This is a genomic window from Psychrobacter sp., assembly GCF_041554015.1.
Classification (GTDB): Bacteria; Pseudomonadota; Gammaproteobacteria; order Pseudomonadales; family Moraxellaceae; genus Psychrobacter.
On sequence record NZ_JBFFMS010000001.1, the window covers coordinates 1 to 57,671 of the forward strand.

Sequence of the window (57,671 nt, forward strand, 5' to 3'; positions counted from 1 at the left end):
AGGTACCATTAGTGTCAAGCTATCGACCAAAGATAAGCAATTACCTGTTACAGGACAAACAGTTGCTATTCAGTTGGGTAAAGTAGCGATTGACTATGGCGTTACCATCAATACAGAATCGGCAATAACTGATTTTAATGGCGAGACAACCTTTATAGTTAGTATTCCCAACACCTTAACAGCAGAAGAGCGGGCTAAGCTTAAGCTTACTGGTATTAACTATCAGCTGTCCTATGTCGAAAAAGGCATTACCTACTCTGAAATCAACACAGTTAATATCACAACTCCTAAAGTTGACTTAAGCATTCTTAATGCAACTAATAACATTGATAATCAAGCTGGCTACATTCTTAACAATGTAGGTAGTAATGTTACGATACAGGCTCAGCTTAATAACCAATCAACTGATGAACAAATAACTAGCCAGCCAGTCAAATTAATATTTGAAAACAAATCACTAGCAAGTCTTCTAATAGTAAATGCGCAGAATGGTTCGTCAAATATCATTGCTACTACAGATAAAAATGGCTTAGTTAACTTTAATATTGTGGTCCCAGGCAGTTTAACTGATGCGGAAAAAGAAGCGCTTAGCAAGGAAGTATTAACCGCCACCTTGACAGAGACGCTAACAGGCAAGCAGCAGCAAGTTAAAATCAAAGTACAGTCTATGACTGCTGCAATCTCTTTGATTGCTAAACAGACAAACCCGCTGAATCTAAATGGTGGAGAAACTCAAATTGAAGTGACTGTTGCAGACAAATCAGTAGAGCCAAAAGTTGTTGCGGGCCAAAAAGTATTCTTGGCGCTGCCAGCAGCTATCGCCAGCCAAGGCGTCACATTAGTATCAGGTAGTAGTCAAATTACTGATAATTCAGGTAAAGCTGTCTTTACTGTCGCTGTACCTAATAGTTTAACTGATGCACAGAAAGCAGAGATTGCGAAAAACGCCAACAGCTTTTCTATCGGATTATCAGCAGCTGATGCTAATGGTAATATAGTAACCCAAGCCAGTTCAGTGACTACAGTTACCCCAGATCCAAGTGGTACCAAGGAAAGTCTTAGTATTGGGGCAAATAAAGTTGTTAATACCAAAGGTGATACATTTAAGGTATTCGTTCGTTTAGAAAATAAAAATGGTGCTATTGCCAATCGTGCTGTTCGTTTAAATGTAGACGATCCTATAAAAACTGGGGTTAGCGTTTCTAACGGTACTATTAACACTAATAGCGATGGCGTGGCAACTTTTGACCTTAAGCTTGAAGCAGGTGCGAATGTCAACCAAGCTATATTACAAGCAGGTATTCGTTTAACAGCAACTACGACGACCGTAGAAAACGTTAAATTAGAGCAAAACTATATTGTTGCTGTAGATAACGCAACAGTCGATAGTTATCAGCTCATAGCATCCTCTGATAAATCCACATTAAATACTGGTGGTGACCAAACGAATGCGATATTCCGTGTGACTGACAGTAGTGGTGGTGTTCTAGCAGGGGTGCCTGTACAGTTTAGTATTGAGAATTTAGAAGCAAGCGGCGCCGCTTTAACGACTCCGAGTATGGTAACGACGGATGCTAATGGTCAGATCGATGTTGGTGTTGTCTTAGCCGCCAATACGGTCAATGCCCGTCTAAATCATAGTGTAGTGATTAATGCTAAACTCGTTACGCCACAGTACGGTGCAGATGGTAAAGTCAGTATGCAAGTACGTGAAGAAAAATCTCTTAGCTTGTCAGCAGTAGGTACTGAAATTACTCTTGCTGCTACAGAGACTAAGCTGAAAGACGGAGGACTAACTACTATTAGTACCACTCTGGTAGATGGCGCTGGACGTGCTATTGCCAACGCTGGTGTGGAGTTAGTCGACACAAACGGTGATATTATCCATTCTAGTGCGACTGCTGTTAGCAATGCAGATGGTCAAGCAGTATTTAATATTAACGAAGCTAATTTGACCTTTGATAGCAATGGTAACTTACGTGTATTTGCTCGTGCTTTGGGTGAAAATAGCATCAATACTCAACGCAGTCTAAATAGTATTGAGCTGATTAAGGTTTCGCAGGCAGGTATTAGCTTTATTGACGTTAAAAACGTTTATGATGTAAATACCCCACAGGTCATAAATATTCAGATACGTCGTGATACAGCGGTACAAGCGGCAGGTCTGATTGGTAAGCAAGTCGAAGTGCAAACTACGCTTGGTGAATTTGCAGATGGTAGTGCTGCTAACAACAAAGTTATTGTTACAAAAACCATTGACGCCGCTAATATAAATGGCAATATTATTACGATACCAGTTACTTTAACATCGCAGCTTGCTGGCATTACTGCCTTACAAGCGATCATATTGGGCGATACATTGCCAAATGGTGAACCGCGCTATAGAGCTACTGTTGATACGCGATTCCGAGCTACCACACCTGATAAGATGCTATTCCAAGCGGTGAAGTCTGTTATTACTCCAGGTGGTAGTACTGAAATTGTTGCTACAGTAAAAGATAAAAACGACGTGCCAGTTGAAGGACAAACCGTTGTCTTTAGTCGCACGTCAGACTCTTCAGCAGGTCGTTTGTCAGCTGCCACAGCAGTAACAAACAGTAGAGGTGAAGCACGTGTTGTCTATCAAGCCAACGCCAGCTCACCTATTGGCGGTGTGATTATCAATGCTCGACTACTCGATGATAAATTTAATGTTCCTACTAGAACAACCACTATTACCGTATCAGAAGAAGCAGTGTATACCACCTTAGCATTCGCTGATAAGATATCATCAGATGATATTTATTATACTGTACGTGGTTCGATATCGGTCATGGATGGTTCGGGCCGTGCTGTGCCAAATAAAGAAGTATCAATTAAGTCTTATGCAGTTGAATACGCTCAAGGAAAGGTATGCTTACTGAATACAAATGTAGCTTATCAAGGTGCAAATACTATAGATAAAGATGGTACAGTAAATACGCCAGCACTTAAGACATCTACTAAGCAAGAACCACTTATCTTTAAGTCTAATTGGTATGATACTGAAGATCCAGAGTATAATTACACTCTAGATAAAGATGCTGACATCAATATCAATGATGATGGTAGTATAGGAAATGGTAGATTAGATCCTATCAATCCAGTAGCTATTATAAATGGCCAAGTATCTGAAGATGGTTATTCATTTACAACTGATGAAGTAGGGCGAGCTGATTTTGAGATTCGTTATCCAATACGCTATTCAACTTGGGTGAAAGTGCGGTTTGATGCTTCAACGTTCTTGAACGGTAGTGAGAGTACACAAAGTATCAACTATGTATTACCGTATCAGTTGGGCGACCTGTCGATAAGTGATTCGAGCTTAATGACACCTTGGATAGATCATGCAAGTCCATTTGGTACTGGCGGTGTTCCATGTATTGATAGTATGAGTATCACTATCGATGCTGAGAAGGATATCTCTAAGGTGGTTTTATCTCCTTATCAGCCGAATTATTCTGTATCTATTAACGGTGAAGGTCCAAGTAACATATCTACGGGTTATAACAGCTTCATAGTAGACTTTAGTAAAGCATTTGACTTAGGGTCTACTATTAGCGTAAATAGTAATGGATTTGGCTTTTCTAAAGTAATTCAAGCCCAGTAGAGATTAACAACCTTATAAAATACAAAAAACCCCCAACCTCGCGTTGGGGGTTTTGTATCTATAATATCAATAACCAAATACAAGCAACTCAATCAGCAAATTCTTGCAAAAACGATTAGAATAGTCGGTTTCCTATGCTGCTATCTATATTAATAGTAAGCAGCACGTTTTATTTTAATTGGGCGCACTATGTCAGACATTGCAACGATTGCTTCACCGAAAAAGTCACTTCAAGTGGCAACTAAAGAGATTTCCGCTATCACTGCTACAGCCACACTATTGATTAAATGCCGTGACCAAGCCGGTATCGTACAAGCCGTATCTGAGTTTATTCATCGCTATGGCGGTAATATTATTACGCTAGATCAGTACTCAACTGCTCATGAAGGCGGTCAATACTTTATGCGTTTAGAGTTTGCCTTAGCAGGATTGAGCGAGATTATCGATAATTTTGAGGCCAGTTTTGCCCATACGGTTGCCAAACGCCACAATATGGAATGGCGCTTACATGACAATGCCATTAAGACTAAAGTTGGTATCTTGGTATCCAAATTTGACCATGCCTTATTAGACTTATTATGGCGTCATCAGCGCGGCTTGCTCGATTGCGAGATTACCTGCGTAGTGAGTAATCATAGTGCGTTACGCCAAGCAGTCGAAAATTTTGGTATCGTTTTTCATCACGTGCCAGTGACCAAAGACAATAAGGTAGAGGCAGAAGAGCAGATTCATACATTAATGGCGGGTAATGACTTATTGGTATTAGCGCGCTATATGCAGATACTATCATCAGACTTTGTGAAGCGCTGGCCGATGCAAATCATCAATATACACCATTCGTTCTTACCTGCATTTGTCGGTGCGGATCCTTATCGTCAGGCTTATGATAAAGGCGTGAAGCTAATTGGGGCAACCGCCCATTATGTGACCGCTGAGCTCGATCAAGGGCCTATCATTGAGCAAGATGTGCACCGCGTCACTCATCGTCAAGGCGTCACTGAACTGCGTGCTATTGGTCGTGATATCGAGCGCAATGTATTGGCACGCGCCGTCAATTGGCATGTACAGAATCGGGTAATTGTGGCGGGTAATAAGACAGTTGTCTTTAATTAGCTTTTTATTAACGCGATTTGAAATTAAGAAAAACGCATTTAACAAAGAAGCTGCCCGTATTACTATTTATTACGGGCAGCTTTTTTCAAGATCACTATCGTAGCACAGGTTTTATAACAGCATCTCCAGCACAAACTTACTACCTACAAAACCAATGGCCAATAAAATAAAAGCATAAATGGTCATATTTGCGGCACGTTTGCCGCGCCATCCAGCTCGCCAATTACCGATAAGCAATACGCCAAATAGCAGCCATGACAATAGACTAAAGGCAGTTTTGTGGATAAGATGCTGCGCCATCAAGTCTTCTACGTAGATAAACCCGATGCCGAGTGCAACGCTAAGTAGGACAAAGCCGACCAATAGCATATCAAATAATAGACTCTCCATACTTTGAAGAGATGGCAGCTTATTGACCCAAAAACGATGAATCGATTGATGCTTAAGCTCACGTATTTGTAATCGCAAAACCAGCGCTTGTACCGCTGCCATCAGCAGCACACAATAGGCGGCAAGCGATAGCAGAATATGAGTCTCAAGCCCTATGCTGATATCCGTAATCGGGCGATAAGGCGCGCGTCCAACATAACCAATTAAGATACCGATAAGAGCGGTCGGCGCCGCCAATATGCCGAGACTGATAATCGGTCGATACAGAGAAAACATGACGTAAAAAAACAAAAAGAACAAACTGATTAAGCTGATGATATTAAACAGATTGAAATTTAGCCCATAAAGTGTGACTACGTGCGGATAAAGTAGCGCTGCGTGTGCCAACATGCCCACAAACAATAAGCCTAAGCTTAGGCCTTTACGTATAGGTTTATCTTGAATCAGCGCCCAACCAATATAGGTGCTGACTAAAAAGTAAGCCATCACAGCAAGTAAGAATGCAAGTTGCAAGATAAAGAACCTCATCTCATAATGGGCGCAAAATACGCGCTTAATTTTATGCTAAAGTGGTATTATTAGAATAATTGTCCAATTTATCATAAAATGGCAGTCAATTGAGCACCATCTTATGTATTCCTGATAAATGCTTGGCAATTGGGCTTAAATGCCCGCCATCGCATACTCAAATCTTATGTACCAGCTCTTTCATTGATAAAGAGTTAAGTTTTACACAGCATTATTTTAACTGAGAGCTATTTATGTTTGATACTTTAACAGAACGATTATCGTCGAGTCTGCGCAATATCGCAGGCACAGGACAGTTGACCGAAGACAATATCAAAGACACTTTGCGTGAAGTGCGTATGGCGCTATTAGAAGCCGATGTCGCACTGCCAGTGACCCGCGATTTTGTAAAGCGTGTCAAAGAGCAAGCGCTTGGTGCTGAAGTGCTCAAAGAGTTGGCGCCAGGTCAAGCTTTTGTCAAAATCGTCCATGACGAGCTGACCGAAATGATGGGCAGTGCCAATCAGCAGCTTGAGATGACGGGTAAGCCGCCAGTTGTTTATCTGCTAGCAGGTTTGCAAGGGGCGGGTAAAACCACCACGGCTGGTAAACTGGCAAAGTTTTTACAAGAGCGCCATAAGAAAAAAGTCATGTTGGTGTCTGCTGACGTCTATCGTCCAGCGGCGATTGCCCAGCTTGAGCAAGTGGCAGGACAAGTAAAGGCTAAGTTCGTCAATTCAAGTGTTGATGAAAACCCAATCGATATCGCCCGCCGCGCTATCGAAGAAGCTAAGATTCAGTATCAAGATATCTTGATCATTGATACCGCCGGCCGTCTCGCTATCGATGAAACCATGATGGATGAAATCAAAGCGCTCACCGCTGCGGTTAATCCTTCTGAAACCCTATTTGTTGTTGATGCGATGACCGGTCAAGATGCGGCTAATACTGCCAAAGCCTTTAACGATGCGCTGCCATTAACGGGCGTTATTTTGACCAAGACTGATGGTGATGCTCGCGGCGGTGCGGCGCTATCTGTACGTGCCATCACAGGTAAGCCGATCAAATTCTTGGGTCGCGGTGAAAAACTTGACGCCCTAGAGCTGTTTCACCCAGAGCGTATCGCCCAGCGTATCCTTGGTATGGGTGACGTCTTAAGTTTGGTCGAAGAAGTTGAGCAAAAGATTGACCGTGATAAAGCCGAGAAAATGGCGAAAAAGATGCAAAAGGGCGGCGAGTTCGACCTTGAGGATCTATTGACCCAGTTTCAGCAAATGAAAAGCATGGGCGGCATGGCAGGCTTCTTAGATAAGATGCCAGGTATGGGCGGCTCGGATATGCAAAAAGCGGTCGAAGATGCCAAACCTGAAGAAAAAGTGCGGGAGATGGAAGCCCTGATTAATTCGATGACCCCATTTGAGCGTAAAAATCCTGATAAAATCAACCCAAGTCGTAAGCGCCGTATTGCTGCAGGCTCAGGTCGTGAGATTCAAGACGTCAATCGTTTGCTCAAGCAGCATAAGCAAATGGCAAAAATGATGAAGATGATTTCTAAGCCTGAAGGTATCAGCAAAATGATGAAATCAATGCAAGGGCTGATGGGCGGCGGCGCTGGAGCGGGCGGCGGTGGTCCATTGTTCGGAGGTGGCGGTCAAAAAGGCGGCACAAAAGATGTGAACCCGCAGCAAATGGCAAAACAGATGGGACTTGACCCAAATAGTATGCCAAGCGCTGAAGACATGCAAAAACAGATGCAAGAGCTACAAAATCAAGCGCCTAAGGGTTTTAAAAAGCGCTTTTAATTGATTTAAAGTTATTTGTAATACTTATAACATAAAAACCTCAATGCCATTTAGCGTTGAGGTTTTTATGTATATGCTGTTTGCATAAATTCTCACAAACAATGTGTTAAAAAGATAGAAAGTCAGTCAATTAATCCATCCTAAATGCTATGATAGACGCAGTTTTACGATGCCAAGAGAATGAGCCGAGGTGATGATGTTTTTAGCAATGGATACCGTGTTTGATCAGTGTTCGATCGCGATTTTAGACGCAAGTGGGCAAGTGCTGTCAAGCCATACTGAGTCAGGTAAACGCCAGCAGACCCAGCAAATCTTGCCGATGATTGACGCGGCATTATCTGAGGCGCAGCTAAAACTGACTGATATACAAGCCCTTATCTTTAACCGAGGTCCTGGCGCCTTTAGCGGTATACGTATCAATACGGCAGTGGTACAGGCATTGTCGGTTTCGCATGATACTCCTTGTGTGGGCGTTTCAAGCTTGCAAGCAATTGCACAAACGGCATATCAGCAGTATGGTCTAAAAGAAGTATATAGCGCCCTTGATGCGCGTATGCAGCAGGTATATTTCGGGCATTATATGCTGATAGATACTATTATGCAGCCCGTTCATCCAGATAATGCCGAAGATGGCGAGCAGTTGCTTGATTATCATAGCCAGACGGCGCTTAATATTCCTATCGTTGGTAATGGTGCTGGTTTATTAACGCTGCATGACGGTCAGATCATTCATACTGAGACTCATCCCGATGCTACTGTAATGGGACGACTGGGTATTGCCCAGTTTATGGTGGATGGTGGAACGGAAGCGGCGCACGCTTTACCCAAATACTTACGCAATCAAGCGTGGAAAACGCTCAAAGAGCAAGGGAAGGCATAGTGATCATAAGCTATTACCAGCCATTATCAGCGCCAGTTAAAATATAAAAATACTCTAAAAATCATCTCAAACAGACAGCTGGTCTGTATTTAGGAAAGCCATCGTGGATATTATTTTATTAATTCAAGCTGTCATCATGGGTATCGTTGAAGGTATCACTGAGTTTTTACCCATCTCTAGCACAGGATATCTTATTTTATCTGCTGATTTGATGGGTTTTTGGACCAAAGAAAAGGTCGATTTGTTTGTGGTGGTAGTACAGTTTGGCGCTATTTTAGCGGTGATTTATGACTATTGGGGCAGACTCTGGCAGGCTCTGATGGGGCTGTTGACGGGTAAGGCAGAGGGTATGAAGAACCCACGTCAGCTGGGACTTAGTCTGATTGTCGCCACCATTCCTGTGATGATCGTTGGCTTTACCTTTGCTGATGAAATTAAAGCTTATTTATTTAATCCTATCGTCGTGGCAATTATGCTGATTATCGGCGGCTTGCTGATATTTTATGTTGAAAATCGCCCAAAAGCTATTATTGCAGAAGAAGCTGAGGACGTAAGCCTAAAGACAGCTTTGATGATAGGTTTGATGCAGTGCCTTGCACTGATACCCGGTACCTCACGCTCAGGTGCGACGATTATTGGTGCCCTGTGGCTTGGCGTCTCACGTAAAGCTTCTGCTGAATTTTCTTTCTTTTTGGGTATTCCGGTTATTATTGGTGCCGCGCTCCTAGATTTTATAAAGCACCGTGATGTTTTGAGCAGCAGCGAAGATTGGTGGGTAGTAGGCATTGGTACCACCGTGTCATTTATCGTCGCCTTACTTTGTATTCGCTTATTGGTTGCTTGGGTCAGTCGTCGTGACTTTAAAATCTTTGCATGGTTGCGCATCATCACGGGTGTATTGGTCTTAATAGCTGCTTGGGGTTTTGGCTATCAAATGGTCGGCTAGATTTGATCATAAAAGGGCTTTTAATAGTCAATCAGAAGGGTGTCAGTATCAAAAAGGAGTGGCAGTCGTGACCAATATAAAGCAAGTAACGATCCAAGTACCGACCACTGTTATCAACTGCCAACTATTTTATGTTAATGAAACGCAGGTAAGCCAAGTTGAGAGATTGCAAGCACTGATAGCTGAACATGGACTGCCTATTGTTTTAACTATCGAGCTGATAACAGACAGACTAAACCAAAAGCGTCGACAGCAGCTGAGTCAAATAGCTACCCAACCTATCTTGCTGTTGGATGAAAAAGATAAGCTTTCATGGTTAAGTGATGGGTTAAGCGTTGCGCCTGAGTGGGATAAATTGCAGCGGCGTGTCGTCAGTGCAGGCCGTAAGTCTGAGTTGCTACTACAAGCGGCAAAATTGACCGCAGATAGCAGGGTGATTGATGCAACTGCTGGTTTTGGTCATGATAGTTTGATACTGGCGAGTACGGGTGCCCAAGTGACCATGCTTGAGCAGCAGCCACTGATGGCGCTGCTACTACTTGTAGAACAGCAGCGTATAAGTGTACTGCCAAATTGGCAAAAGCTGATGTCACGTTTGCAGATTATCAATGCCGATGCGTTAAGCTATTTTGAAAGTCTGCATATTGCCAGACATGATAACCCTATAGAGGCAGATAGCGAGCAAGCCGTCGATGTGGTATATCTGGACCCTATGTTTCCAGAAGATAGCTACCAAGATAATAAGACGGGGAAGGGGGCGAAAGTCGGTAAGCATATGCAAGCATTACATCAATTGGCGCGTCCGCCAACATTGGATGAAGAACAGCTGTTACTAAAATCGGCGCGAAGCATAGTCAGTCAACAAGGTCATACGCAAGGTCGTGTCATCGTTAAGCGCCCACAATATGCTCCGCTACTTGCCAATCAATCGCCAAGCGAGAGCTGGAGTAATGAAGCGCTACGTTTTGATGGCTATTTTGATTAATTGGTACTTTAATTGAACGCTACTTTGGCTGATGGCTATTTTGATTGAAGGCTGCTTTGGTTGCTGATTGCTATATTTGCTTAATACACTGAGCATATCTACGTTTGATTGATTTAGGAGCAAGGAATGTCAACGATTATAATTTGGGTCATTGGAGCAGGTCTCTTACTGATAAATATTGCCCTGCGGACACAGATTCTACAGCTCAAAGCACATTTAGAAGCCCTTAGAAATCCTAAAGAACAGATAAACTACTTACGGCAGCAAGCAACGCTGAGTCAGAATAATAAGATGGCATCCATCAAAGCGTTACGTAAGCAATACCCTGAGATATCACTCATTGAAGCCAATCACTTGTGGCAACAAATCCAATCATAATAATTAAGACACCATGACCTTTTACAACAAACTACAAGCTTATATCCAGCTAACCCGTTTTGATAAACCAGTCGGTATCGAACTGCTACTGTGGCCAACATTATGGGGCGTGTTATTTGCGGCGATGGGACAGGCGCAGCAACAAGGCGCAGGCTTAACAGCAGGTCTGCCCAGTCTTAGCATCTTTGTGATTTTTGCCCTTGGAGCGATATTGATGCGGGCAGCAGGCTGTGCCATTAATGATTTTGCTGATCGCAAAGTTGACGGTCATGTAAGCCGCACTAAGGGTCGTCCGTTAGCCGATGGCCGTTTGTCTGCCAAAGAGGCGCTAGCGGCTTTCTTAATACTGGTATTACTCAGTGCCAGTTTACTGCTGTTTTTACCCATTGACGTCTTCTATTGGTCATTTGGTGCTGTGATACTGGCTTTTATTTATCCATTTATGAAACGCTATACGCATTTGCCGCAAGTGTTTTTGGCAGCTGCTTTTGGTTGGGCGATACCGATGGCATATGTGGCGATACAGGGCGCGCCTGATATCTGGTGTTGGCTGTTATTTATTGCCTATATGTGCTGGACCGTCGCTTATGATACTCAGTATGCGATGGCTGACCGTGAGGATGATGTAAAAATTGGGGTCAAATCAACCGCCATATTATTTGGTCGTTATGATGTGATTATCATCTCGTTACTACAGATGTTGTTTTTGGTGCTCATGGGCGTAGTCATGTGGCATTATTTTGCCCCGACCAGCTTAGGTATTACGCCAGTCTTTGGCTTGGCATTGGTCGCCATGATGTTTGCCAAGCAAAACAGCGCCTGCGCCAGTCGTAACGCGATGGCTTGTTTTAAGGCTTTTTTAGCCAATATATGGGTAGGGCGCTATGTCTTTGCGCTTATAGCCATCGCTTGTATATGGACGACTTTTAATGGATAAGCTCAATAAATTTTCGAGATTAAAGGCCAAGCAATCCTCTGCGCATGGTGCTTCTAAGAGCGGTTATGAGGCGAGACTGGCGGCGCATGGTTTGACGCGCGAGCAAGTGATTGAGACGGAGCGTAAATTGGCAAAATTTGCCAATACTATGGATTCGCTTGTACGTGTGCCCTTTACTAAGCAGGGCATGGGCGCAGATGCGGCGCTCTCGACCATTCCACTGGCAGGGGATTTGGCGGGTCTGGCATTAACCAGTTATGCGTTTATATTGGGTCGTCAGCTGGGCGTCCCTGCGCACAAAATGACGCCCGCTGTTAGATTGGCACTGGTTGATATGGTGGTTGGTATCGTACCGGGGATTGGGACGCTGCTTGATGTTTTTATTCGCCCAAGCCGTAAGACTTTGAGCATCGTCCATGAGCACTTGCAAAACGAATATGGCATCACCGAAACCATGCATATGGATCGACCGTTTTTGCATCAATCTCTTGAAGATAAGCAGCAGAGCCGGTTTGGCGCTTTTTGGCGCAATCGAGTGGTTGCTTGGCTGTATCTGCATATTCCTGATATGTTAGGTCTCATTGTCATTGCTATTATTGGCTGGGGTTTGTGGTCACTAATGAGCTGGCTTGTGGGTCTATTTGGTAAAACCACGGGATTTGGTTAAATAAAATAAACTAGGTCAAATGAATAATAAAAAAAGCTGCAACGATATCAACGTTTGCAGCCTTTTTATTGCCATTTTTCACTACGTATTTTTATGGCTATATAGCTTATTCAGTTATCACTTCTGCATCGGCACTAATGGCATCGAAGCTTGTTATCTTATCATTTTGAATAAAGTCGATCGTACCGCCGCCAGCATGACTGACCAGCTGTATACTGCCATCGCTTGAGCGATAGGTGGGATTGTTCCCTTGACCTTCAGGCGCGCTTAAGGTTATTTTTGGTTTGTTCGGTAAGGTGACGATAGCGTTGAGCATACCTGCTGCCGAGGTCTCAAAAACGACGGATAATGATTCGCCTGCCGCGCTTTTATAGCGAACATCTGTGATTTGCGCCCCTTTAATCGCTTGCTCGGGATTGGGCACTGGAGCCGGCTCACTGACCGAACTGGCTGTTGTGCCAATATGATCTTCTAGTGCCGCTCTCACATCTTGCTCTGGATTTGTAGCAGGTTCAATGGTATTCATATCATCAGTGTTGTTTACTGCGTTGATATTAGAGGTGACGGGCGTCGTTTGAGTTGCCACCTCAGTTGGTGTCTCATGAGTTTCTTCAGGCTCTGGGGTTTTTTGACAAGCAGTCAATAATGAGAGACTTAAAAAAACGGCAGCTGCCTGAATGTACGGTTTTGATGCTACTAAAGTAAAAAGATAGGTTTTCATAATAGGACCGCTATCCATTAATGAGGGTCATAGTGAATGTAATAATTAGGCATCTAGCTGGGGTACGGCACCTAGATTACTGATGGACGTGTTTTATGGGTATGCGCATTATGTAGCCGTGCTCGATTGGGCAAGAGGCGCGCCAACATCGCAGCAGATAAAGGTGTAAAACAGCCTAACATCATATCGGCTAACGCTTCAGCACATATGGGTGCAATCGCATAACCTTTTGCGCCCACGGCTGACAGTGTCCATAAACGCTTACTTTGGGTAAGCAAGCCGACCAGTGGATGATAGTCCAGCGTTTGAGTACGAATGCCAGCACGTGCCTGCCATGTACTGATATCATTTGGCAAGATGCTGCTCAATTCAGGCATATCTTCAATCAATTTATCATAGTTTTGCTGATTGTCTGCACGTCTGATATCGATATCTGTATCGCCATCGATAAAGCTTGCCCCAAGTAAAAACTGCGGCTGATTTTCGCGAATGGGATTCAGCGCCGCATCACCGTTTTGTCCGATAAATGGTGCACAGTAGCCACTGTATTTGAGCGGCAGTTTAGGCAATTTGCTCAGTTGCTCAGCAGTTGGGGTAAACCAAGACAGTTGCCCGCGAATCGTACGGCATTTAACGATACGCTTATCCAATTGATGGCTTTCATACGCTGCGCAAATCACAACATGATCCGCTGTGACAGTCAAAGAAGATTGGCTTGCATTTTTATCCTCTGCAAAACCTGTCAACATAACATGGTTTTCTGTCTCTTTAATATCGGTAATATTGAGCTGCTGATAGGCGATATTAGGATGCGCAAGAATCACGGTTTTTAAGGCTTGTGGATTGACTAAGCCAGATTGCGGCAGGTATAAGTTATTGGCTAAATCTTTATGCTCTAAACCGCTGATATCCTGTGCTTTTTGAGTGCTGATGGTGGTTGCCATGTTATCTGGATAGTCGGCAATCTGCGCTGTACCAATATTGGTTTTTACCAATAAGTCTAATGTGCCAGTTTGCTCAAATATTAACGGCGACTTTTGCAAAGCGACTTGTTGATTAAAATAGCGGTATAAGCGCCCACTGTATAAGTAGCCAATAGAATGCAGATGCTCGTAGACATGATGAATCGGCGTCATATTAGGCGCAAGGAGGGCGCGTGGATTACCAGATGCACCAGCCAGCGGTGCGTCTTTATCAAGCACTGTCACGCTGATACCATGATTGGCAAGCGTCCATGCCGTCAGCAGTCCTGCCACGCCAGCACCAATAATGACTGCAGTGTTAGGATGGTTGGGTAACGGTGCCTTGTTAGATAAGGTTGAGAGAGGCTTCTCTAAAGATGACATCTCACTCATAACGGCTGTAAGCATCTCACGCTTACGACCAAACCCTTTAACCTTTTTGATAATAAAACCATGCGATTGCAGCCCACGTTTGACGATACCAGCAGAGCTATAGGTAGCAGCAGTGCTGCCAGCACATGACAAGCGCTGCATTTGGCTAAAGATACTTGTAGCCCACAAGCTCTCATTGCACGAGGGCGCAAAACCATCTAAAAACCAGGCATCAATATAAGGTCGCTTAAGACGGCTCTCAAACCCTAAACTTGATAAGCTGTCACTTGCATCCCCCAACCAGATATCAAGGGTCAAGTTATCTTCAATAAAGTTAAGTCGATGACAACCAGCGATAAGAGGCGGATAGCTGGCTAATAACCGCTCAATCAGTGCTGCCAGTTCAGGTGCACGCTGCGCCCATAGACTGAGTATGCGGGTTAAATCGCCCAGTGGTATAGGGTGCTTTTCAGTGGTAATAAAGTGCAAACGAGCGCTTGCTAGGTGTGGGTGTGCTAGTCGAAGCTGTCGCCATAGCTGCCATGTCGCAAGTAAATTTAGCCCTGTACCAAAACCTAATTCGGCGATAGTAAAGCATTGTTTTGCTGCAAGGTTTGCTAGACGCTCTGGCAGCTGGTTATTCTCCAAAAACACATAACGTGATTCTGCTAAACCATCCGCTTGCGAAAAATACACGTCGCCAAACTCGCCGGATATCGGTACTTTATGACCAGCATCATCGGTTTGCCACTCAATGCTAGCGGGGAAGATAACGTGTACGGGTGTCGTGTTTTTGCTCGTATTGATCGAGACAGGTTTTGACATAATTATTCATCAATCAAGCAGGTATTCAGTACGCCTCAAACAAATAGCCATCAGGTCAGTGCATGATAGTAAGGAGTTAAAATGTGGCTACCAGCGCTCACGGCGGACAAACACCAGCCAAGAGATAAAAATACCAACCAATAAGCTAATCAAGACGGTAAAAGCACCATATAAAAATAATTGACCTTGACTCTCATAGACCAAGACGTTGGCTTGCGTCTGCAAATCATTGACTTGGCGCTGCAACTGCGCATTACGGCTTAACAACTCTTGATTGGCGGCAGATAAGGCTTTATTAGATGGCTGTAGCTGTGCTGCTAAGGTATCACTAATATCAGTGGCAGGCTTTGCTGCGGTCGCCATTTCCGGGACTGGCGCGGTTGTTTGAGTTTGAGGGGCATTATTGGCAGCAATTAATGCCGGTGCAATACCTGAGATAGTATCCGTCTGAGTCGTTTGAGTCGGCGCTGCATATGCTGACATTGACAGAGCAGAAATGGAGACTAGGCTCGCAGCAGCCATCGCTGTAAAAGCAGTATTAGGACTTTTTAATGAGAGTAACCGTTGAATCACGATGCTGGCACCTCATTGCTTGTGCTGACATTCACTGCTGGTAGGGCTTGAATAAATGGCTTGATGTCGACATGACTGTAGACACCGTCGCGCAAATATGGCTCAGCGCTTGCCCACGCTTGGGCTACCTCAAGCGAGTCAAAATCAGCAATGATAAGGCTGCCTGACATCTCATTTTTGCCATGTTCGATAGGCGTAGGTCCAGCGATAACCAAGCGCTGCTCACAATTTAAGACTTGTAAGCGTTCAATATGCTCTGCACGTGTCAGCTGACGTTGAGCGCTACTGCCTGCTACGTCGTGACCGATAATGGCAAATAAGGACATGCGGCTTCCTCAATTAATAAAAATAAAGCGTTAGGATAAATAATGATAACGCGGCATTTTGTCTTTTCAGATTTTTTAAAGCCTGACAGTTATCATCGACATTCAGAGATAACAGAGAATCTACGATAAAATATCAGCTGCCATGTAACATTTTATTTGGCGGACTTATCCGTTAACGCAGGGTTTAGATGCTTTTTTAATAACAAAAACTGAGCAACGACAAATACCAACATGAGCGGAATCCAGCCATAAGTCTTAAAGTTAATCCAAGCCTCATCAGACATGGTAAATGCCGTGATATAATGCAAAATGCCCATCATGGCAAAAAACAATGCCCAAGCGACGGTCAGTTTTTTCCAACCACTCATCGTGAGCGAAAAAACATCCTTCATTGCCAATTGCATTAAAGGTTTGTTGATTGCAGCACTGACCAGTAGCGTGAGCGCAAAAATACCGTTGATGATGGGTGATTTCCAGCGCAGGTAAATATCGTCACGTAACAGTAAAGTGCCACCGCAGAAAACGATGGTTAATAGTAAAACAACCCATTGTTGTTTATCGAATTTGCCTTTTTGACGCACAAAGTGAATCGCATAGACGACGATAGTGGCAATAAGCAATGCGCCAGCTGCCGCCAAAATACCATTGTAACGGGCAGCAATAAAAAACGCGATTAAAGGAATGAAGTCTAATAAGGCTTTCATAGCAAATAAAATATCCAACCAAAACGTATGCGCTAGTTTACACGTCTACTGCGCCAAAAAAAAGCAATCAACGCTATAATCCTCTGATATGAGCTGCTTTGGCGCTTTTGGTCCTATTTACATCAAAAATATTCAAAACCTTAAGGTCTGCTTTATGAAAATCGACTTACATTGTCATAGTACTTGCTCTGATGGCACTTATGCGCCGGTAGAAGTGGTGCAACGCGCTCATAGTGCTGGCATCAAGGTATTGGCTTTGACCGATCATGATACCTTGCTCGGTATCGATGAGGCGCGTGCGGCGGCTGATGCTTGCGGCATACAACTTATCAATGGCGTAGAAATTAGCTGTGAGCACACCTTGAGTGGCGGCTATGGTAAAAATAAATCGACCACTAAAATCATCCATGTACTGGGACTTGATTTTAGTGATCGCGAAAAAATGCACGCTACGCTACAGCAGTTACAAGACAGCCGCGCCACTCGTGGTCAGCGTATCACCGAAAAGCTCAGTGAGCTACTCAGTATCGATTACGATGAGTTATGGCAAGCGGTTCTCGCCAAAGCAGGTGGCAATCCGCAAGCGGTCGGACGGGCACATATCGGACAAGTATTGTTTGAGCGCGGCGAGGTCAAGACCGTACAAAAAGCCTTTGATAAATATCTGGCGGACAACAAGCCAGCTTATGTGGCGATTGAGGCGCTGACGATGCAGCGTGGCATTGAACTGATTCACCAATGTGGCGGCAAAGCGGTGTTGGCACATCCAACACGTTATCAGCTCTCAGCGACGCGTGTCCGTAAGCTTATCGAAGAGTTTGCGCAGCTTGGCGGTGATGCTTGTGAGTTACCTGCCAATAGCGAGCCTGTCAGCACCCGTAGAATGGTTGATCGTAGTATCGCTGAGCACAAGCTTGCAGCATCGATAGGCAGCGACTTTCATGGGAGCAATATGCCATGGCGACGCTTGGGCGATGTCCCCAATATGCATCCTGAGCAGCAAGGTATTTGGCAATCTTTCACCGCTCTGTCTTAGATAAACGCAGGCTGAATTTATTAACCGCTAAATCAATTAAACAGATTGATAAATAAGAGAAAAATTGCCACACTCAATGACACGTTCAGATTTAGTATCAATCACGACACCGGATAGATTGCTATGCTTTTGGCTCAATCACTTTCATTCTTTGCGGTAGCCCCTTATGGCTTTTTCGATATCTCATCTAGGCTATAGAAAACTCTCGCGAGTCATTTTTGAGTGGCAGGCTGCTGATAGAGCGTTGCTACTAGCTTTGTTTGTGTTGATGGAAATCGCCTTACATTGGATCTGGTGTTTGTTTGTTTGGTTCCATAAAGATACCTATGGCACATATGTTGACATGGCGCTGTTGTATCCTCTATGGATTGCTATTACGCTGCTCGGTCTCTTCTTTTTATGGATGGTCAGTCGCTCATCGCCTATCAAAACCGCTCAAGGCTCACTACATGCGTGGCAGGCGATTTTAATCACGCTTTATAGTACCTATATTGCGTTGATTGTTTTGATGATGGGTCACAGCAGTCTGGTAGCGGGGGTGTCGCTGGTAGGCGGGGCGATGCTCGGTATGATGCTCATCCGGCGTCGCTATGTCTGGAAGGCATTTTTGGCGCATAGTATGCTGATTTTTTTGGCGACGTTGATTCCCTATTTTGGTTTTAGCATTCCCAATCTGCAACAAATGACGATGACCTCTTTCCCCTTGGACAGTTATAGCTATTTGACCTATAGCGAGACCGAAGCGATCGAGAAAGCCGTCTCCGCGTCGATATTTGAAAATGGTACCCTCAGCTGGGATACTTTTAATCAGCTGCGATCTTCTTCTGCGTTTTTTTGGCGCAGCACACATATTTATATGTCGCTGCCAAAAGCCATTTTTATCATCTATATGTTCCGCACGCTTTTGTTGATATTGGATAACAGTAAAGCTGAGATTATGCAGTATGCCAATCATGACGAATTGACCCAACTGAAAAGTCGCCGTTACGGCTTAACAGAAATGCAGCAGGCCCTTTTGGCAATGGGCGATCAGCAGGATTTTAGCATTATCTTATTAGACTTGGATTGGTTTAAAAATATCAATGATAATTATGGTCATGATGTTGGCGACCACGTACTGTGCGAAGTTGCACAGACTTTATTGAATTCATTGACCGATGCGGCGATTGTGAGTCGGTATGGTGGAGAAGAGTTTTTAATCGTGCTCCCAAATACCTCGCATGACAGCGTCATGACGATTGCTAAACAGCTGCGGCGAGATATTGCTGAGCAGGTCATCAGCGGGGACAACCATACCGATTTTAATGTTACTGCAAGTTTGGGGGTTTATACCTTGACGCATGATGAACGTATTCAGATTCAAAGTGAGTATAGGGCGACTGAAGGTAAAGAAAATGTCCAATCGCCAAATCATTTGAAAAAAGACCGCTTATCTCTTAAGCGGCTGCAAAAAAGCAGCTCAATACAAAACAGCTCGCAGCGAAGAATTGCTCATAGAAGAAAACGCGTCGCTACAGAAATCGCAAAGGCGCAATTGCCCATCGACATCTGTCAGCGCTTGATTTGTATCGCTGATAAAGCCCTGTATGAAGCCAAGGATCGTGGACGTAATCAAGTCGTTAGTGCTAATGAAGTACTAGCAGCAGAAAAAAGCACCGTTATCTCATTTTATACCGCTCGCAAATAAGTCGTCACTTTAACCCTTGATATCTTCAATATTTATGACTGATATCTTCGGTGTTTACGACTGATATCTTCAGTATCTATGATAACAAGGACGTTTAAGTATTCAATGTCTGTACCAAGCTCGCCAATACGCTGGTCGCAAAACTACCAGTCGTTAACGTAAAGTTTAGTACCAGTATCAGCCCATCGTCTTTATCCTGCCACTCCCAGCTTAATGCTTCAATAGGCAAACGCAGCGCGCGCCGCTGCGCTTTGATATCGCGCTGCTCCAGACCTGCGGCTAGCTGGGTTAATAATGGACTATGGGCGACTATATCTGCTTCTATGGCTGCTGCTTTGCCGCTAACCTTTTCATTAGCTTTGCCCCAAAGTACAGCGGTCGGATGGATATCGCCTGACTCAAGTCGTGCCCGTAAGGTGTCGTCTATCTCGTCGCTGCTAAATATCGAGCCTGAGCCATCTAGATTAAATATCTCACCTGCAAGCCCGTTATTCCAGCTGCCATCACGGACACGTGCTGCCAATATCTCATTAAATATCAAACTGCGCGCGGCCGACAGCTCCATGGTGTTTTGCTCACGTGGCACGCGTTTACGTTTGCCTTTATTAGGCTGCGGACGTACTTCAGGTACGGGACGTGCAAACAATGACAATGCTTCTCTAATATTATTGCCACTGCGCCCAAAGCGCTGCGGCCCAAAATAATTGGGCACGCCGCTTTGACTGATGGCTGCTAAGTGCTCCTCGACTGCTTGCTTGGCAGACACGATATGTTCAGGATTGATAGAAGCATTATCAAAACCTGCAAATTCGATATCGCGCAAGGTAATAATAAATTGATTGGCGCGGTGCGTGCCGCGATTGAGTTTTTTATTGTGCCACTGCTGCTCAAGGATGGTGACCGACTCATTGGCACTGATATCGACAGGTGTAAACTCAGAGTCTGGTAATTGCTTTTTGGGTATGCGCAGGCTAAACCACTGGGTCGTTAGCGCATGACGGTCTTTTAGTCCTGAGAAACCGACATCCCGTAAGGGAATATCTGCCCATTCGGACAACAGTTTTGCAAGATAAGCGGTATTTATCCCAGACTTTTGGATATGTAACCACAAGTGCTCACCCTCACCCGTGAACGCTAATGGTAGTAATTCATTGACAATAAAATCTGTGTTATAAGCTTTATACGTGGCTTGTTTTAACGGCTGCTGCCTAGGCTGCGGTAACTGGGCGGTATCGGTGGCGGTGGTAATATCATGGTCTTGAACAGTCATAAGAGGGTCTTTTACATTTTATAGAACATTAATAGGGATAAAAAAAGCAGTCATTACGTTTTGCAACGTGGTCAACATACAAAGCAACAGCATCATCTTAGTGGGCTTGCTACTATCGATGAGTCTCGATATGCTTTAAGTAGGCATGATTATAACCGTTAAGGATGACTTATGAGTAATGCAGCGACTATAACGACAGTCACGATAAACAAAGCTGATATCGTCAGCGGTGGCATGAAATCGTACCAGCAAGATGACGATAGTATCATTTTAATTACCCGTGATGAGGATGAATTTAGCGCATTTGACGGTAAATGCCCGCATGCTGGAGCAAATTTGGGCGATGGTTTACGGTGCGGTAATCGTGTTATTTGTCCTTGGCATCATGCAACTTTTGATAGCCGTGATGGCGCATTATTAGAGCCAATCGCGACAGAAGGCTTGACTCAATATCAAATTATCGATAATGGCGACAGCCTAACGGTTGATACCTCAGTCAAGATAAATAAGCATATTAAAGCGGATAGACTAACTGATACCCATACTGTTATCGTTGGCGGCGGCGGTGCAGGTTTTATGACCGCCCATCAGCTGCGTAAGACAGGCTATGGTGGCAAGATTACCTTGGTGAGTGCTGAGGACAAAGCCCCTTATAACCGCCCTTTACTATCCAAAGCTTTTTTGGCAGGTAACATGCCAGAAGACAAGCTATTACTGGGCGGCGCAGATTGGGCGCGTAAACACGATATTGAGCTGCACTTAAACCAAACTATCAGTCAGGTGCTGCCCAATGAGCGCAGCATTGTAATGAAAGATAAGGATGATAATGAGAATAGACAAACAGCAGATTACCTAGTCGTCGCAACCGGCGCTGAACCTAAAATTCCCCCTATTAAAGGCGCAACCCTTGATGGTGTCTATACCCTGCGCAGCATGGAAGATGCCAAACTAATCAAAGCCGCCAGTCATGATCAGCGCGTGGTGATCGTCGGGACAGGTTTTATCGGTATGGAGGTGGCGGCAGCATTGGCGCAATCGGGCACGACCGCTTCTATCACCGTTATCGGTCAAACGCATCGGGTGATGAGCAATATTGTCTCAGAAACAGTCAGTGATGCGCTGATCAAATTGCATAAAGAAAACGGTGTAGAGTTTTTGTTTGATGCAAGCGTTGCTGAAATCACAACAGCTGAAAATACTACTGATAATGATGAAGATAATTTCTCACAAGTGTCTGGCGTCACATTAGCCAATGGTGAGCAAATCGATGCTGATATCGTCATCTTAGGAACAGGGGTTACACCGCGTATCGCGCTATTACAGGATACCAATCATCCAGATGGGGTACAAGTTGACGAGCAGCTGCAATTGCGTCACGGTCTTTATGCACTGGGCGATATCGCTAAAGCGCCTAGTAAGCTGGGGCATATGCGTATCGAGCACTGGCGGGTGGCATTACAACATGGCATGGTGACGGCAGCAGCGATACTAGACGATGACAAGGTCACCTCGCTTGCAGAGTGTATTCCCTTCTTTTGGACGATGCAATATGGCAAAAGCCTGCGCTATAGCGGACATGCTGCGACGCCAGATTATGCTGTTTTATTGGGTGCGCCTGAGAGTTTTAACTACATAGAATACTATTTTGATGACAAAGGCGAGAACACGCGAGCCAGTGCCGCAAGCGCGCTTGGACGTGATAAAGAGCTGGTGGCATTCTCTGAGCTATTACGTCAAGGTCATGCACCAACACGGGCACAGATTAACGCAGGGTTCGATATCATCGAGCAAGCGCAGGCATTATCGCGCTAGTACTTTATGCAGATACAGATTACTATAAAAGCTGAGCTATTTATTTAGGTCAGCTTTTTAATCTATGATATATAGTAAAGAAAAATCTCACCTATTTTACCCATACATAAGGTGGATAAATTTTTTTTTGCGTGCTGTGCCTGCGCCGACAGAGGCTACAAAAATTGCTATTTGCCTCTTTATAACTTTTTTATAATGAAATGAATATACAAATAATAAAAGGACAAAATAATATGAATGAAGAAATGACTAATAATAAAACCGTTTTTTTACGTCAAGCACAAGCCAGTGATATCGGCGCACTTGAACAGCTATTGAACCGCTGCTATCGGCAGACAGAAGGCTGGACCAATGAAGCAGACTTAATCGGTGGTATTCGTATCACTCAAGATGAGCTGGCCAGTACCATTGCCAACCCCACCCATTATCTCTTTGTATACCCAAAGACGATCACAGGCGCGCGTGATGGCGAAGAAACCGGTGAGCTATTAGGCTGTATCGGAGTGGATATGCAAGGTCATGCTGATAATAAAAAAGCCTATATCGGTATGTTTGCTGTCCATCCTGAGCTACAAGGGCAAGGCATTGGCAATGTGATTTTGCAAGCAGCTGAGACATTTGCCGCTCGTCATCTACAATCAGATGATAAAGCTTCTGATAAAAACCCTGCCCGTCTGACCATGTCTATTTTAAGTCATCGTCCGGAGCTATTGTCTTATTATCAGCGCCGTGGTTATCAACTAAATGGCCATAAAATGCCGTTTCCAAATGACGGCAACAATGGCGAGCCAAAGCGTCAGGATTTGGAATTATTAGAATTGGAAAAATTCGTCCATTAAAAATATTTACAGACTGATTTTATTGACCCCAAAAGTATTTGGAAGTCATAAACAGTCCTGTGCTCAGTAGTAAAAATGCCGCCACAATAAAGCGCTTAAACCAGTTAAAGGCTGGCAAGCGTGTGGCACTGTCATTAGAGGTGATATAGGCAAATAAAAATATCAGACTAACAACCAAGGTCAAAATGCCAAGCCCGATTGGTAATATAAAAAAATACGCCTGCCACATGATTATCTCGCAACCATCATTATTAAGCACATCATAGCAGTATCCCGATTGTACTGTCTGATTTATCCGCCCCTTAAATTTTATAAAACTATCAGGATGACGACGTGAGAAATTTCAAAAAATGGGCATTCATACTGGTATCTATACCGTTGTTTGCCGCATGTTCTAATGCGCCTCCTGACGATACGGTTGAGGCGCTGATTGAAGCACAATATGAGCAAACTCCTAAGATAATAGAAGTGGCAAAGGCGAACGCAGGCAATGACAAGATGGCAAAAACCATGAGCGCAATGATGGAGAGCCTGATGCCAACGCTTGAGGGCGTTGAGAATATCGACTGTGATGCTATTGAGGGTGAAAACGCCTATCGCTGTAGCGCCGATGTCACGCAGACGATAGCGGGCAATAGTCAAACCAATAAGACCGATTTTAAGGTTTATAAACTCAATAATGAGTGGGTTTTGGGAGATTAATGGCTTTGATACTTTTTCATAAATAAGAGCTAGTAAATCAGTACTAATAAATAGGGGCTAGTAAATAAGCACTAACAAATAACCGCTTCTATTGATTGCTGATAATAAAAAAGGATGCCCAAACGGCATCCTTTTTACGTAATAGATAAGGCTATGGCTGATATTGCCCATTCTATAAAGACTAGCGCATCAAAGACTAGCGCATAGTCACAAACTCTTCTGAGCCAGTTGGATGAATGGCGATGGTATTGTCAAAGTCAGCCTTGGTTGCGCCCATCTTGATGGCCACTGCAAAGCCTTGAATCATCTCATCGACGCCAAAGCCGATACCGTGTAAGCCGATGACTTTTTCTTCCTCGCCTAAACATATCAGCTTCATCATAGACTTTTGGCGATGCTGAGTCACCGCACTATACATATCTGTAAAGGTGGAGGTATAGCATTTGATATTGTCTTTACCAAATTGATTTACGGCATCGATTTCAGACAAGCCAATGGTGCCGATAGGAGGATGGGTAAAGATAACCGTCGGTATCAGCTCATAGTTTAGATGCTCATTAGGCTTGTTATTAAACAAACGCTCCGAAAGCCTTCGACCTGCAGCGATAGCCACCGGTGTCAAATCAACACTATTTTCGATAATATCGCCGACCGCATAAATACCGTTAACAGTGGTATTTTGAAACTTGTCGACTTTAATTTTGCCGTTATCCGTAGTCTCAACCCCAGTTACTTGCAGATTGATATTGTCGGTAGAAGGCGCGCGACCAATCGCCCAAATCAAACAATCTACGGTATCAAGAGCACCATCTGTGGTGCATAAAGTTAGGCTACCATCGTCATTTTTAACAACTTCAGTGAGCATGGTGTTGGTATGCAGCTGAATACCGTCTTGCTCCATCTCTATCAGCAAGGTTTCAACGATGCTATGGTCAAATGAGCGCAGCGGTGAATGTTGACGCACGTACTGATGCACCTCTGCGCCAAGGCTATTTAGCACGCCAGCGATCTCAACGGCGATATATCCTGCGCCAACGATAGCGACACGTTTTGGCAACTCATTTAAAGCAAAAAAGCCATCAGAGTCGATGCCGTATTCTGCGCCTTTGATATTAGGCTTGATAGGATGACCACCTGTGGCAATCAAAATATGGTCAGCGGTAATCAGCTCGCCATTGACCTCTACGGTATTGCTATCGACGAATGTGGCAAAGCCTTTAATCACTTCAACACCGTTTTTTGCCAAGTTATTGTCATAAGCGCGATGAATGTTTTGGATGTACTGTTGGCGACTATTGACCAGCTTTTGAAAGTCAAAACCTTTTAGCTCAACGTCAAAGCCATAATCTGGCGCATATTTCTGAATGGCTCCAGCAACTTGTGCGCCGTACCACATGACCTTTTTAGGGACGCAGCCCAAGTTTACGCAAGTGCCGCCCAATTGGTTGGCTTCGATAATGGCACATTTTTTACCATAGCTCGCTGCGCGGTTGATTGAAGCGATGCCGCCGCTACCGCCACCAATGGCGATATAGTCATAATGTTTTGTCATATTGAGTCTCTTTATTCAGTACGTATTGATGCGTATTGGTGCAATTTTGCAGTCTATTATTTTTTAATTCTGTTATTTTGAACTCTATTGTAATGGGTATCATTATTAATCTTACAAGGTTTAGAATATGAGGCTGTACTAACTAGAATCAGTTTATAAAAGCGTTTAGGCAAAAGTAGACAACCACCTATACGATGGCACGCCGCCTATAAAATAATAGTCCCGGAATTGACAGGCCCAATACCAATCCTGAGGTCACAAATAAGGCTTCAAACAAATAGACCATCATTTGGCTAAATAACTCATCAGAAAAACCAAAATAGCCAATCTGTACCATACTGACCATCGCTTTATAAGCGGCGATACCTGGCATCATACAGATAACGCTTGGCGAGATTAACGCTTTGGGCGGTAGGGTATACTTTTTAGAAAAGTATACACCCAAAAAGCTGGCAAGCATCGCCCCAAAGAAGCTGGCCACCACCAGATGGATATGTTGATAGACCAGCGCTGTTTTTAGCCCAAATCCAAACGCAGTCATCAGCAAGCATGGCAAAATATAGCGTTTGGGCACGCTAAACATCAGCGTCCAACCAAGGGTAATAATGCATGACAGCACCACGGTTTCAATAAACCACATTTTAAAACCCCCAGTGCTGTATTTGCAGTAAAACCAGCGCCATCACAATGCCAACGCACGCCGACAAGGTCAGCATATAGGTAAAAACGGCACGGCCAACGCCAATATTGACATAGCCTTTTAGGATATCTGAGAAAGAATTAATCAAAGGAAAGCTTGGTACCAGTAACAGCACGCTTGAAGCAACGGCGATATCGGCATTATTACCGATATCAAAATAATAGGTGGATGAGCCAATTAAAGAGGCAATAAAAGCCGTCACGATAACGGTGATAAAGGGATTAAAATGGTGCTTGGCCAGATATATACGGGTAAACATCGCCACCATACCTGCGATAAAGGTCACGGCAGTAATTGACCAACTACCACCGTTTAGATAAGCAAATGCGGCACAAGATGCGCCAACGAATATGCCTACCAACCACGTTGGATACACTGACTTATTATCTAATTCATCAAAGGCGAGGGTAGTGCGGTCAACCAACGCATTATTATCTATGGCAGCTTCGGTTTTATTGATAATTTGCTGGATTTGTACCAATAAATTGACATTGATGTTCTGATTGATCGTGTCTCGAGTGGTGGTAATACAGCGCTCATCACAGATGGTGGTCAGGGTGATGGCATTAAAGTTCAGCGAACATTCTACGCTGTTCATCCCTAAGGCAAGACCCAAGCGTTTGGATAAGTCCACCACTACGGCAGACTCAGCGCCATATTGCATAAGGAGTAATCCGCAGCGCACGCATAATCGAGTAATGTGCTGCTGCTGTACGTAGCTGATAGAAGTCATTGATTAGATACGCATATTGGCTATTGTAAGATTTGTAAATGACAAAACTATAAACAGGGTGAGTAGTTATAGGCTATCAATACGGCAGGGTAACGATAGCATAACTTGCCGTGCTTATTTGCTACTATTATAAAGCGTAAACCACTGTCGCAAGGAGAATAAAATGCATATCGCTATCTTAACCCTGACTTTTGCGCTACCCGGCTGTGGCTCGTTAAAAGAAAAGCGCCAACGTATGGGCGGCTTGCATGCGCGCTTTGGCAATACGCCAAGCGTCGCAGTATGTGAAAGCGGTGAGCGTGATCGGCATGATGCCAGCGAATGGACGTTTGTGATCGTTGGACTGTCTAAACGTGAGGTCGAGTCGCAATGCAGTCAAATCGAGGAGAAGCTAGAACGTACGGTGGATGCAAGAGTGATGAATATTGAGAGAGGGTTTTTTTAGCTAGTAGATTGTAGACTCATATTATTGTTGATTGGCTATCTCAATTCACCTATATTTCCTTATTCATTCAGCGTAAGCTTAACAGTAAAAATTAAAATAATCCGAGCAGTCCTGCAATAACACCTAATGAAAGACATATTCCGAAAAACAAAAATTTATACTTGGGTATTTCAAATCTCTGTTTAAAATGAGAGCCATGATGGTGTTTTTCATCATGGCTCTTAAGCAGTTCAGAATTATCCATTTCTTTTATAGTGAATAATGCAACTGCTATTGGGGTATCGTTATAAAGTTTATAGTACGCGACTTGAGTACCTGTTAATAAGATGTCCTTACCTGTGTATGTGGACAAGTCGTAATGGAATAAAGTATTTTCGTATGTATCTTGAACGTAGGCGATACCTAATGTTCTATCTATATTAGTAATGATGCCATCACTTGGATCTGGACCCATTTTAGTCTCTATAGTTTGTATGTTGAGTGAATTATGTGACCTCTAACAATATGTTTTTGCTTAATATTGAATTCTTGGGTTTCTTTCTTGAAACTAACCTATTGGTTTTTTTTAAGCCATTGTTCATGTAGCTCTATGAACAATGAAACTCTATTCTCCAACTCTTCAATTTTTGTAAGTATTTGTCTAGGAGTATTATCAAAAAAACTTTCAAGATATTCTATGAGTAATGTTGGCACTAGGAATGCTATTGCAGTCAAAGGTTGAGGCCTTGGAGTATCCCAATCAAAATTAGGTATGAATTTCCCGTCGCTATTAGTATCTAAATGATGGAACATTAAGTCGCTCCAACTTCCATGGATTTCGTTCGAAGTCATAGAAAAATGAGACAAATATAATTTATCTAAACCTAGTGATTTAGTTTTCTCAAAAAAGTTTTTATTACCCCAGTTCCTTTCAGTTTTATGATCCATATCAAGATCAATATTTGACTTTGCGAACAAGTTTTCAATCGAAGACATCATTCTGTGCTCAATTGGTAGTACCATATTATTCCTTTCAGCAATAAGTGACTTAATTTCAGTGTAGAGCCTTTTGTCAGTTTTAAGTGAGTTAAGCTTATAAGATATTATTGTCTTTTCGTCATAGTTTTTGATTAAATATCTTGTATTTACAATACACTCAAAAGCTAGTCTTGTGAAAATCTGAACAAACTCTCCCTTTTGGTCACAAACATTGTCTAATACACCGAAAATTAATTTATAGAGTCTTACAAGGTTTCCCCCAATAACGGCTTGATCATCATTCCATGTAAATTCATTATTATCATATAAGTTAACTAATAAAGTAATATAACTTCCAACCTCAATAAGTAGATCAATAGAGACTTCAACGAAATGTCCTTCATGCTTATATGATTCAAGATTAAGATTAATCTCTGTTCTTTTAATATCCATACTAAAACCTCAAAAAATTAATTTTAACCTCAATCTCAAAATTGATATATAGAAGACTTAGTAGTTCAGTGAATTATAGTCTATTAACTAACAAAAAAGGCCACTCCCTAAAGAGTAGCCTTTCCATTAATTATTACCTAGGTTCTATTAACTTACTTCTTTCATACCTTGCTTAAGCATCGGCTTCAAGAATTCACCCGTATATGAACCTTTGACTTCTGCCACTTCCTCGGGCGTACCTTCCGCGATGATCATCCCACCACCTTTACCACCTTCAGGACCTAAATCAATTACCCAATCCGCCGTTTTGATGACGTCAAGATTGTGTTCAATAACCACGATAGTATTACCTTTATCGCGTAGGGCATGCAAGATATGCAGCAGCTTATCAATATCATGGAAGTGCAAGCCAGTGGTTGGCTCATCCAAGATATAGAGCGTCTGTCCGGTATCACGCTTGGCAAGCTCACGTGCTAGCTTGACGCGCTGCGCCTCACCGCCAGATAACGTCGGTGCAGACTGTCCAAGACGAATGTAGCTTAGACCAACATCCATCAAGGCTTGCAGGCGACGATAAATCGCTGGAATGGCTGAGAAGAACTCCGTCGCATCTTCAACGGTCATATCTAGGACGTCGGCGATGGTTTTACCTTTATAGTGAATCTCCAAAGTCTCGCGGTTATAGCGCTTGCCTTCACAGCTATCACACGGCACATACATATCCGGTAAGAAATGCATCTCAACTTTGATGAGACCATCACCTTGACACATCTCACAGCGTCCGCCTTTGACGTTAAAGCTAAAGCGACCAGCTTTATAGCCACGAGCGCGCGCTTCTTGCGTTTGCGCAAACATCTCACGTACAGGCGTAAACACACCAGTATAAGTCGCTGGGTTTGAGCGCGGCGTACGACCAATCGGGCTTTGATCGATATCAACCATTTTATCCAAATGCTCAAGACCGCTAATGCTGTCATGCTTATCGGCAATAAGCGTTGAGGCATTGTTCAACTGCGTAGCGGCGAGTGGCATTAAGGTACGGTTAATCAGCGTCGATTTACCAGAACCCGAAACACCCGTGATACAAGTCATGATACCGATTGGCAACGTCAAATCAACGTCATGTAAGTTATTACCGGATGCGCCTTTTAGCTCGATGGTCATCGGGACTTGTTTGGGCTTGGCTTTACCTTTAACTTCCATATCGATCGTTTTGGCTTTATGACGAATGGCTGGAATCTCAATTTTTTTCTTACCAGACATATAGTGTCCAGTCAGAGATTCCTTATTGGCCATGATGTCATCGACCGTACCCTGAGCGATGATATGACCGCCATGGACACCCGCGCCGACACCGATATCGATAACGTGATCCGCTTGACGAATCGCATCTTCATCATGCTCGACGACCAGTACCGTATTGCCCAAATCACGTAAGCGCGTTAGAGTTTTTAGCAAGCGATCGTTATCGCGCTGATGTAGACCAATAGATGGCTCATCGAGGACATACATCACACCCATCAGACCAGCACCGATTTGGCTAGCCAAACGAATACGCTGCGCTTCACCGCCCGATAGCGTCTCAGCAGAGCGGGCAAGCGACAGATAATCAAGCCCGACACTGACGAGGAAGTTTAGGCGCTCATTAATCTCTTTAAAGATCTTTTCTGCCACCTCACCTTTATGACCGCCAATTTTAATGGTTTTATAATATTCAGCAGCATCACCGATGGATAGCTTCACGATTTGAGCAATGGTTTGATCGTCAACACGGACGTTACGTGATATTTCATTGAGTCGCGCGCCATCACAGACGTTACAAGTGGTATCGGCTAAGTATTTCGCCAGCTCATCACGGACCAGATTGCTTTGGGTTTTGGCATAACGGCGCTCTAAATAAGGCAGCACACCTTCAAATGGTACGGTTTTGTTGGTTTTACGACCGCGCTCATCGGTAAAGTTAAATGTCAGCTTCTCTTTACCTGAGCCCTGCATGATGATATCTTGCTGCGCCTTTGGCAGCGCTTGCCACGGTGCGTCCATATCGATTTTAAAATGATTGCATACAGTTGACAGCAGACCGAAGTAATACGCATGACGCTTATCCCAACCATTAATCGCCCCTTGATTGAGCGATTTTTCATGATGGGTAATCAGCTTTTCGGCAGAGAAATACTGACGTTTACCCAGACCATCACAGCTTGGGCACGCGCCATACGGGTTATTAAAACTGAACATGCGCGGCTCAAGCTCAGGTACGGCACGATCACAGATAGGGCAGGAGTGCTTAGCTGACATCACTTGATTAGCATCGCCGCCTTCTTTTGGATTGCCGTCCATAAAGTGTAGCGTGACCAACCCTTGACCTAAGCGCAATGCGGTTTCCAAGCTTTCAGCGACGCGATTGCCCAAGTCATCACGGACTTTAAAGCGGTCAACGACCACTTCGATGGTATGCTTTTTCTTTTTATCGAGTGTTGGTAGCTCATCAGTATCGTAGACGTCGCCGTCGACGCGCACGCGCACAAAGCCTTGACCAATTAACTGCTCAAGCAACACCGTATGCTCGCCTTTACGCTCGCGAATCACTGGTGCAAGTATCATTATTTTGGTATCAGCAGGCAACGCCATCACTTGATCGACCATCTCAGTCACCGACTGCGCGACCATTGGCTCGCCATGCTCAGGGCAAAAGGGCGTACCGATACGCGCATAAAGCAGGCGCAGATAGTCATAAATCTCGGTAATCGTACCGACTGTTGAGCGCGGATTATGATTGGTTGATTTTTGCTCGATGGCAATCGCCGGCGATAAGCCCTCGATACTATCGACTTCTGGTTTTTCCATTTGAGACAAAAACTGACGCGCATAAGCCGACAAACTCTCGACATAACGACGTTGCCCTTCAGCATATAAGGTATCAAATGCTAATGAAGATTTACCAGAGCCTGATAAACCAGTAATGACCACAAACTTATCTCGTGGAATGTCTAAATCGATATTTTTTAGATTGTGCGTACGTGCGCCGCGGACCTTAATATACTCATGTGCCATCGGTGATAGGTTTCCTATTTGCTAAAGGGTATTTTTAAAAAATTCAAAAGGGTCAATTAATATGAGTTCAGTGAGTGATCAAAAACGTGGATGATGTTAAAACTGCTATTTAGATTACTATGGCTTTATAAAAGTGCCCAGTTTTCATTATGTCGTTTTCATAAAGCGATAGTAATGGTTGTCTCTTTTATGCAATACCTTTAACACTTGAAATGGATAAAGGTAATCTAAATAAAGGGTAACTAATATGAGTGGTGTGTTATAGATTTGGCAGAACAATAATGTTTTAGCACAAAATTGGTTATAAAGTTTGTTCAAGCAATAGCGTGTTCAACGTCTTACTTTATTGTCATGGTAGCTGCATTATTCAAGGTGCAATGAGCCATTAGATGCACTTAGTAACAAAATTATCGCGTAAAATGAATGGCTTAAGTCGGCGTCTATAACACTGCTGAAGCAGAAGGGCAAAAGTCTCGGCAAGCAAACGGCGAATGTCTTATACTAGGGGGCTTAATTTGCAGGCTAAAGCCTTGATAGCGTCGTAATAATACCAGCAATGATGAACCAGTGAGGCAAGTATGAATAGCGTAGAAAAACGGGCAATCCTCGGGGTCGGTGGTATTTTTGCCTTGCGGATGATTGGCTTGTTTATGATTGTGCCAGTATTTTCTGTATATGGTGATAATTATACGCATGCGACGCCGTTTTTGATTGGTTTGGCGGTCGGTATTTATGGGCTAGGGCAAGCCATTTTTCAAATTCCGATGAGCCTTGCTGCTGATAAGTTTCCGCGTAAGCCGATTATCTTTTTGGGTCTGATATTATTTGCCATCGGCGGTATCATCGCCGCCAACGCCACAGATATTTACGAGGTTATTATTGGTCGAGCGCTGGCGGGCAGTGGCGCAGTTTCGGCGGTATTGATGGCGCTATTAGCAGACGTTACGCGTGAAGAGATGCGTACCAAAGCAATGGCGACGATGGGTTTGACCATTGCCACCTCCATTATGCTCGCATTTGCTTTTGGTCCGTTATTGGTCGGCTCGCTTGGTATTTCGGGATTGTTTTGGTTGACGGCAGGCTTTGCGGTTTTGGCGATGTTACTGCTATTGTTCGTGCCGACACCATTACGAGTACTTCAGCACAATCTTGACAATAAATCGATCGGTCAGCAGTTGGCAACAGTACTAAAAATTGGTGATTTAAACCGTTTGCATATCGGTATTTTTGCTCTGCATCTGACCATGACCGCCATCTTTGTTATATTGCCGCATCAGCTTAATGACGTACTAGGATTGTCAGTACGTCAGCAAGGGCTAGTTTATTTGCCTTTACTGTTTATCGGCTTTGCCGTGGCGATACCCTTTATTATTATCGCCGAAAAGAAGCGTAAAATGCGTCAAGTATTTTTGGGCGCTATTGCCTTGATGAGCGCTGCTTTAGCCTTATTGGCACTCGGTGGTCAGATGGGGGTGGGTATCATATTGGGCTTATTGCTGTACTTTATGGGCTTTAACTTGCTTGAAGCAACGATACCATCTTGGATATCTAAGCGTGCGCCAGTGGCCAATAAAGCGACGGCGATGGGGCTTAATTCATCTAGTCAGTTTTTTGGCGCCTTTGTCGGCGGGGCGATGGGCGGTTTATTATTAAGTCAGCCTAATTTTTTGGCGTGGGGTATATTGGCCGCCATTATGGTCGCGGCGCTACTGCTGATTATCCCGATTGCGCAGCCGCCTTATTTATCGAGTACCACCGTAACCATTCCTAAAGACATCAATATTCAGGATTGGTCGCGGCAAATGCTGGCAGTAGATGGCGTCGATGAGCTGGTGGTTATGGCAAAAGAGCAGGTCGCTTATTTAAAGCTGGACAAAACCCAGCTGACTGATTCCTCGCGACAAGAGCTGTCGCATTTGGCGCAAAGCCCTCTAGATATTTAACAGAAAAATGGTTAAAGTAAAAGTATATTGCTGCTAATATCGAATCGTTATAGTAAAGACTCGATTAAAGCAGATAATAAAATTATTCATAAGTAAAAGGACGATATCATGCGCGGTGTTAATAAAGTTATCATCATCGGTAACCTCGGTGCAGACCCTGAGGCACGTCAATTCAATAACGGCGGTAGCGTGACCAATATTTCGGTTGCGACGTCAGAGCAGTGGACAGACAAGCAAAGCGGTGAAAAAAGAGAAGCGACGGAATGGCATCGTATCTCCTTGTTTAATCGCTTGGGTGAAATCGCGGCGCAGTATCTTCGTAAAGGCAGTAAGGTCTATATCGAAGGTAGCCTTCGTACCCGTAAATATCAAGATCCCAACGGACAAGATCGTTATATTACTGAAATTCGCGCTGAGCAAATGCAAATGCTAGACGGTGCGACGGGCGGTAGTGGTGACGGTGGCGGTTTTGGTGGCAACAATCAAGGCGGTCAAAGTAACCAAGGCGGCTACGGTAATCAGGGCGGCGGGTTTAGTAACCAAGGTGGCCAGAACAGCTATGGTCAGCAAGGCGGCAGTCAAGCAGCTCAAGGTGGCTATAACCAAGGCGGCGGTACGTCACAGGGTGGTCACCAAAACAGCTTTAACAATCAAAATGCCCCTGCTCAGCAAAATCAGTTTAATAAGCCTACTCCAGCACAATCACAACCTACAGCTATGCCAGATGGTCCTGTAGATGATGACATTCCTTTTTAAATCATACGTAAATTAATACAGTAGAGAAATAAAATTAGAGTCTTGCTAACGCAAGGCTTTTTTGTATGTATGGATAATAACAGCATAAAAATTTCGTCATTATAGGGCGTATTTATAAAAGTATTAATCAGTCAAACGATCTATTTAACAGTATTCATTGTTAATGAATGAGCCAGTATTTATTGATTTTATGAGAAAATACCGATAAGTCATTGTTATTGTCAGTATTTTTGTTTATATTAGCACTGCTTATGATTTTAAGCATTAACACAGTTTTTATTATTAAACAATCAAATGTTTATCAATATTTAAAAGATTTATTCGTCAAAAATTACTGTATTTGGTAATTCTTGATAAATATCTACTTGGTATAAATAGTATTTATTTATATCCTTAATTTTAATATGGGAAAGGCTATGAACAAAAGTAACGTTATTGATTTAGATAGTTTAAACGTTGATGAGCTACGTGCCATTACTGAAAATGCACAGCAGCTTATTGCACAAAAACAACACCAGCGCTTGTATGATGCGTACACGCAGTTTGAAAAAATTGCTGAAGAGAGTAATGCCAGTATTGAAGAGATTTTACAAGCGGGCGAGAAACTAGAAAAGAAACGTAGTATTAAATACCGTAATACTGCTAACGACGAAGAAACATGGACTGGTCGCGGACGTAAACCAACTTGGTTGGTAGAGGCATTAGCGGCCGGTCAACGTCTTGAAGATTTTGCTATTTGATTTTTAATAAGCAGTTTCTGTTTTATCTAGCTATGAACACTCTGCCTATAGTAAATTCAGTAGTAAAACGATACAGCGAGACTGGGATAAGTTTTACGCAGACTCGTCGGCATAGACGTAGCACGCCAGAGAAATTTATATTAGCTCCGCGTAGCAATATAATGTATCGGTTTTATTTAGAATTGACGAGATAAAGGGTTGATGAATGATTCAATCGACCCTTTATGGGCAAATAAAAGCCAGTATCTTTGTGCCATTATTTTGGTAAAAAGATACTGGCTTTTTTGCTGTCATCTGTATGCTATTGTTTGCTATGATAATGACGTTTTTAGCTGATATAAGAGTTATGCCATCGTGCCCCAAGTATCTGCCTCGTCTCATAAGCGTCCCCGTAAGCTGTGGTGGTTGATTGGGCTGGTTTTATTTGCGTTATTTGCTATTTTGCAGATGCCCGCAGCATGGCTACTAGAAAAATATGCACCAGAGACGCCTTATGTGCAGCATGTGTCTGGTAACGTATGGCAAGGCGCTGCGATTTGGCAGATACCGCTATCAGAGGCGCCATTAATCGGTGCAGCTGAGTGGTCGTGGCAGCCGTGGCATTTATTATTGGGTAAGGTTGGGGCAGAGATTGATATTTTGTCAGAGCAAACCCGCCTCAATGGGCAGGTAAAAATAGGCGCAAATACTTGGGAAGTAAAAGACATGAGTGGTAAGATTGCGCCTGAGACTCTGGCTCGTGTCGTCGATTGGCAATTGCCAAATACGCCGATTCAGGTCAATAACATCTCGCTTAAGCGACAATCTGGTGCAAACGATGTCGATTCAAATAATAACGCTAGTAAAAATAATGCCGGCTTTCGTCAAGCGTCAGGTCAGCTGACATGGGTTGGCGGCGAGCTTGGCTATCCTAGTGGCGGCAAAATATTTTATCTCACCATACCAGCGCTGCGTGCTGAGCTGAGCAGCGAACAAAAAAATAATAACAATCTGCTGCATATTCATCTGGTCAATAATCAAGACAAGCGTTTAGGTGACTTGTATCTTGATGGCGATAATATGTTGGATGTCAGCTTGACCCAGCGTCTGCTTGAGAGTATGCCTGAATATAAAGGAAAAGCGCCGCAAGATACCCCTGTGGTTAGCGTGCGTCAACCGCTGCTAAACGGGCTAGGTGCACGCTGAATGATGACGCTCCCAACAAGTTTGAAACCTGTGCTCAATATCTGTAACCGCTTTGCCGTTTGGCTGCTATTATTGGCAATTACTTGGTTATGTTGGACAGCAGCCCGACTTTTATGGCTCCTGCTTGCGCCGCCATTAGCGCCAGCATTGCCACTGGTGCCTTTACAGGATAATGCCTTATCTGCTCCAGATTATAGCAGTCTATTTGCAATTTTTGCCGATCCTGATCCTATCGCTGCAGTAGTGCAGCCGCCGCCCAATATTGTGCTAAAGGGGGTATTGCTCGCGATCCCAGAGAGCTTGTCGTCAGCACTTTTAGAGGTTAACGGTGAGGTCAAGAATTACCGCATTGGTGACACCTTAAAAGACAGCGATTATACCTTGGTTGCGGTTGCTTGGAACGAGATTGTTATCGCCGATACTATGGACAAAGAAACAGTGATTCGGATGCCAGAAGCCATGCCACTTGATCAAAGTGCAATGATGGCAAACGGGGTGAGTAACCAGCGCTTGCAAGATAGCAGTATGTTGCCTAATGCGCCTGTTGCCCCTGTGCCTGATCTGGGCAATACGGACAATCAAGCAGCTGCCGCAGCGCCTAGCGATAGCGCGCCTACATCAGCAATTGATGAGGCAGTAACTGAATTGCAGGAAAACCCTGCTAGTTATCTGAGTAGAATGGGTGTGATGGCAGGCGGCGATAGCTATCAAGTCACAGCAGCGATGCCTGCTAATATACGCAATCGCTTGGGACTAGAATCAGGTGATCGAGTACTAAAAGTCAACGGCCAAAGCGTTGGTAGCAATCCTGCTCAGGATGCTCGCGTATTACAACAAGTGAAGCAGTCAGGGGAAGCGCAGATAGAAGTACAGCGCGGCGATCAAGTCATAACCATTCGTCAGCAGTTTTAGCGTATTCAATGTAGTGACGCTTTTCCTTAAAGTAAAGGTTTGTTGGCTGATAGGGTGGTCAATATCACTTAGTAGCACTTAAAATTATGAATTATTAAAAGCATTAAAGCATCATGACTTATCAAATCCAGTAACCATTATATTCAATAGTTATTGAATTCGGTATATACCAAGCGTCATCACTGTAGGTAATCATCAATATGGTCAGTTCTTATCATTTTTCAGTCACCCCTTTGTACCATATCTTGCAGCGTTTGATGCGGTTATGCCGTCCTCTTTGCTTAGCCATACCATTATGGGCAGCTAGCACTGGGCTGGTAAATGCAGAAAGCTGGAAGGTCAATTTACAAGATGCCGATATCAAAGCTTTTATCAATGAAGTGGCGACGATTACCAATCAAAACTTTGTCCTTGATCCGCGTATCAATGGTAATGTGACTGTGATCTCAAACAAGCCGTTGTCGCGTGATGAGATTTATCAGCTGTTTTTGAGTGTGATGCAAGTCAATGGTATCGCTGCTATCGATTCAGGAACAACGATTAAACTGGTGCCAGATAACGTCGCCAAACAAACTGGTGTCGCTGTAGATTTACGTGGTGAGAGCGTCGGTGAAACCTTGGCAACGCGGGTGATTTATCTGACCAATACCCAAGCAGCAGAAGTACTGGGTGTTATTCGTCCGCTTATGCCGCCGTCTGCCCATGCCGCTGCTGTGCCTGGAGTCAATGCTCTGGTACTGTCTGATCGTGCTGATAGCCTAAACCAGTTGACAGCGCTTATCCGTGATTTAGACAGCAATGTCAATGACAGCTTACAAGTGATACCACTACGTCATGTCGATGCTGAGCGTATGATGGAGTTGATCAGCGCGCTGGTCGCGAGTGCTGGTGGCGGGCAAGCAGCTGGTAATAATCAGCTCAAGGTTATCGCCGATACGGCAAGTGACAGATTGCTGGTTAAAGGCAGTCCTGAGATGATTGCCAAAGTTAAAGAGATGGTCAATCAGCTGGACACAACGCCATCAAGGCGCTTGAGTGGTCTGCGTGTCTTCCGCCTAAAATATGCCAGTGCCGGACATATTGCTGAGATGCTGCGCGGTCTCCTTGCCAGTCAATCTATTAATAGTTCCGGCGCTTCGTCAACATTAGAGTCAGCGTCATTGAGCGATACTGCTGCTGCAGGATCGCCGATAACCAGTGCTGCTAATAACAAGGCAGGTAGCAATAGTATCGGAAGTAGTGCTACTGCTACTATGCCTTTACCGAATAACAGTTCAGCAGGTACCAGTATCGGTGCGGGTGGTCGACCTTTTAGTATTATCGCTGATGAAACTCAAAACGCCGTCATAGTAAATGCTGCGCCTGAGCTGATGTTTGAGATTGAAGATGCTGTTAATCAGTTAGACAGTCGCCGCTCACAAGTCTTGATTCAAGCTGCCATTGTTGAGGTATCAGGCGATGATGCAACGCAGCTTGGGGTTCAGTGGGCGCTCGGTAATGCCAATAGTGGTTATGGCGTGGTGAACTTTAATAACGTGGGGGCAAGTGCTGTGTCGCTTGCTACCGCTGCCTTAGCCGGTGGCACAGGGATAAGCGCGGCAGCAGGCTCTATTGCTGGTGCTTTACTGGGCATTGGCAGTAGTAGTAAAGACAGCAAGGGTAATGCACAATTTTATGGCGCTATTTTGCAGGCGCTTGATTCCTCTACCAGTGCCAATCTACTGTCCATGCCGTCTATTTTGACCTTGGACAATGAAAAAGCCAGTATCTTAGTAGGTCAGAACGTACCCTTTGTGACAGGCTCTTACACCACAGGTAGTGACTCCTCGACCAATCCCTTTCAAACCATTGATCGCAAAGATATTGGTATCAATCTAAACGTCATCCCGCACATAGGGGCGAACGGCACTGTACGTTTAGAGGTATCGCAGGAGGTTTCCTCGGTCGTACCGGGCAGTACAGCAAATGCCAGCGGTCTTATCACCAATAAAAGCCTGATCAATACCACTATTTTGGCAGATGATCAGCAGACTATTGCCTTAGGTGGCTTGATGCGCGATAACTCAACCACGCGCCAACAAAAAGTACCGGGTTTGGGTAATGTGCCCCTTTTCGGTCGACTGTTCCGCTCGGACAATGACAACAGCCAAAAAAGTAACTTAATCATATTTTTGCAGCCGACGATCCTTCGTGATGGGGGTGCAGTAGCAAGCGTGACCGAACGTAAATACAATCAGATGCGCGTCCTTCAGTTGGTCATTGATAAAAACGGCACCATCAAACAGCTGCCATTAAGTGGTACTGAAGGTTGGAACGGGGATATCAGTGCCGATTATGAACTCATGCCACTCAATCCTTTGATCCCCAAACGTGATCAAACGCCAAAAACAACTTCCAAGGGCTTTACCCGTGTCGATAGCCCAAGTACAGGTATCACAACCTATCCCTTAAATCGTTAAGCACTTATGAGCGCTTGTCCATAAGTTTGCTAGGTTGTTCGCACCTAGCAAGCTTTGCCTTTATATGTCTTTGAAAGTTTTACTATAATCAAAAGTACGGTGTATTACATACACCGTACTTTAGTTTGCGTATTCATATAATAGATATACCTTCATCTTGGCTATACGCGTATAATAAAAACAGATAACATGGGTATAGAACGCTGCTGTTGACAATAAAGTGCCTCTGTTAAAATAGATAGGGATTTTCTACGGAGCGATCTTTATCACGCATCGACTTACTGCTGTTCCTCAATTTAAAAGGGTAACGACAATGGCAAGTACGAATAAGAAAAAGTGGCTGGCATTAGGCGCAATAGGTGCTGCACTTATGCTGATACCAAGACGCAGTAGCCAAAAGGCGGATAAAAGATTGCCTAAAAATGACGACCCGATAATAAAGTCTAAAAGTATAGATAAATAGATAGTAACGTGAATATTTAGGACATGGTAAATAAAAAAGCTGACTTAGCATAGTAATGATGAATTCTGGGGTTTTTTGATGACGTTGATTGAAGCATCAGCTATCAATAATACAGCAAGCGCAGATATTTTTCCTTTGATTGACACACATACGCATTTTGATGCGCCGGTGTTTGATGAGGATAGAATTGAGCAGGCGCAACTTGCCTATGATAAAGGTGTGCGCCATTTGGTTTTGGTTGGCTATTTGCAGCGGCATTTTGCGCGGCTTTATGAGACTCAGCAGCAGATAAGTCATGCTGAGCAGTTGAGTAACGTAACTCACTTACATCAAGAAAAATGCTTTCCGAAAGTCCATATTGCGTTAGGCTTACATCCTTTTTATATTGAGCAGCACACAGATGCCCATTTGCAAGAGATGGCGCAAATGTTGAATAGCAATCGCCCTTTGGCAATAGGTGAGATTGGTTTAGATACGTTTACTGATGCCATGAAGCAGCCTGAGATGTTTGCCAAACAGCAGCGGTTTTTTGGTGCGCAGTTAGATATGGCAGTGGCACATCATCTACCTGTGATGCTACATATTCGTAAAGCACATGCCGAAGCGTTGGCTTTACTAAAAGCGCATCGTTATGATGCCCATCAATTGGGCGGTATCGCCCATAGTTTTAGTGGCGGCGTACAAGAAGCCAAAGCCTTTGCAAAATTAGGCTTTAAGCTTGGCGTGACGGGACAGATAACCAATCCCAATGCAAAAAAACTGCGCCTTGCCATTCAAGCTGCGGTTGAGAGTTATGGTATTGACTGCTTGGTGATCGAGACAGATTGTCCCGATATGATGCCCATCCTATGTCAGACGGTAGATCATAGCCTAAAGCCTGCGTCACCTAATAACGCGTCTGCGCTTGGGCAAGATAAAGAGAACGAATGGGGTGCTACGTCCATGCATAGTAGGAATGTTCCTGCAAATTTGCTGTATGTATTGCATAGCTTGAGTGAATTATTAAAGGTTCCTGCATCTATTCTTGCTGAGCAGTTGTGGCTCAATAGTTGCAATGCTTTACAAACTAAGTGGTCTGATACGCTTTGATGGGTTTAATAAATACTGCTTAATAAATGCCGATTAAAATATAGATGGTTTAACAATAAAATTCTCAAAAGAGTTTCCACACCGTTATGAATGAAGACACACAAACGCAGTCAGATATTATCCAGCCAGAGCATATTAAAGAGCAGATGTTGTTATCTAAAACATTAGAGACATCTGCTCGGGATGAAGATGATGGGCAGTATGAGCGCCGTTTTAAAGGGACTCAGACACTGTATGGTAATGCTGCCGTCGATACATTTTCTGCTGCTCATGTTTATGTCATAGGTGTCGGCGGTGTCGGTTCTTGGGCGGCAGAGGCTTTGGCGCGTACGGCGGTTGGGACGATTACCTTGATTGATTTAGATATATTGGTCGCATCTAATGTCAATCGGCAGCTGCCGGCTTTAGACAGCAGCTTTGGGCAAAGTAAAATTGAGGCGATGGCAGCACGTATCCGTGAGATAAACCCAAAAGCCACGCTGCATTTGGTTGATGACTTCTTGACCACTGAAAACGTCGCAACATTGCTACCCAGCCGCGCACAAGCAAAAAAGGCAGCACAAACCGCGCCGATTGTGATTTTAGATTGTGTTGATGACATGGATGCCAAGCTTGCGATTGCTTTGCATTGCCGCTTTAATAAACTAAAATTGGTTTGCGCTGGCGGGGCAGGTGGTAAAATAGACCCCAGTCAGATCAGGGTGGGCGATTTGCGCGACACCTATCAAGATCCGTTATTGGCCAAATTACGTAACAAACTGCGCCATGAAAAAGGTATCAATAGTACTCTAAAAGAGAAGTTTGGTATCAAGTGTGTTTATTCGACAGAACCGCCGCGCGTAGACAAGAGCTGTCAAACAGGTGGTTTGCACTGTGGGGGTTATGGCTCGGCGGTCGTCGTCACCTCAGTGGTTGCCATGCTTATGGTGAGTGAGGCATTACAATTATTGCTTAAGCAGGCGGCTATTAAACCAAGCCTCTGATATGAATTATGGAGTTCATCTTGTCTATACCCAATTTACCAGACTTCGATTACCCTATCGCAGAAGATGATGCTGAGCGTATCGAGAGGCTTAAAAAATATCAGGTATTTAATACCAATCACGAGTCCTCTTTTACACGTTTGACTGAGCTTGCCAAACTGTTTTTTAATGTGCCTATGGTTGCCATTACTTTTATAGATGAGGACACTCAGTATCTAAAATCTGGTATTGGTCTTGATGGGATATCTACCACGACACGTAATGTGGCCATTTGTAATTATACTATATTGTCCGATAGCATTTTAGTGATAGCCGATTTGACGAGCGATGTGCGCTTTAATACGTATCCATTTGTCATTCAATGGCCTAAGATACGTTTTTATGCCGGTGCACCCATCATCATGTATGAAGATGGCAAAAAGTATCGTTTTGGCTCTTTATGCTTGATGGATACAGAGCCTCATCACGATTTTAATGAGGAAAAAGCCGATATACTAGCCCAGTTTGCGACGATGGCAGCCGATGCCCTACAGCTGCAAGAGCAGCAGCGCAATGCCAAACATGCTAACGAGATGAAGTCCTCGTTTTTGGCCAATATGAGTCACGAGATACGCACACCGATGAATGGTATTATCGGTATGGTTGAGATGCTCAGTGATACCATGCTGAGCGTTGAGCAAAGAGAGTATATCGAGAATATAAAAGTATCCAATGAGCATCTGCTTGCGATTATCAATGGTATTTTGGATTTATCAAAAGTCGAAGCCGGTAAAATGACCATTGATTCTATTCCGATGAATCTATCTAGTCTTTGTAATGAGGTTGTCAGCTTATTTGCCATCAAAGCTCGCCAACGCGGCTTGGTGTTAGATTATCATTATACCGAGTCACTATCGCCTTATGTCAAAGGGGATCCGGTACGTCTTAAGCAGGTCATGGTAAATCTGGTCAATAATGCGATCAAATTTACCCGTGAGGGCGGGCGGGTGACGATTGATGTGAAACATATGCAAGACAATCCTTGCCTAGATAATAAAGAGTGCGAGCATATTAAAGAAAAGGATGGTAGTGGTTTGGATTTTGCCTCTGATGCTAAAAATAACATAGCAGATCATCGAAAAATGACGTTATGTATTGAGGTGACAGACACGGGCGTCGGTATTAAGGCTGAATCACTAGAGGCAATATTTGACGCCTATGATCAAGCAAATAAATATACCCACAGGCTATATGGTGGCACTGGGCTTGGATTGTCTGTCTGTAAGTCGTTAGTTGAGCTAATGGGTGGCTATATCGAAGTAGATAGCATAGTCGGCGTTGGCACGACCTTTAGAGTATTATTGCCGCTACCAAGTATTGCAGCAGAAGATTATGAGATATGGCAAACGGACAATGACTTTACCATAGCGTTGCCAAGCGATGAGCTGGTCGGTCATATCTTGTTGGTTGAGGATGACAGTGTAAACGCGATGATTGCCAAAAAAGCCCTTAATAATGGTGGTCATACAGTAACTCATGTCAATGATGGGCAGCAAGCTATCGAGATATTTGCGCTATATCCTGAGCGTTATGATGTGATTTTGATGGATCATCATATGCCGATTATGGATGGGGTGCAGGCAACCATCAAGCTTCACGAGCTCTATGATCCCCAAGACTTGCCGCCTATTATTGCCTTGACTGCTAATGCTATGGATGGCGAGCGTAAAAAATATCTGGATGTGGGTATGCAGGATTATTGTACCAAGCCTTTTAAACAAGAGCAGCTAAACGCGTTGGTTCAATATTGGTTGATGCATAAGCAGTCGTTAGAACAATAACTGGCAGTGTAACTCGACCCTTTATTATTCATAAGTTATTAAATTTCAGCTATAAAAAAGCTTAACCGCTCTTCAAGCGGTTAAGCTTTTTTGTTTTTACAGACAGGCTAGAGCTAACTATTAATAGGCTTAGCTAACACGCGTCTGATAATCACCAGTGCGAGTATCTACCCGTACCACTTCACCTTGCTGCACAAATAATGGCACACGTACCACAGCGCCAGTCTCTAACGTTGCAGGCTTGCCGCCTCCACCTGAGGTGTCACCACGTACGCCTGGATCGGTTTCAGTGATTTGTAGTTCAACAAAGTTAGGCGGTGTTATTGAAAGAGGAGTACCGTTGAATAAAGTGATGGTACATAGCGCATTGCTGTTTTCTTTTAGCCACTTTATTGAATCGCCCATCGCTGTTTTGTCCGCTTGAATCTGCTCAAAGCTCTCAGGATGCATGAAGTGCCAAAATTCACCATCGTTATACAGATAGTTCATTTCAGTGTCCATGACATCAGCCGCTTCTAAGCTATCGCCTGACTTAAAGGTTTGTTCCAATACTTTACCACTACGAAGGTTGCGCAATTTAACGCGGTTAAAAGCCTGTCCTTTACCGGGTTTAACAAACTCGTTTTCAAGAATGGCACAAGGGTTGCCATCTAGCATGACTTTGAGACCAGCTTTAAATTCATTGGTAGAAAAACTTGCCACAGAAGACTCCTAAGGGTTTAGAAAAAGGGATTTAGAAAAAAGGTTTGTAAAAAGGTGGTAAACGTTATCAGCGACAAATAAGCGCCAGATCTACTGTGCCAAAAAGCCTTGGCCATTTTAGTATATAAAGGATAGGACGTATGCTTTGATAGGCGACGCCCTAACAGCGTATAATATCGGCTTTTGGGCACAGGTATTAGGTTGTCATGATAAACCATTTAATCACACAAAAAAACTGGCAAACGCAATTATCCGAAGCCATTACCTCGATTGATGAGCTGCTTGAGATATTAGAGCTACCATCTCTACGCTCAGAGGTCTACGTGCCTAAGCATTTTGAGCTGCGAGTACCGCGTGCCTTTGTGGCAAAAATGGCCATTGGTGATCGTGATGATCCTTTGTTAAAACAGGTATTGCCCAATCAAAAAGAGCAAATAACAGTGGCAGGCTATGTGGCTGACCCATTAGCTGAAAATGCGCATAACCCTGTTAAAGGTGTGCTGCATAAATATCAGTCAAGATTGCTATTAACGATTACCGGTGCTTGCGCGATTCATTGTCGTTACTGCTTTCGTCAGCATTTTGACTATAGTGCCAATATGCCAACTGCCAGCGCAAAACAGGATATCATCGATTATATCAGCGCCCATCCTGAGATTAATGAAGTTATCTTAAGTGGCGGCGATCCATTGAATGTGACCAATAGACGTCTATTTGCTTGGTTAGATACCTTGGAGGCGATTGAGCAACTGACGACCATTCGTATCCATACCCGTCTGCCGATCGTGATTCCAGCAAGGCTTGATGATGCGCTATTGGAGCGTTTGGCACAAAGCCGCTGTCAAATCGTCATGGTGATTCATGGCAATCATGCCAATGAGATTGATGCATTAACCTCAGAGTATTTGCAGCGTGCGCGCGCCGCAGGAGTGACATTATTAAATCAAGCGGTACTTTTAAAGGGTATCAATGACAGCGTTAGTGCGCAAACAGCATTGAGTCAGCGTTTATTTGCGGCAGGTGTATTGCCTTATTATTTGCACGTGTTAGATAAAGTAGCAGGCGCCGCGCATTTTGACAATGATGAGGGGTTTGCCAATGAACTTTACTGGTCGCTATTGGCCAAATTACCGGGCTATCTGGTACCTAAGCTGGTTAGAGAATTGCCAAATAAACCTTTTAAAGTGCCAATCAATGTTTACAAAAATCGATAAATTGTGCACTATGGTGAAATATTTATGTTGGCAAATACAGAACAACAAATAGGGCTAAAAAATTATAAATAAACAAAATATATGGAGGACTGATTAGGTACGATAACAATATTCTTTTTTAAGAATACATCCTGCTATACTCAGGGGTAACTTACGTAATTACTAAGGATGGTAATGGTAAATTTATCAATGTTTCAAGCGTATTTAGCGTCCAAACCCGCTTTGTTAGAGGCTTGCCATAAGTCTAACAGGAGCAATGAGCCGCACTTGCGTCAATGGGCGATATTATTGCCCGCGCAAACAGAGGCTCAGCAGCTTGAGCAGATAGAAAAAGTATTAACAGAATTGCGCTCAACCGCTATGGATGATAGGCAGCGTTTAACATTGATTCAGATTGTGGTTAACGTCGCCAATCAGCTGATTGCTGCACTACGTCAACACTATATTTATGAGACGGGAGCGCTTAATGAGGCTCAGATTGGCTATGTTGCTCAGGTAAAGTCGCTGTATTATTCGTTGATTATGACCTGTGACGGCGTCATACAACGCGAGATCTCTTATTTAAAGGCTAAGTCGCTTAAGCCACCAGCGCCAGCTCGCAGTCTGTGGCAGCGTTATTTTAGCAATGAAAAATCATCTCCTGTTACCTTAGCGATTGCTATTTATCAAACGCTATTGATGTATCAAAAGCTGCTATTTGAAGATGGCTTTTGCTATCAAAAGTCGCCCGAGTATATATGGAGCAACATAAACAAGTGCTATCGCATCGCCTATCAGCAGCAAGCGTCCCATATCGTTCTGAGTGCTTATATCCCAGCACAGCAAGGTGATACGATTCATCACTTATATCGCCAAATATGTCTGCATGAGTTGCTCAATGTGCGGGCGCTGCGTCGACCTCATATTCTATTGCTACAGCGCCTACTGCCCGTATGGAGTGCACATGTGGTTGCGACCATAGAGCCGCGCACCGAAACGCGAGTGTTTGTCAATCTAGAGAGTAAAGAGCCGCCCATTTATTTGACCGCACTGTCTACTATCAACCCTTATGATCCTCATCACACCTGCCTATTTATAGAGCTGAAACCCTTAGTGATATATCTGCAGTCACGTATACAAACCTTGATCAATACTGATCGAAGAGGGGTTGAATATCATCTGCTAAATAGTGTTTTAATGGCGATAAATTATCGCTATATCCAACCGAAGCGCATGCTGCCTATCGATGCTCGTGAACCCAGCAAAAGGCAAACGGTAACGCTCATAGCGGACTTTAATGAAATACACTATCGTATCAGTAATGGCGAAGCTTTTAGCCGTTTAATAGCGTCTAAAAACCTGCCCGAGGATCAGCAGCCGCGTTATGATACCTTACCAAAAAACAAATCTGTTACCCATAAAGTACTAAGGGCAGAGACAGCTGCGGCTGATAATCAGTCGTTACACTTTCGTACTCTACGTTTGCTTCTAGAATCATCTGAGCCAGCTACACTATCTGAGCCATCTAAGTCATGTACGCCAACTGATAAAATTGACGATCGTGCTTCTATTGCACCCCCTTTGCAAATCATGGGCCTGTTTTTATTGTGCCGTGAAGATATGGCTACCGCACCTAAATGGTCCATAGGGGTGGTACGTTGGCTTAATTTAGATAGCAAAAGATATGAGCTTGAATGGCAAGTGCTTGGTCATCAGTTGATTGCCTGTGGCATTGGTCTACAAGATAGACAGAATCGCAGCCAGCATTTCTTGCCAGCGCTTGTCATCGGAGCAGATGAACACCTACAAACGCCTTATAGTCTACTCTTACCAACCTCTCATTTTCAGACAGATGACAAGGTTCTCATGCGTATCAATGATCAGCAGAAATCTTTACGTTTGGGCCGTATTTTGATGGTGACGGATGAGTTTAGCCAATATGCAATGGTGCAGGGTTAATGATGTTAACCTACAGTCAGCCTTGCCCCCTAAAGACTCAGTCACTCGTGTATAGAATACAATGATTGCACCGAAGTATTTAACAATTACCGTGGCAAGATAGGCAGCGGGTGGATAAATTATTGTTTATAATGACAACAAAATCAACGACGCTGTTCTGTAAAATTTCACTGTTTTTTATCTATTTTTTGTCGACCGCTCAGCGTCGATGCATATTATTTTTTAAGATTAAAAAGGCTTCCTATGCGTACTCAGTCTCTCTTGAACTTATTGGTTGTCGATGCTGATCAGCTTTATGCTGAGCGCCTTGTGCATTTACTTGGTTCGTACTATGACAGCGTGAATTTGGGTTTTTTGGACGATAGAGATGAGCTGCTAAAAACATTGCGTCAATCATGGGATGTACTGGTTTTTGGTCAAGCATATGATATGAGTTTTACCGATGTGGTTGCCATCATTCAAGAGCAAAACATTGATTTGCCATCGGTTTGTTTGATAAATAAAGACACGGTAGCCAATGCTAACAATGACGAAGGCTTGCCATCTATCATGAATGGTACGATGGTCAAAGCGCTCCATGCAGAGCAAGAGATGGCAGTCATCATGGCTATTCGCTTATTGCATGAAAACTTGCACAGTCGCCAACAGCTTAAGATGCTACAGTCTGTGCTCTCTGAGGCCGAGCAGCGCGCAAATGTATTGATTAAAAACTCAAAAAGCGCCGTCGCCTACATTGATCAAGGTATTCATATCTTTGCCAATGATCCGTATTTGCAGTTATTTGGTTTTGAGACGATGAACGATATTATCGGTATACCTGTGATTGATCTGATCGCAGGCGGTGACAATGTCAAAGCCGTTAAGCAGTTTTTACGTCAGTTTGACAAAGGCAATCGTAAAGACGTTGAGTTTAATTTTGAGAGCAAACGGACGGATGGCAGTACGTTTGAAGCAAAACTCCAGTTGGCAATAGCGACACTAGATGGTGAGCCGGTTACCCAGATTATCATTCAACAAAACAACAATAATAGTATCGAAGTTGCCAAACGTTTGGCTGAAGCTGAGCGTAAAGACAGCTTAACGGGTATTGATAATCGCCACAGCTTTGAAGAGCAGCTGACGGCGGCATATGAGCAGGCAAGAAAAGGCGCTATGACGGCGGCGCTTTTTTATGTGCAACTTGATAATGTCGGTAAAATTAGAAGCAGTTTGGGTCTACAAGGTATTGATAGTACGGTGAAGCAAGTCGCTAATACCTTAGATGAGCTGATCGTCGATGGGCATGTTAGCCGCTTTAGTGATACAGCATTTACTATTTTGATAGAAAATCAGACGACAGCTATGCTTGAAAAGCTGGCTGAGCAAATGGTTATGAGTATCAGTAAGATGCTTATTGAAGTGGATAAGCGGACAACCAGCACGACGGCAAGTGTTGCTATTGTTAAAATTGAAAAAAATACGCCTGAGCCTAGAGTGCTACTTGAGCGCGCTATGGATGCCATCAACCAAATCATGACTGAGACATCCAATCATGGCGGTCGCTATCATCTATATGATGCAAGTGAACACGCCAATAGTGACGATCATGCGCTGGCTGAGTCTCTGGTAGATGCGATTACCAATAATCGCTTTGAGTTATTGTTCCAGCCCATCTATGACATAAATAATGACCGTAGCGACTTTTTTGAGGTGTTCTTGCGCCTGCCGCTCGCAAATGCTGAGAATACCGTATTGACGCCAGAGCAGTTTATGGCGGTTGCCAAATCTCATCAACTACTAGAAAAAATAGACCGCTGGGTCTTGATTAATGCCTGTAAGAAAATCAATGAAGTGCGTAAAACCCATCCAGAGGCGCGGTTATTGGTACAGCTAACCAGTGCGTCTTTAATTGATAAAAAACTGCCGAGTGTAGCAAGTCAGCTTATTAATGCCATCGGTGGCAAAGCTGGGGCATTGACACTACAGTTCAACGAAAAAGATATCTCAGACTACTTAACGGTCGCGAAATCTCAATTTACCGCCCTCAATGAGGTAAACTGCCAGCTTAGCATCAATAATTTTGGCTCATCTGTAAAATCTGTGGAACTTGCCGATTTTGTTCATCCTAATATGGTACGTTTGGCCCATAATTATGTTGAAGGAATTGATGCCGCTGATAATTTAGAAACGGTCAAGTCAATTATCGTGCGTACCAATGAGGTTGATATTGATGTATTGATGCCTTATATTGAAGACGCTGCAACCATGTCTGTTGCCTGGAGTGTCGGCGCCCGCTACTTACAGGGCAATTACCTAGAAATGCCAAGTAACAGTATCAAAGTTTCTCAGGAAGGTTAAGTCTATTTTTATATGCATAAATCCTATATAAATAAACTCTATATAAGTACTGTGCATTGATGGTCGATAGACATCAATAGCTGTCTATCAAGCTTTGCATTATAGGATGGTTGATGTAGACTCATCGACATCAACATTCTTCAATTAAAGATGTTCCACAATATGTCTATATTTAAAAAATATCAATTAAGCGGTATATTTGCCGCTATTTTATTGCTCAGTGCTTGTGAAAAGACGCCGCCTGATTATCGTGCTCCAGTCACGCTACCGCTTTATACTGAGGGCGATGCTGATAATGGTTCGCTGATATATCAGGACGCTTGCGGTCAGTGCCATCAGCTCAATCCTGGACTCAATAAAAAAGGTCCTCAGCTCATGAATATTTATGGCGCGCCAGCCGCTGAACTTGCAGATTATACTTATAGCGAAGGGCTTAAAACATCAGGTTGGGTATGGGATGCTAAAACACTTGATACCTATATTGCCGATGCTGAAAAAGCCATGCCAGACTCTAAAATGCTATCAGACCCTATGCCCGATGCCAAAGAGCGTGCTGATGTCATTGCCTATTTGTCTACCCTTCGCGCTGCTGCCCCAATCGTTGAAGATGACCAATAATGCTTACCTAATACCTTTTTTTCTCATAAATTAAACCCATAATTGCCTTAACGCAGCCACTACTATGCCTCTTTCAACGACACATCAGCTAATATCAGAAGCGCCTGCTCAAACGCTGCCTAATGCTGCTGATTATCGTGATAACCAGCAACAAATTGCTCAGCTCATGACGCAGTTAAATCAAATCGTGCTAGACAAACCGCAGGCTATTAAGCTTGCGCTGAGTGGTATTTTAGCAGGCGGTCATTTATTGCTACAAGATTTGCCGGGTATGGGCAAGACGACGTTGGCACAAGGCTTAGCGCAGCTGCTCGGTCTGAGCTTTAGCCGTGTGCAGTTTACCAATGACATGCTGCCGGCCGATATTTTGGGCATGAGCATCTATGATCAAAGCAAACAGCAGTTTGAATTTCGTCCCGGTCCTATCTTTACTCAGTTGTTGCTGGCTGATGAAATCAATCGCTCTAGTCCTAAAACGCAAAGTGCGTTGTTAGAGGCGATGGAGGAGCGGCAAGTCACCCAAGATGGGCAGACTTATGCTTTGCCGCAGCCATTTTTTGTCATTGCTACCCAAAACCCATTGCAGCAAGCGGGCGTTTATCCGTTGCCTGAGTCGCAGCTAGATCGGTTTTTATTGTGTTTGTCGCTAGGGTATCCATCACCTGCCGCTGAGCGCGAGCTATTAAAAGGTCAGGATCGCCGCGAGCTATTAAGAAAGTTGCCCGCGGTGCTTGATACGCAGGCTGTCTTATTAGCACAACAAGGTGTTAAACAAGTTCATGTTGCGGATGTGGTCTTGGACTATCTACAGCGGCTGGTTGCCAAGACACGCGCCAGCTCGGAGTACCATGGTTTGTCGCCGCGAGGTGTGCTGTCGCTACAGCGTGCTGCACAGGCTTATGCTTATGTGTCAGGGCATATGGAGGTCACGCCTGAGGATATCCAAGCCGTGTTTGCCGCGGTCACCGATCATCGCCTCGGTCAGCGTTTTGTACCCGCGCATGTGACTGGTTGGCAAGCGATGCAGACCATTGCCCAACGCATTTTGGCAGAAGTGACTGTTATTGTTTGACCATTTTTTTTGCTCATAATAAGCTCACTTCCAAAGCTGCTCGTTTATTAGCGATAAGACTATTAATTTTAAGGTCAGAATAGGGTAGTCATGAGCCTTTTGCCAAAAGCCTTTACCGTGCCAGCTAGTTTCGCATTACGCCGTTGGTTTGCTGCTCGTGCGCCAAAAAGCGATAGCGCCATGCTCAATTTGCGTAATGTCTATATCTTTTTTAGCCGCGAAGGGATGCTATATGCGGTGTTATTAATCATCACCTTTATTGCTGGTATCAACTATGGCAATAACTTGGTGTTGGGTCTGTGTTTTTATCTGGTCAGCGTTTGGCTTATCAGCTTTCATGTGACCTTTGCCCATATTTCAGGTCTTAAAGTAGAATTAATAGAAGTGACCATGGCAGAAGCAGGTGCGCCTGTCTGGGTGACCTTGCAACTGATTAGTGAAAGCCGTCAACCAAGACGGCAGCTATTATTTAGCTTTGAGCAGACTGATGGCAAAGCTAATAGCAAGCTTAATAGTAAGACAGATAAAAAAGCCAATAAGAAAATCAAAAATAGCGCTAGTACTCAAGAGTCGATATTGGTGACACGACTGCAAGGCGAGCAAGTGATTCGTTTGCCTGTACAAACGCACAGTCGTGGGCAGCTGACATTACCAAGGTTAATTATCAAAACCGTTTATCCTTTGGGTATTATGCGCGCATGGTCTTATGTCTATTTTGCCCGTAGCGCTTGGGTGTATCCAAAACCTGAAGTCTTTGATTGGCAGGCGCAGTATGCTGTTGCCAGTCAGGAGGAATTGCCAACTGGTGGACAGACTAGGCAAGGTCAGGACGATTTTGAGCGGCTAGATAACTATATCGAAGGTGAGTCGCTAGCAAGGGTTTCTTGGGGTCACGTGGCGCGCGGTCAGGGGCTGTTTACCAAGCATTTTTCTGACCCTGTCGGTCATGAGCAAACGTTGGATTATGCTGATATGCCAGCGGCGCATCATGAACAAAAACTCGCACAACTGGCTTATGGCGTGGTGACATTAGGTGAGTTGGGTGTGCCATTTAACCTGCGTTTAGCTGACGACATGCCCTTCAATGAGCCTTCTGCTGCAACAATGGGAGACGGTAACGGCTTTGCTCAAACGTGCTTGCTAAGGTTGGCAAAAGCGCCATGACTCATATGAACAATGCTAAAAGGTTTTTTTCAAAAAAAGCAATCGATGTCTCTATTGGCTCTAACAAATCAGACTTTATAGACTCTGCAAGCTTTGAGCAATTAGCTTTGGGTCAAAATATTAATGCTCATACCTATGCTCATGCTATGCAGGGTAGCAATGCTAAATGGACTCACAAGCTACTCGCCTTACCAGCCTATTATTGGGTATTAATTGCTCAAGTTATCATTATCTTACCGCATGCAGCGCACTTGCCGTTATGGCTAATGGGTTTTGCGGTGGTCAGTATCATTGCTCAGCTGCCACGTGTGAAAGCACGATTTAAAAAATTAGCGCATCTAAAACGCGTCTATCAAAGCATGCAAATGCTCGGCTTCTTATTGGGGCTGGCAGGTCTGTGGCTGACGTATAATACCGCTTTCGGCCTCGATATGGGCGTGGCGTTTTTAGTGCTATGTCTCATCAGTAAGTTGTGGGAGTTGTATAAGCGCCGTGATGCTTATGTGGTATTGAATCTTTCACTGTTTGTCCTTGCCGCGCTGTTTTTAATGGATCAAGGTCTTGTGACGACGTTAGAAGTAATTGTCGGGGCGGTCATTGTGTTGTTGGCATTTATTGCTTTAAATGACGATGGCAATACTAACGGCGATGGTCGCTTGCGTACTTTAGGTGTATTAGGTCTTGGGACGTTGCCGTTATTGGTCGTGTTGTTTTTGTTCTTTCCGCGACTGCCACCACTATGGTCAGTACAGCTCTCAGGTCAGCAAGCGACCACGGGTGTCTCTGATAGCATGTCGCCCGGTGATTTTGCCAATTTAGGACAATCGACTGAGCTTGCGTTTCGGGTAGAGTTTGCAGATAAGCGCCCGCCACAACAGCAGCTCTATTGGCGCGGTTTGGTCTTTAGCGACTTTGATGGAGTCACTTGGCGTCCTAGCCCTCAGCAACAAGAGTGGCGACCAGCACTGCAAACACCTGCTTGGATTGAAAATGCCTTTGCAACTGTCCCTGATGAAGTAAAGGTTGCGCCTACCAGCTATGAGATTATCCTAGAGCCAACGCAGCAAAACTGGCTGTTTGGACTTGATTATCCTTTTGCTCATCGCCAAGATATCAGTATCACATCAGACTTTACCTTATTAAAAGACCAGCCGGTTACCCAGCAGCTGCGCTACGAGGTATTGCAGTTTGCAGCGATGCGTATTGACCCTGTTCTCTCTGATGAGCTGCGACGTCTAAATCTTGCCCTACCAGCTGACGGCAATCCGCAAGCACGAGCATTGGCGCAGCAGCTGTTTGTTCAATCAGACTCAGACCCAGTACGCTACATGCAAGCACTTGAGCGCTGGATTAACCAAACGGAATTTCATTATACACTGTCTCCGCCACGACTGAATAATAACCGTATCGATGAGTTTTTATTTGAGACCAAAGCAGGGTTTTGTGAGCACTATTCTTCAAGCTTTACCTTTATGATGCGCGCCGCTGGTATTCCAGCGCGCGTCGTGGCAGGCTATCAAGGTGGCGAGCTGAGCCGCGGTGGTAATGTTTGGGAGGTGCGGCAAAAGGATGCGCACGCTTGGACGGAGGTTTGGCTTGACGGTCAAGGTTGGCTACGTGTCGATCCGACGGCATTTGTTGCGCCTGAGCGTGTCGAACAAGGGATGGATGCGCTGACGCAGGCACAAGGAGCAGCAATGTTCGGTGATGGCGCTGGGGCACAAATCAGCTATCAGCAGTATCAAATGCTACAAACCTTACGCCGTCTGTCAGACCAAGCGAGCTACTATTGGCAAAAAGACGTCGTTGGTTACGATCAGGACAAGCAAGCCGACTCGCTGCTTAAATGGTTTAATATCCGCTCAGTGATGCAGCAAATTATTTGGCTAGCGGCGAGTGCTATTACCGTCATGGTGATTTTGGTCTTTGTCATTTGGCAACGTCGCCGTAAGCGTTGGCATCCAGTAGACCTGCCGCTTGCACAGTTATCAAAACGTATTGGTAAAAGTGATAAGGCGCTTGCTCGTCAAGAGAGCGAAGGGCAGCTTGCTTGGCTTGAGCGCTTGGCAATAGCGGTTGATGAGCGAGAAAATGATTCAAATACTGATATCGATGCTGATATCAACGCCGATACCAATGCTAAAAGTAGTAATAAGAGCAGTAAAGTGAGTAAGCCAATAGATAGTGGTCATGCAGAGATTGTCCAAGAAAAAATCATGCAGATGAGGCAGGACTATCGTCAGCTGCGTTATGGACGTCTAAGCAGCCTTGAAACCAATGATAGCGAATACCAAACCCTACTGAAACAGCTTAAGAAAGATGCACGTGAATTGTTCTAATGGCTGTTTTGTGAAAGCGTTGTTTAGCACATGATAAAATATAATGATGATAAAGGAGGCGACTCTATGGCGATATATGTGGATTTTATGCAGATAGAATTTAAAGGCTATAAGTGGTGCCATATGCTGGCAGATAGCCTGCAAGAGTTGCATGACTTTGCTGCGCTGATTGAAGTAGATTCGCGTTTATTCCACCGTCATGCCAGTTATCCGCACTATGATGTGACGGTGCAAATGCGCGAAACGGCGATTGAATATGGGGCTATTCCTGCCAATCGAAAAAAGATTATCGAATGTGCGAAGAAGTTAAAAGTAGAGTTACAGGAGCAAATCGCACAGTCTGAGGATTGCTAATAAGTGAATCTTTTAGAGATACAGAAAAGGTGGGTTATGCTTTTGCATCCCACCTTTTTATTTGTTTAGACTTTCATTTATAGATTACTTTGCAATAGCTGCTTTACTAACGGCATCAAGGGCTTTTGCAATATTCATGAGCTGGGTATCACAACCCTTTATATTATGGCGGTCTTTGAGATATTCAGGATTATTGTACGACAACCAGACCTTTTTATCGGCATCTTCACTGATAAGGATTTTTTGCGGCAAGTCGATAGCGACGCTTTGCTCACATTGCATCAACGGTGTACCGGCTTTTGGATTACCAAACATAATCACTTGCGTTGGTCTTAATGTTAAATCAACACCTTGGGCGTTCTTCTGATGATCGACACGCGCAAATACTTTCATACCTTTGCTTTCGATAATCGCCGCCAGCTTATCGGCGGTATCTTGCACGGAATGATGACTTTGCATCGTTACCAAACCCTTTTCAGCATTGATAGCAGTCATCGTTTTTGGCGTTGATGTTGCTTTGTCCGTCGCGTTTAAAATACTTTCAACACTGGCGCAAGAGGATATGGCTAAAGCTAGCGCCGCAATAGAGATAGTTTTAAGCATAAAAGTCCTTTTTTATGGTGGTTGTTTATTCAGTGAGTGATGGTTGGCAATATCGACTATTCATTGTGAGCCATAACATTACGCTTCATAGCATTGTGTGTAATAAACCGTACATAGTAAAGCCTGCCATTGCAACATATCTTAAAGGACTACTAAAACAAACGCGCTGCTAGATAATCGACGAGCAACCGAATCTTTGGCGATAAATGACGATTATGCGGATAAATCGCCCAGATACTTTCCTCAGGCTCTCGATAGTTATCCAATACGCTGACCAGCTCGCCTGATGCTAGGTGTTTTTGCACATAATAATCAGGTAGCTGCACGATACCCAATCCTTTTAACGCCGCATCCACTAAGCTATGTCCGCTGTTGTATTGCACGCTGCCAGAAACGCGTAGATTTGTTTCTTTATCCACATCATTATTTGTGTCTTTATCACTTTCTATAAAGTGCCAATAATCACGCGTACCAAGTAAGCAGTTATGTTTATGCAAGTCAGACAGCGTGTGCGGCGTGCCGTACCTTTTAAGATAAGTGGGCGCGGCACAGACAAAGTTTGTACGGCGGCTGAGTTTTTTTGCCATCATCGTCGAATCGCTTAATTTTCCGATACGAATCGCCAAGTCGTAGCCGCCATCTATGAGGTCAATTTTTTGATTGCTTAAAAAAGCGGTCACTTCGATATCGCGATATTGCACCATAAAATCATTAACCAGTGGCAATAATTGCTGCTCGCCATAAGTGACAGGGGCAGTCAGTTTAATCCTACCTTGCGGCTTTGACTGTAAGTTGCTCACCGCTTGCTCAGCCGCATCCAAGCCATCGAGCACACCGCGGCAATGCTGATAAAACACCCGACCTTCCTCTGTCAGCGATACTTTACGCGTCGTACGATAGAGCAATTTAATATTCAGTCGTTTCTCTAACGCGCTTATCTGCCGACTGACCTGCGCGGTCGAGACGCCCAGTTCTTTTGCCGCCCGCGTAAAGCTCTCATGCTCTGCTACATAGACGAACTCGC

At 44.0% G+C, this 57,671-nt stretch carries 49 protein-coding genes (1 of these 49 running past the window's edge); 32 read left to right on the plus strand and 17 right to left on the minus strand.

The genetic code is table 11. The features are described from left to right. Positions 1–3,628: Ig-like domain-containing protein (locus ABYU67_RS00005; RefSeq protein ID WP_372842896.1), on the plus strand; the 3,628-nt coding region annotated here is incomplete at its 5' end. A 249-nt stretch (positions 3,629–3,877) separates the two neighbouring features. Then, complete coding sequence (gene purU / locus ABYU67_RS00010) at positions 3,878–4,741, plus strand: formyltetrahydrofolate deformylase (RefSeq protein WP_372843110.1); 864 nt, start codon at positions 3,878–3,880, stop codon at positions 4,739–4,741. A gap of 111 nt (positions 4,742–4,852) precedes the next feature. Here the strand turns inward: purU and ABYU67_RS00015 are convergent, their stop codons facing one another. Beyond that, the gene (locus tag ABYU67_RS00015) at positions 4,853–5,659 is read right to left on the minus strand and encodes an inner membrane protein YpjD (protein WP_372842897.1); all 807 of its coding nucleotides are present in this window, start codon (positions 5,657–5,659) and stop codon (positions 4,853–4,855) included. Between the two features lie 233 nt (positions 5,660–5,892). Between ABYU67_RS00015 and ffh the strand changes: the two genes are divergently transcribed. From ffh to ABYU67_RS00050, 7 genes are all read left to right on the plus strand, one after another. Beyond that, the gene (ffh, locus tag ABYU67_RS00020; RefSeq protein ID WP_372842898.1) at positions 5,893–7,440 is read left to right on the plus strand and encodes a signal recognition particle protein; all 1,548 of its coding nucleotides are present in this window, start codon (positions 5,893–5,895) and stop codon (positions 7,438–7,440) included. Between the two features lie 196 nt (positions 7,441–7,636). Then, positions 7,637–8,320 carry a tRNA (adenosine(37)-N6)-threonylcarbamoyltransferase complex dimerization subunit type 1 TsaB gene (tsaB, locus tag ABYU67_RS00025; protein ID WP_372843111.1) on the plus strand — a complete coding sequence of 228 codons (684 nt, stop codon included), beginning with the start codon at positions 7,637–7,639 and terminating at the stop codon, positions 8,318–8,320. Positions 8,321–8,423: 103 nt separating this feature from the next. Then, complete coding sequence (locus ABYU67_RS00030; protein ID WP_372842899.1) at positions 8,424–9,266, plus strand: undecaprenyl-diphosphate phosphatase; 843 nt, start codon at positions 8,424–8,426, stop codon at positions 9,264–9,266. Between the two features lie 67 nt (positions 9,267–9,333). Further along, on the plus strand, positions 9,334–10,251 hold the full coding sequence (locus ABYU67_RS00035) for a class I SAM-dependent methyltransferase (RefSeq protein ID WP_372842900.1): 918 nt from the start codon (positions 9,334–9,336) through the stop codon (positions 10,249–10,251). A 126-nt stretch (positions 10,252–10,377) separates the two neighbouring features. Further along, positions 10,378–10,629, plus strand: a complete 252-nt coding sequence (locus ABYU67_RS00040) for a hypothetical protein (RefSeq protein ID WP_372842901.1) — start codon at positions 10,378–10,380, stop codon at positions 10,627–10,629. 13 nt (positions 10,630–10,642) lie between these two features. Then, positions 10,643–11,566: a 4-hydroxybenzoate octaprenyltransferase gene (gene ubiA / locus ABYU67_RS00045; RefSeq protein ID WP_372842902.1), complete on the plus strand. Its 924-nt coding sequence runs from the start codon at positions 10,643–10,645 to the stop codon at positions 11,564–11,566. Beyond that, positions 11,559–12,233 carry a DUF4112 domain-containing protein gene (locus ABYU67_RS00050; protein WP_372842903.1) on the plus strand — a complete coding sequence of 225 codons (675 nt, stop codon included), beginning with the start codon at positions 11,559–11,561 and terminating at the stop codon, positions 12,231–12,233. The genes ubiA and ABYU67_RS00050 overlap by 8 nt, the downstream gene beginning before the upstream one ends. Before the next feature lie 106 nt (positions 12,234–12,339). On the opposite strand, the gene ABYU67_RS00055 is transcribed toward ABYU67_RS00050, so the two are convergent. From ABYU67_RS00055 to ispZ, 5 genes are all read right to left on the minus strand, one after another. Then, positions 12,340–12,954 carry a hypothetical protein gene (locus tag ABYU67_RS00055; RefSeq protein ID WP_372842904.1) on the minus strand — a complete coding sequence of 205 codons (615 nt, stop codon included), beginning with the start codon at positions 12,952–12,954 and terminating at the stop codon, positions 12,340–12,342. Positions 12,955–13,025: 71 nt separating this feature from the next. Then, complete coding sequence (gene mnmD / locus ABYU67_RS00060) at positions 13,026–15,113, minus strand: tRNA (5-methylaminomethyl-2-thiouridine)(34)-methyltransferase MnmD (protein ID WP_372842905.1); 2,088 nt, start codon at positions 15,111–15,113, stop codon at positions 13,026–13,028. Between the two features lie 87 nt (positions 15,114–15,200). Further along, on the minus strand, positions 15,201–15,686 hold the full coding sequence (locus ABYU67_RS00065) for a hypothetical protein (protein ID WP_372842906.1): 486 nt from the start codon (positions 15,684–15,686) through the stop codon (positions 15,201–15,203). Next, the gene (locus ABYU67_RS00070) at positions 15,683–16,012 is read right to left on the minus strand and encodes a YciI family protein (RefSeq protein ID WP_372842907.1); all 330 of its coding nucleotides are present in this window, start codon (positions 16,010–16,012) and stop codon (positions 15,683–15,685) included. Before ABYU67_RS00070 ends, ABYU67_RS00065 begins: the two co-directional genes overlap by 4 nt. A 152-nt stretch (positions 16,013–16,164) precedes the next feature. Continuing rightward, a complete protein-coding gene (gene ispZ, locus ABYU67_RS00075; RefSeq protein ID WP_372842908.1) occupies positions 16,165–16,716 on the minus strand; it encodes a septation protein IspZ in 552 nt (183 codons plus the stop codon). Positions 16,717–16,870: 154 nt separating this feature from the next. Between ispZ and ABYU67_RS00080 the strand changes: the two genes are divergently transcribed. Beyond that, on the plus strand, positions 16,871–17,752 hold the full coding sequence (locus tag ABYU67_RS00080) for a PHP domain-containing protein (protein ID WP_372842909.1): 882 nt from the start codon (positions 16,871–16,873) through the stop codon (positions 17,750–17,752). 166 nt (positions 17,753–17,918) lie between these two features. After that, entirely contained in the window at positions 17,919–19,439 is a 1,521-nt protein-coding gene (locus tag ABYU67_RS00085; protein ID WP_372842910.1) for a diguanylate cyclase, read from the plus strand. A 94-nt stretch (positions 19,440–19,533) separates the two neighbouring features. On the opposite strand, the gene truD is transcribed toward ABYU67_RS00085, so the two are convergent. Continuing rightward, the gene (gene truD / locus ABYU67_RS00090; protein WP_372842911.1) at positions 19,534–20,709 is read right to left on the minus strand and encodes a tRNA pseudouridine(13) synthase TruD; all 1,176 of its coding nucleotides are present in this window, start codon (positions 20,707–20,709) and stop codon (positions 19,534–19,536) included. A 171-nt stretch (positions 20,710–20,880) separates the two neighbouring features. Between truD and ABYU67_RS00095 the strand changes: the two genes are divergently transcribed. Then, on the plus strand, positions 20,881–22,521 hold the full coding sequence (locus tag ABYU67_RS00095) for an FAD-dependent oxidoreductase (RefSeq protein WP_372842912.1): 1,641 nt from the start codon (positions 20,881–20,883) through the stop codon (positions 22,519–22,521). Between the two features lie 233 nt (positions 22,522–22,754). Then, on the plus strand, positions 22,755–23,360 hold the full coding sequence (locus ABYU67_RS00100; RefSeq protein WP_372842913.1) for a GNAT family N-acetyltransferase: 606 nt from the start codon (positions 22,755–22,757) through the stop codon (positions 23,358–23,360). 19 nt (positions 23,361–23,379) lie between these two features. On the opposite strand, the gene ABYU67_RS00105 is transcribed toward ABYU67_RS00100, so the two are convergent. Next, a complete protein-coding gene (locus ABYU67_RS00105) occupies positions 23,380–23,589 on the minus strand; it encodes a hypothetical protein (protein WP_372842914.1) in 210 nt (69 codons plus the stop codon). A gap of 104 nt (positions 23,590–23,693) precedes the next feature. Here ABYU67_RS00105 and ABYU67_RS00110 point away from each other — a divergent pair, with 104 nt between their 5' ends. Further along, on the plus strand, positions 23,694–24,062 hold the full coding sequence (locus ABYU67_RS00110) for a hypothetical protein (RefSeq protein ID WP_372842915.1): 369 nt from the start codon (positions 23,694–23,696) through the stop codon (positions 24,060–24,062). A gap of 196 nt (positions 24,063–24,258) precedes the next feature. Here the strand turns inward: ABYU67_RS00110 and gorA are convergent, their stop codons facing one another. The 3 genes from gorA to ABYU67_RS00125 all read right to left on the minus strand — a co-directional run bounded on the left by gorA (position 24,259) and on the right by ABYU67_RS00125 (position 27,047). Next, on the minus strand, positions 24,259–25,614 hold the full coding sequence (gene gorA / locus ABYU67_RS00115) for a glutathione-disulfide reductase (RefSeq protein WP_372842916.1): 1,356 nt from the start codon (positions 25,612–25,614) through the stop codon (positions 24,259–24,261). A 187-nt stretch (positions 25,615–25,801) separates the two neighbouring features. Then, positions 25,802–26,254, minus strand: a complete 453-nt coding sequence (locus ABYU67_RS00120; RefSeq protein ID WP_068037441.1) for a threonine/serine exporter family protein — start codon at positions 26,252–26,254, stop codon at positions 25,802–25,804. A gap of 1 nt (position 26,255) precedes the next feature. Further along, the gene (locus ABYU67_RS00125) at positions 26,256–27,047 is read right to left on the minus strand and encodes a threonine/serine exporter ThrE family protein (protein ID WP_372842917.1); all 792 of its coding nucleotides are present in this window, start codon (positions 27,045–27,047) and stop codon (positions 26,256–26,258) included. 163 nt (positions 27,048–27,210) lie between these two features. Here ABYU67_RS00125 and ABYU67_RS00130 point away from each other — a divergent pair, with 163 nt between their 5' ends. Then, the gene (locus ABYU67_RS00130) at positions 27,211–27,492 is read left to right on the plus strand and encodes a DUF503 domain-containing protein (RefSeq protein WP_372842918.1); all 282 of its coding nucleotides are present in this window, start codon (positions 27,211–27,213) and stop codon (positions 27,490–27,492) included. Between the two features lie 91 nt (positions 27,493–27,583). Here the strand turns inward: ABYU67_RS00130 and ABYU67_RS00135 are convergent, their stop codons facing one another. From ABYU67_RS00135 to uvrA, 3 genes are all read right to left on the minus strand, one after another. After that, complete coding sequence (locus ABYU67_RS00135) at positions 27,584–27,946, minus strand: hypothetical protein (RefSeq protein ID WP_372842919.1); 363 nt, start codon at positions 27,944–27,946, stop codon at positions 27,584–27,586. Between the two features lie 98 nt (positions 27,947–28,044). Continuing rightward, positions 28,045–28,902 (minus strand): DUF5677 domain-containing protein, encoded by an 858-nt coding sequence (locus ABYU67_RS00140; protein WP_372842920.1) that lies wholly within the window; start codon positions 28,900–28,902, stop codon positions 28,045–28,047. A gap of 147 nt (positions 28,903–29,049) precedes the next feature. Beyond that, positions 29,050–31,956 (minus strand): excinuclease ABC subunit UvrA, encoded by a 2,907-nt coding sequence (gene uvrA, locus ABYU67_RS00145; RefSeq protein WP_372842921.1) that lies wholly within the window; start codon positions 31,954–31,956, stop codon positions 29,050–29,052. 578 nt (positions 31,957–32,534) lie between these two features. On the opposite strand from uvrA, the gene ABYU67_RS00150 reads away from it, so the two are divergent. The 9 genes from ABYU67_RS00150 to ABYU67_RS00190 all read left to right on the plus strand — a co-directional run bounded on the left by ABYU67_RS00150 (position 32,535) and on the right by ABYU67_RS00190 (position 44,306). Beyond that, a complete protein-coding gene (locus ABYU67_RS00150; protein WP_372842922.1) occupies positions 32,535–33,899 on the plus strand; it encodes an MFS transporter in 1,365 nt (454 codons plus the stop codon). A gap of 108 nt (positions 33,900–34,007) precedes the next feature. Next, positions 34,008–34,655: a single-stranded DNA-binding protein gene (gene ssb, locus ABYU67_RS00155; protein WP_372842923.1), complete on the plus strand. Its 648-nt coding sequence runs from the start codon at positions 34,008–34,010 to the stop codon at positions 34,653–34,655. A gap of 416 nt (positions 34,656–35,071) precedes the next feature. Then, entirely contained in the window at positions 35,072–35,395 is a 324-nt protein-coding gene (locus tag ABYU67_RS00160) for an H-NS family nucleoid-associated regulatory protein (protein WP_372842924.1), read from the plus strand. A 354-nt stretch (positions 35,396–35,749) separates the two neighbouring features. Continuing rightward, positions 35,750–36,580, plus strand: a complete 831-nt coding sequence (gene gspN / locus ABYU67_RS00165; RefSeq protein WP_372842925.1) for a type II secretion system protein N — start codon at positions 35,750–35,752, stop codon at positions 36,578–36,580. Continuing rightward, positions 36,581–37,492, plus strand: coding sequence for a type II secretion system protein N (locus ABYU67_RS00170; RefSeq protein WP_372842926.1), 912 nt, complete (start codon positions 36,581–36,583; stop codon positions 37,490–37,492). Between the two features lie 200 nt (positions 37,493–37,692). After that, positions 37,693–39,951: a type II secretion system secretin GspD gene (gene gspD, locus ABYU67_RS00175; protein WP_372842927.1), complete on the plus strand. Its 2,259-nt coding sequence runs from the start codon at positions 37,693–37,695 to the stop codon at positions 39,949–39,951. A gap of 541 nt (positions 39,952–40,492) precedes the next feature. Beyond that, positions 40,493–41,503, plus strand: a complete 1,011-nt coding sequence (locus ABYU67_RS00180; protein WP_372842928.1) for a TatD family hydrolase — start codon at positions 40,493–40,495, stop codon at positions 41,501–41,503. Positions 41,504–41,649: 146 nt separating this feature from the next. Beyond that, positions 41,650–42,486, plus strand: a complete 837-nt coding sequence (locus ABYU67_RS00185; protein WP_372843113.1) for a ThiF family adenylyltransferase — start codon at positions 41,650–41,652, stop codon at positions 42,484–42,486. A gap of 20 nt (positions 42,487–42,506) precedes the next feature. Beyond that, on the plus strand, positions 42,507–44,306 hold the full coding sequence (locus tag ABYU67_RS00190; protein ID WP_372842929.1) for an ATP-binding protein: 1,800 nt from the start codon (positions 42,507–42,509) through the stop codon (positions 44,304–44,306). 129 nt (positions 44,307–44,435) lie between these two features. Here ABYU67_RS00190 and efp read toward each other — a convergent pair whose 3' ends face one another. Further along, positions 44,436–45,008 (minus strand): elongation factor P, encoded by a 573-nt coding sequence (gene efp / locus ABYU67_RS00195; RefSeq protein WP_372842930.1) that lies wholly within the window; start codon positions 45,006–45,008, stop codon positions 44,436–44,438. Positions 45,009–45,214: 206 nt separating this feature from the next. Between efp and epmB the strand changes: the two genes are divergently transcribed. The 8 genes from epmB (at position 45,215) to ABYU67_RS00235 (ending at position 56,044) form a co-directional block, all read left to right on the plus strand. Then, positions 45,215–46,222, plus strand: coding sequence for an EF-P beta-lysylation protein EpmB (gene epmB / locus ABYU67_RS00200; protein ID WP_372842931.1), 1,008 nt, complete (start codon positions 45,215–45,217; stop codon positions 46,220–46,222). Between the two features lie 174 nt (positions 46,223–46,396). Continuing rightward, positions 46,397–48,160, plus strand: a complete 1,764-nt coding sequence (locus ABYU67_RS00205) for a hypothetical protein (protein ID WP_372842932.1) — start codon at positions 46,397–46,399, stop codon at positions 48,158–48,160. A gap of 243 nt (positions 48,161–48,403) precedes the next feature. Continuing rightward, positions 48,404–50,497: an EAL domain-containing protein gene (locus tag ABYU67_RS00210; protein ID WP_372842933.1), complete on the plus strand. Its 2,094-nt coding sequence runs from the start codon at positions 48,404–48,406 to the stop codon at positions 50,495–50,497. A 162-nt stretch (positions 50,498–50,659) separates the two neighbouring features. Beyond that, positions 50,660–51,115 (plus strand): cytochrome c family protein, encoded by a 456-nt coding sequence (locus ABYU67_RS00215; RefSeq protein WP_372842934.1) that lies wholly within the window; start codon positions 50,660–50,662, stop codon positions 51,113–51,115. Between the two features lie 64 nt (positions 51,116–51,179). Then, positions 51,180–52,187 (plus strand): AAA family ATPase, encoded by a 1,008-nt coding sequence (locus ABYU67_RS00220; protein WP_372842935.1) that lies wholly within the window; start codon positions 51,180–51,182, stop codon positions 52,185–52,187. A 90-nt stretch (positions 52,188–52,277) separates the two neighbouring features. Continuing rightward, complete coding sequence (locus ABYU67_RS00225; RefSeq protein ID WP_372842936.1) at positions 52,278–53,351, plus strand: DUF58 domain-containing protein; 1,074 nt, start codon at positions 52,278–52,280, stop codon at positions 53,349–53,351. 5 nt (positions 53,352–53,356) lie between these two features. Beyond that, positions 53,357–55,690 (plus strand): transglutaminaseTgpA domain-containing protein, encoded by a 2,334-nt coding sequence (locus tag ABYU67_RS00230; RefSeq protein ID WP_372843115.1) that lies wholly within the window; start codon positions 53,357–53,359, stop codon positions 55,688–55,690. Positions 55,691–55,756: 66 nt separating this feature from the next. Next, on the plus strand, positions 55,757–56,044 hold the full coding sequence (locus ABYU67_RS00235; protein WP_372842937.1) for a DUF4031 domain-containing protein: 288 nt from the start codon (positions 55,757–55,759) through the stop codon (positions 56,042–56,044). Positions 56,045–56,128: 84 nt separating this feature from the next. On the opposite strand, the gene ABYU67_RS00240 is transcribed toward ABYU67_RS00235, so the two are convergent. Continuing rightward, complete coding sequence (locus ABYU67_RS00240; RefSeq protein ID WP_372842938.1) at positions 56,129–56,647, minus strand: DUF302 domain-containing protein; 519 nt, start codon at positions 56,645–56,647, stop codon at positions 56,129–56,131. Between the two features lie 152 nt (positions 56,648–56,799). Beyond that, on the minus strand, positions 56,800–57,671 hold the 3' portion of the coding sequence (locus ABYU67_RS00245; RefSeq protein WP_372842939.1) for a LysR family transcriptional regulator. It continues 19 nt past the right edge of the window; only the last 872 of its 891 coding nucleotides appear in the window; its start codon lies beyond the right edge, outside the window — the gene reads right to left on this strand; the stop codon is at positions 56,800–56,802.

Coding starts and splice junctions, on each gene's coding strand:
- ABYU67_RS00015 (WP_372842897.1), bottom strand. CDS start 5,659: ATGAGGTTCTTTATCTTGCAACTTGCATTCTTACTTGCTGTGATGGCT.
- ffh (WP_372842898.1), top strand. CDS start 5,893: ATGTTTGATACTTTAACAGAACGATTATCGTCGAGTCTGCGCAATATC.
- tsaB (WP_372843111.1), top strand. CDS start 7,637: ATGTTTTTAGCAATGGATACCGTGTTTGATCAGTGTTCGATCGCGATT.
- ABYU67_RS00040 (WP_372842901.1), top strand. CDS start 10,378: ATGTCAACGATTATAATTTGGGTCATTGGAGCAGGTCTCTTACTGATA.
- ubiA (WP_372842902.1), top strand. CDS start 10,643: ATGACCTTTTACAACAAACTACAAGCTTATATCCAGCTAACCCGTTTT.
- ABYU67_RS00050 (WP_372842903.1), top strand. CDS start 11,559: ATGGATAAGCTCAATAAATTTTCGAGATTAAAGGCCAAGCAATCCTCT.
- ABYU67_RS00055 (WP_372842904.1), bottom strand. CDS start 12,954: ATGAAAACCTATCTTTTTACTTTAGTAGCATCAAAACCGTACATTCAG.
- mnmD (WP_372842905.1), bottom strand. CDS start 15,113: ATGTCAAAACCTGTCTCGATCAATACGAGCAAAAACACGACACCCGTA.
- ABYU67_RS00070 (WP_372842907.1), bottom strand. CDS start 16,012: ATGTCCTTATTTGCCATTATCGGTCACGACGTAGCAGGCAGTAGCGCT.
- ispZ (WP_372842908.1), bottom strand. CDS start 16,716: ATGAAAGCCTTATTAGACTTCATTCCTTTAATCGCGTTTTTTATTGCT.
- ABYU67_RS00080 (WP_372842909.1), top strand. CDS start 16,871: ATGAAAATCGACTTACATTGTCATAGTACTTGCTCTGATGGCACTTAT.
- ABYU67_RS00085 (WP_372842910.1), top strand. CDS start 17,919: ATGGCTTTTTCGATATCTCATCTAGGCTATAGAAAACTCTCGCGAGTC.
- truD (WP_372842911.1), bottom strand. CDS start 20,709: ATGACTGTTCAAGACCATGATATTACCACCGCCACCGATACCGCCCAG.
- ABYU67_RS00095 (WP_372842912.1), top strand. CDS start 20,881: ATGAGTAATGCAGCGACTATAACGACAGTCACGATAAACAAAGCTGAT.
- ABYU67_RS00100 (WP_372842913.1), top strand. CDS start 22,755: ATGAATGAAGAAATGACTAATAATAAAACCGTTTTTTTACGTCAAGCA.
- ABYU67_RS00105 (WP_372842914.1), bottom strand. CDS start 23,589: ATGTGGCAGGCGTATTTTTTTATATTACCAATCGGGCTTGGCATTTTG.
- gorA (WP_372842916.1), bottom strand. CDS start 25,614: ATGACAAAACATTATGACTATATCGCCATTGGTGGCGGTAGCGGCGGC.
- ABYU67_RS00120 (WP_068037441.1), bottom strand. CDS start 26,254: ATGTGGTTTATTGAAACCGTGGTGCTGTCATGCATTATTACCCTTGGT.
- ABYU67_RS00125 (WP_372842917.1), bottom strand. CDS start 27,047: ATGACTTCTATCAGCTACGTACAGCAGCAGCACATTACTCGATTATGC.
- ABYU67_RS00130 (WP_372842918.1), top strand. CDS start 27,211: ATGCATATCGCTATCTTAACCCTGACTTTTGCGCTACCCGGCTGTGGC.
- ABYU67_RS00135 (WP_372842919.1), bottom strand. CDS start 27,946: ATGGGTCCAGATCCAAGTGATGGCATCATTACTAATATAGATAGAACA.
- ABYU67_RS00140 (WP_372842920.1), bottom strand. CDS start 28,902: ATGGATATTAAAAGAACAGAGATTAATCTTAATCTTGAATCATATAAG.
- uvrA (WP_372842921.1), bottom strand. CDS start 31,956: ATGGCACATGAGTATATTAAGGTCCGCGGCGCACGTACGCACAATCTA.
- ABYU67_RS00150 (WP_372842922.1), top strand. CDS start 32,535: ATGAATAGCGTAGAAAAACGGGCAATCCTCGGGGTCGGTGGTATTTTT.
- ssb (WP_372842923.1), top strand. CDS start 34,008: ATGCGCGGTGTTAATAAAGTTATCATCATCGGTAACCTCGGTGCAGAC.
- ABYU67_RS00160 (WP_372842924.1), top strand. CDS start 35,072: ATGAACAAAAGTAACGTTATTGATTTAGATAGTTTAAACGTTGATGAG.
- ABYU67_RS00170 (WP_372842926.1), top strand. CDS start 36,581: ATGATGACGCTCCCAACAAGTTTGAAACCTGTGCTCAATATCTGTAAC.
- gspD (WP_372842927.1), top strand. CDS start 37,693: ATGGTCAGTTCTTATCATTTTTCAGTCACCCCTTTGTACCATATCTTG.
- ABYU67_RS00180 (WP_372842928.1), top strand. CDS start 40,493: ATGACGTTGATTGAAGCATCAGCTATCAATAATACAGCAAGCGCAGAT.
- ABYU67_RS00185 (WP_372843113.1), top strand. CDS start 41,650: ATGTTGTTATCTAAAACATTAGAGACATCTGCTCGGGATGAAGATGAT.
- epmB (WP_372842931.1), top strand. CDS start 45,215: ATGATAAACCATTTAATCACACAAAAAAACTGGCAAACGCAATTATCC.
- ABYU67_RS00205 (WP_372842932.1), top strand. CDS start 46,397: ATGGTAAATTTATCAATGTTTCAAGCGTATTTAGCGTCCAAACCCGCT.
- ABYU67_RS00210 (WP_372842933.1), top strand. CDS start 48,404: ATGCGTACTCAGTCTCTCTTGAACTTATTGGTTGTCGATGCTGATCAG.
- ABYU67_RS00215 (WP_372842934.1), top strand. CDS start 50,660: ATGTCTATATTTAAAAAATATCAATTAAGCGGTATATTTGCCGCTATT.
- ABYU67_RS00220 (WP_372842935.1), top strand. CDS start 51,180: ATGCCTCTTTCAACGACACATCAGCTAATATCAGAAGCGCCTGCTCAA.
- ABYU67_RS00225 (WP_372842936.1), top strand. CDS start 52,278: ATGAGCCTTTTGCCAAAAGCCTTTACCGTGCCAGCTAGTTTCGCATTA.
- ABYU67_RS00230 (WP_372843115.1), top strand. CDS start 53,357: ATGAACAATGCTAAAAGGTTTTTTTCAAAAAAAGCAATCGATGTCTCT.
- ABYU67_RS00235 (WP_372842937.1), top strand. CDS start 55,757: ATGGCGATATATGTGGATTTTATGCAGATAGAATTTAAAGGCTATAAG.
- ABYU67_RS00240 (WP_372842938.1), bottom strand. CDS start 56,647: ATGCTTAAAACTATCTCTATTGCGGCGCTAGCTTTAGCCATATCCTCT.